This is a genomic window from Actinomadura sp. BRA 177, from assembly GCF_013372625.1.
Taxonomy (GTDB): Bacteria; Actinomycetota; Actinomycetes; order Streptosporangiales; family Streptosporangiaceae; genus Spirillospora.
In genome coordinates, this window is sequence record NZ_JABXFD010000290.1 from 1 (window position 1) to 48,707 (window position 48,707).

Annotated in this window: 63 protein-coding genes, 1 tRNA gene and 1 other RNA gene; 37 read left to right on the forward strand and 28 right to left on the reverse strand. The window is 71.1% G+C overall.

Going from position 1 to position 48,707, the window contains the following annotated elements; all coding sequences use genetic code 11:
* Positions 1-421: 421 nt before the first annotated feature.
* From HUX53_RS13295 to HUX53_RS13305, 3 genes are all read left to right on the forward strand, one after another.
* A complete protein-coding gene (locus HUX53_RS13295; RefSeq protein ID WP_176403489.1) occupies positions 422-1,903 on the forward strand; it encodes a helix-turn-helix transcriptional regulator in 1,482 nt (493 codons plus the stop codon).
* A 236-nt stretch (positions 1,904-2,139) separates the two neighbouring features.
* Positions 2,140-2,850, forward strand: coding sequence for a FadR/GntR family transcriptional regulator (locus HUX53_RS13300; RefSeq protein ID WP_176403490.1), 711 nt, complete (start codon positions 2,140-2,142; stop codon positions 2,848-2,850).
* A 377-nt stretch (positions 2,851-3,227) separates the two neighbouring features.
* Positions 3,228-4,472 carry an MFS transporter gene (locus HUX53_RS13305; protein WP_176403491.1) on the forward strand — a complete coding sequence of 415 codons (1,245 nt, stop codon included), beginning with the start codon at positions 3,228-3,230 and terminating at the stop codon, positions 4,470-4,472.
* Here the strand turns inward: HUX53_RS13305 and HUX53_RS13310 are convergent, their stop codons facing one another.
* On the reverse strand, positions 4,473-4,781 hold the full coding sequence (locus HUX53_RS13310) for a type II toxin-antitoxin system VapB family antitoxin (protein WP_176403492.1): 309 nt from the start codon (positions 4,779-4,781) through the stop codon (positions 4,473-4,475). It abuts the gene before it with no gap.
* Positions 4,782-4,919: 138 nt separating this feature from the next.
* On the opposite strand from HUX53_RS13310, the gene HUX53_RS13315 reads away from it, so the two are divergent.
* Both HUX53_RS13315 and HUX53_RS13320 read left to right on the forward strand, forming a co-directional pair.
* Positions 4,920-6,479 (forward strand): HD domain-containing phosphohydrolase, encoded by a 1,560-nt coding sequence (locus HUX53_RS13315; protein WP_176403493.1) that lies wholly within the window; start codon positions 4,920-4,922, stop codon positions 6,477-6,479.
* Positions 6,480-6,550: 71 nt separating this feature from the next.
* Positions 6,551-6,826, forward strand: a complete 276-nt coding sequence (locus tag HUX53_RS13320; protein ID WP_176403494.1) for a DUF4242 domain-containing protein — start codon at positions 6,551-6,553, stop codon at positions 6,824-6,826.
* Between the two features lie 156 nt (positions 6,827-6,982).
* Here the strand turns inward: HUX53_RS13320 and HUX53_RS13325 are convergent, their stop codons facing one another.
* From HUX53_RS13325 to HUX53_RS13335, 3 genes are all read right to left on the reverse strand, one after another.
* Positions 6,983-7,318, reverse strand: a complete 336-nt coding sequence (locus HUX53_RS13325; protein ID WP_217919396.1) for a hypothetical protein — start codon at positions 7,316-7,318, stop codon at positions 6,983-6,985.
* A gap of 108 nt (positions 7,319-7,426) precedes the next feature.
* Positions 7,427-7,514, reverse strand: a tRNA-Ser gene (locus HUX53_RS13330).
* 10 nt (positions 7,515-7,524) lie between these two features.
* Positions 7,525-7,857 carry a DUF952 domain-containing protein gene (locus tag HUX53_RS13335; protein ID WP_176403495.1) on the reverse strand — a complete coding sequence of 111 codons (333 nt, stop codon included), beginning with the start codon at positions 7,855-7,857 and terminating at the stop codon, positions 7,525-7,527.
* Between the two features lie 60 nt (positions 7,858-7,917).
* Between HUX53_RS13335 and ffs the strand changes: the two genes are divergently transcribed.
* Together ffs and HUX53_RS13345 are read left to right on the forward strand one after the other, a co-directional pair.
* Positions 7,918-8,013: signal recognition particle sRNA small type (gene ffs, locus HUX53_RS13340), an RNA gene on the forward strand.
* A gap of 54 nt (positions 8,014-8,067) precedes the next feature.
* Complete coding sequence (locus HUX53_RS13345) at positions 8,068-10,344, forward strand: DNA polymerase III subunit gamma and tau (RefSeq protein ID WP_176403496.1); 2,277 nt, start codon at positions 8,068-8,070, stop codon at positions 10,342-10,344.
* Between the two features lie 21 nt (positions 10,345-10,365).
* Here the strand turns inward: HUX53_RS13345 and HUX53_RS13350 are convergent, their stop codons facing one another.
* Complete coding sequence (locus HUX53_RS13350; protein ID WP_176403497.1) at positions 10,366-10,944, reverse strand: sugar O-acetyltransferase; 579 nt, start codon at positions 10,942-10,944, stop codon at positions 10,366-10,368.
* Between the two features lie 207 nt (positions 10,945-11,151).
* Between HUX53_RS13350 and HUX53_RS13355 the strand changes: the two genes are divergently transcribed.
* The 3 genes from HUX53_RS13355 to HUX53_RS13365 are packed head-to-tail and all read left to right on the forward strand — an operon-like array spanning position 11,152 to position 12,724.
* Positions 11,152-11,553, forward strand: a complete 402-nt coding sequence (locus HUX53_RS13355; RefSeq protein ID WP_309237196.1) for a YbaB/EbfC family nucleoid-associated protein — start codon at positions 11,152-11,154, stop codon at positions 11,551-11,553.
* A 30-nt stretch (positions 11,554-11,583) separates the two neighbouring features.
* Entirely contained in the window at positions 11,584-12,183 is a 600-nt protein-coding gene (recR, locus tag HUX53_RS13360) for a recombination mediator RecR (protein WP_067628314.1), read from the forward strand.
* Positions 12,176-12,724: a DUF5063 domain-containing protein gene (locus tag HUX53_RS13365; protein ID WP_176403499.1), complete on the forward strand. Its 549-nt coding sequence runs from the start codon at positions 12,176-12,178 to the stop codon at positions 12,722-12,724. Before recR ends, HUX53_RS13365 begins: the two co-directional genes overlap by 8 nt.
* Positions 12,725-12,846: 122 nt before the next feature.
* Here the strand turns inward: HUX53_RS13365 and HUX53_RS13370 are convergent, their stop codons facing one another.
* Positions 12,847-14,121: a site-specific integrase gene (locus HUX53_RS13370; RefSeq protein ID WP_176403500.1), complete on the reverse strand. Its 1,275-nt coding sequence runs from the start codon at positions 14,119-14,121 to the stop codon at positions 12,847-12,849.
* The gene (locus HUX53_RS13375) at positions 14,121-14,744 is read right to left on the reverse strand and encodes a hypothetical protein (protein ID WP_176403501.1); all 624 of its coding nucleotides are present in this window, start codon (positions 14,742-14,744) and stop codon (positions 14,121-14,123) included. Before HUX53_RS13375 ends, HUX53_RS13370 begins: the two co-directional genes overlap by 1 nt.
* Before the next feature lie 122 nt (positions 14,745-14,866).
* On the opposite strand from HUX53_RS13375, the gene HUX53_RS13380 reads away from it, so the two are divergent.
* The 14 genes from HUX53_RS13380 to HUX53_RS42250 all read left to right on the forward strand — a co-directional run bounded on the left by HUX53_RS13380 (position 14,867) and on the right by HUX53_RS42250 (position 23,051).
* Positions 14,867-15,055 carry a helix-turn-helix domain-containing protein gene (locus HUX53_RS13380; protein ID WP_309237197.1) on the forward strand — a complete coding sequence of 63 codons (189 nt, stop codon included), beginning with the start codon at positions 14,867-14,869 and terminating at the stop codon, positions 15,053-15,055.
* A gap of 2 nt (positions 15,056-15,057) precedes the next feature.
* Positions 15,058-15,261, forward strand: a complete 204-nt coding sequence (locus HUX53_RS13385) for a hypothetical protein (protein WP_176403503.1) — start codon at positions 15,058-15,060, stop codon at positions 15,259-15,261.
* Complete coding sequence (locus HUX53_RS13390) at positions 15,258-15,593, forward strand: hypothetical protein (protein WP_176403504.1); 336 nt, start codon at positions 15,258-15,260, stop codon at positions 15,591-15,593. The genes HUX53_RS13385 and HUX53_RS13390 overlap by 4 nt, the downstream gene beginning before the upstream one ends.
* 185 nt (positions 15,594-15,778) lie before the next feature.
* On the forward strand, positions 15,779-16,801 hold the full coding sequence (locus HUX53_RS13395; RefSeq protein WP_176403505.1) for an AAA family ATPase: 1,023 nt from the start codon (positions 15,779-15,781) through the stop codon (positions 16,799-16,801).
* A gap of 48 nt (positions 16,802-16,849) precedes the next feature.
* Entirely contained in the window at positions 16,850-17,047 is a 198-nt protein-coding gene (locus HUX53_RS13400; protein ID WP_176403506.1) for a hypothetical protein, read from the forward strand.
* Positions 17,044-17,292: a hypothetical protein gene (locus HUX53_RS13405; protein WP_176403507.1), complete on the forward strand. Its 249-nt coding sequence runs from the start codon at positions 17,044-17,046 to the stop codon at positions 17,290-17,292. The genes HUX53_RS13400 and HUX53_RS13405 overlap by 4 nt, the downstream gene beginning before the upstream one ends.
* Entirely contained in the window at positions 17,289-17,528 is a 240-nt protein-coding gene (locus HUX53_RS13410; RefSeq protein WP_176403508.1) for a hypothetical protein, read from the forward strand. Before HUX53_RS13405 ends, HUX53_RS13410 begins: the two co-directional genes overlap by 4 nt.
* The gene (locus HUX53_RS13415; protein WP_176403509.1) at positions 17,525-17,812 is read left to right on the forward strand and encodes a hypothetical protein; all 288 of its coding nucleotides are present in this window, start codon (positions 17,525-17,527) and stop codon (positions 17,810-17,812) included. Before HUX53_RS13410 ends, HUX53_RS13415 begins: the two co-directional genes overlap by 4 nt.
* The gene (locus tag HUX53_RS13420; protein WP_176403510.1) at positions 17,809-18,102 is read left to right on the forward strand and encodes a hypothetical protein; all 294 of its coding nucleotides are present in this window, start codon (positions 17,809-17,811) and stop codon (positions 18,100-18,102) included. Before HUX53_RS13415 ends, HUX53_RS13420 begins: the two co-directional genes overlap by 4 nt.
* A complete protein-coding gene (locus HUX53_RS13425) occupies positions 18,099-18,491 on the forward strand; it encodes a hypothetical protein (protein ID WP_176403511.1) in 393 nt (130 codons plus the stop codon). The genes HUX53_RS13420 and HUX53_RS13425 overlap by 4 nt, the downstream gene beginning before the upstream one ends.
* On the forward strand, positions 18,485-18,859 hold the full coding sequence (locus HUX53_RS13430; protein ID WP_176403512.1) for a hypothetical protein: 375 nt from the start codon (positions 18,485-18,487) through the stop codon (positions 18,857-18,859). Before HUX53_RS13425 ends, HUX53_RS13430 begins: the two co-directional genes overlap by 7 nt.
* Positions 18,856-19,233, forward strand: a complete 378-nt coding sequence (locus tag HUX53_RS13435; RefSeq protein WP_176403513.1) for a hypothetical protein — start codon at positions 18,856-18,858, stop codon at positions 19,231-19,233. Before HUX53_RS13430 ends, HUX53_RS13435 begins: the two co-directional genes overlap by 4 nt.
* Positions 19,230-19,526: a hypothetical protein gene (locus tag HUX53_RS13440; protein WP_176403514.1), complete on the forward strand. Its 297-nt coding sequence runs from the start codon at positions 19,230-19,232 to the stop codon at positions 19,524-19,526. The genes HUX53_RS13435 and HUX53_RS13440 overlap by 4 nt, the downstream gene beginning before the upstream one ends.
* A gap of 336 nt (positions 19,527-19,862) precedes the next feature.
* The gene (locus tag HUX53_RS42250; RefSeq protein ID WP_217919397.1) at positions 19,863-23,051 is read left to right on the forward strand and encodes a C40 family peptidase; all 3,189 of its coding nucleotides are present in this window, start codon (positions 19,863-19,865) and stop codon (positions 23,049-23,051) included.
* On the opposite strand, the gene HUX53_RS13450 is transcribed toward HUX53_RS42250, so the two are convergent.
* The 3 genes from HUX53_RS13450 to HUX53_RS13460 form a co-directional block, all read right to left on the reverse strand.
* Positions 23,048-23,398, reverse strand: coding sequence for a hypothetical protein (locus HUX53_RS13450; RefSeq protein ID WP_176403515.1), 351 nt, complete (start codon positions 23,396-23,398; stop codon positions 23,048-23,050). The genes HUX53_RS42250 and HUX53_RS13450 overlap by 4 nt on opposite strands.
* Positions 23,399-23,591: 193 nt before the next feature.
* Positions 23,592-23,804, reverse strand: a complete 213-nt coding sequence (locus HUX53_RS13455; RefSeq protein WP_176403516.1) for a hypothetical protein — start codon at positions 23,802-23,804, stop codon at positions 23,592-23,594.
* Positions 23,801-24,064, reverse strand: a complete 264-nt coding sequence (locus HUX53_RS13460) for a hypothetical protein (protein WP_176403517.1) — start codon at positions 24,062-24,064, stop codon at positions 23,801-23,803. Before HUX53_RS13460 ends, HUX53_RS13455 begins: the two co-directional genes overlap by 4 nt.
* 86 nt (positions 24,065-24,150) lie before the next feature.
* On the opposite strand from HUX53_RS13460, the gene HUX53_RS13465 reads away from it, so the two are divergent.
* Entirely contained in the window at positions 24,151-24,417 is a 267-nt protein-coding gene (locus HUX53_RS13465) for a GntR family transcriptional regulator (RefSeq protein ID WP_176403518.1), read from the forward strand.
* A gap of 237 nt (positions 24,418-24,654) precedes the next feature.
* Complete coding sequence (locus HUX53_RS13470) at positions 24,655-25,203, forward strand: hypothetical protein (RefSeq protein ID WP_176403519.1); 549 nt, start codon at positions 24,655-24,657, stop codon at positions 25,201-25,203.
* Between the two features lie 189 nt (positions 25,204-25,392).
* Here the strand turns inward: HUX53_RS13470 and HUX53_RS13475 are convergent, their stop codons facing one another.
* Both HUX53_RS13475 and HUX53_RS13480 read right to left on the reverse strand, forming a co-directional pair.
* Positions 25,393-25,563, reverse strand: a complete 171-nt coding sequence (locus HUX53_RS13475) for a hypothetical protein (RefSeq protein WP_176403520.1) — start codon at positions 25,561-25,563, stop codon at positions 25,393-25,395.
* On the reverse strand, positions 25,560-26,234 hold the full coding sequence (locus HUX53_RS13480) for a hypothetical protein (protein WP_176403521.1): 675 nt from the start codon (positions 26,232-26,234) through the stop codon (positions 25,560-25,562). The genes HUX53_RS13475 and HUX53_RS13480 overlap by 4 nt, the downstream gene beginning before the upstream one ends.
* A 190-nt stretch (positions 26,235-26,424) precedes the next feature.
* On the opposite strand from HUX53_RS13480, the gene HUX53_RS13485 reads away from it, so the two are divergent.
* Positions 26,425-26,538: a ribbon-helix-helix protein, CopG family gene (locus tag HUX53_RS13485; protein WP_176403522.1), complete on the forward strand. Its 114-nt coding sequence runs from the start codon at positions 26,425-26,427 to the stop codon at positions 26,536-26,538.
* Positions 26,539-26,602: 64 nt separating this feature from the next.
* Here HUX53_RS13485 and HUX53_RS13490 read toward each other — a convergent pair whose 3' ends face one another.
* Entirely contained in the window at positions 26,603-27,364 is a 762-nt protein-coding gene (locus tag HUX53_RS13490; protein ID WP_176403523.1) for a DUF2637 domain-containing protein, read from the reverse strand.
* Between the two features lie 100 nt (positions 27,365-27,464).
* On the opposite strand from HUX53_RS13490, the gene HUX53_RS13495 reads away from it, so the two are divergent.
* Complete coding sequence (locus tag HUX53_RS13495) at positions 27,465-27,635, forward strand: DUF5063 domain-containing protein (protein WP_255205221.1); 171 nt, start codon at positions 27,465-27,467, stop codon at positions 27,633-27,635.
* A gap of 49 nt (positions 27,636-27,684) precedes the next feature.
* Here HUX53_RS13495 and HUX53_RS13500 read toward each other — a convergent pair whose 3' ends face one another.
* From HUX53_RS13500 to HUX53_RS13515, 4 genes are all read right to left on the reverse strand, one after another.
* Complete coding sequence (locus tag HUX53_RS13500; RefSeq protein WP_176403524.1) at positions 27,685-28,017, reverse strand: hypothetical protein; 333 nt, start codon at positions 28,015-28,017, stop codon at positions 27,685-27,687.
* A gap of 82 nt (positions 28,018-28,099) precedes the next feature.
* Positions 28,100-29,260 (reverse strand): PQQ-binding-like beta-propeller repeat protein, encoded by a 1,161-nt coding sequence (locus tag HUX53_RS13505; protein WP_176403525.1) that lies wholly within the window; start codon positions 29,258-29,260, stop codon positions 28,100-28,102.
* Between the two features lie 642 nt (positions 29,261-29,902).
* Positions 29,903-30,355: an iron chaperone gene (locus HUX53_RS13510; protein ID WP_176403544.1), complete on the reverse strand. Its 453-nt coding sequence runs from the start codon at positions 30,353-30,355 to the stop codon at positions 29,903-29,905.
* Between the two features lie 209 nt (positions 30,356-30,564).
* On the reverse strand, positions 30,565-30,927 hold the full coding sequence (locus HUX53_RS13515) for a hypothetical protein (RefSeq protein ID WP_176403526.1): 363 nt from the start codon (positions 30,925-30,927) through the stop codon (positions 30,565-30,567).
* A 266-nt stretch (positions 30,928-31,193) separates the two neighbouring features.
* On the opposite strand from HUX53_RS13515, the gene HUX53_RS13520 reads away from it, so the two are divergent.
* Positions 31,194-32,468: an aspartate kinase gene (locus HUX53_RS13520; protein ID WP_176403527.1), complete on the forward strand. Its 1,275-nt coding sequence runs from the start codon at positions 31,194-31,196 to the stop codon at positions 32,466-32,468.
* 177 nt (positions 32,469-32,645) lie between these two features.
* A complete protein-coding gene (locus HUX53_RS13525) occupies positions 32,646-33,314 on the forward strand; it encodes a TetR family transcriptional regulator (RefSeq protein ID WP_309237199.1) in 669 nt (222 codons plus the stop codon).
* A 12-nt stretch (positions 33,315-33,326) separates the two neighbouring features.
* Here the strand turns inward: HUX53_RS13525 and HUX53_RS13530 are convergent, their stop codons facing one another.
* The 3 genes from HUX53_RS13530 to HUX53_RS13540 all read right to left on the reverse strand — a co-directional run bounded on the left by HUX53_RS13530 (position 33,327) and on the right by HUX53_RS13540 (position 36,878).
* Positions 33,327-33,755, reverse strand: coding sequence for a hypothetical protein (locus HUX53_RS13530; protein ID WP_217919398.1), 429 nt, complete (start codon positions 33,753-33,755; stop codon positions 33,327-33,329).
* 577 nt (positions 33,756-34,332) lie between these two features.
* Positions 34,333-36,096, reverse strand: coding sequence for a prolyl oligopeptidase family serine peptidase (locus tag HUX53_RS13535; RefSeq protein WP_176403529.1), 1,764 nt, complete (start codon positions 36,094-36,096; stop codon positions 34,333-34,335).
* Between the two features lie 29 nt (positions 36,097-36,125).
* Entirely contained in the window at positions 36,126-36,878 is a 753-nt protein-coding gene (locus tag HUX53_RS13540) for a MerR family transcriptional regulator (RefSeq protein ID WP_309237200.1), read from the reverse strand.
* A 116-nt stretch (positions 36,879-36,994) separates the two neighbouring features.
* Between HUX53_RS13540 and HUX53_RS13545 the strand changes: the two genes are divergently transcribed.
* Complete coding sequence (locus tag HUX53_RS13545; RefSeq protein WP_176403531.1) at positions 36,995-37,228, forward strand: hypothetical protein; 234 nt, start codon at positions 36,995-36,997, stop codon at positions 37,226-37,228.
* 3 nt (positions 37,229-37,231) lie between these two features.
* Here the strand turns inward: HUX53_RS13545 and HUX53_RS13550 are convergent, their stop codons facing one another.
* The 3 genes from HUX53_RS13550 to HUX53_RS13560 all read right to left on the reverse strand — a co-directional run bounded on the left by HUX53_RS13550 (position 37,232) and on the right by HUX53_RS13560 (position 38,724).
* Positions 37,232-37,378 (reverse strand): hypothetical protein, encoded by a 147-nt coding sequence (locus tag HUX53_RS13550; protein WP_176403532.1) that lies wholly within the window; start codon positions 37,376-37,378, stop codon positions 37,232-37,234.
* 12 nt (positions 37,379-37,390) lie between these two features.
* Positions 37,391-37,663, reverse strand: coding sequence for a hypothetical protein (locus tag HUX53_RS13555; RefSeq protein ID WP_176403533.1), 273 nt, complete (start codon positions 37,661-37,663; stop codon positions 37,391-37,393).
* Between the two features lie 92 nt (positions 37,664-37,755).
* A complete protein-coding gene (locus tag HUX53_RS13560) occupies positions 37,756-38,724 on the reverse strand; it encodes a LysR family transcriptional regulator (RefSeq protein ID WP_176403534.1) in 969 nt (322 codons plus the stop codon).
* Between the two features lie 87 nt (positions 38,725-38,811).
* Here HUX53_RS13560 and HUX53_RS13565 point away from each other — a divergent pair, with 87 nt between their 5' ends.
* From HUX53_RS13565 to HUX53_RS13580, 4 genes are all read left to right on the forward strand, one after another.
* Positions 38,812-39,900, forward strand: coding sequence for a diaminopropionate ammonia-lyase (locus HUX53_RS13565; protein ID WP_176403535.1), 1,089 nt, complete (start codon positions 38,812-38,814; stop codon positions 39,898-39,900).
* A gap of 243 nt (positions 39,901-40,143) precedes the next feature.
* Positions 40,144-40,887, forward strand: a complete 744-nt coding sequence (locus HUX53_RS13570; protein WP_176403536.1) for a MerR family transcriptional regulator — start codon at positions 40,144-40,146, stop codon at positions 40,885-40,887.
* An 89-nt stretch (positions 40,888-40,976) separates the two neighbouring features.
* Positions 40,977-41,855, forward strand: coding sequence for an SDR family oxidoreductase (locus HUX53_RS13575; protein WP_176403537.1), 879 nt, complete (start codon positions 40,977-40,979; stop codon positions 41,853-41,855).
* Positions 41,852-42,304 (forward strand): hypothetical protein, encoded by a 453-nt coding sequence (locus HUX53_RS13580; protein WP_176403538.1) that lies wholly within the window; start codon positions 41,852-41,854, stop codon positions 42,302-42,304. The genes HUX53_RS13575 and HUX53_RS13580 overlap by 4 nt, the downstream gene beginning before the upstream one ends.
* 51 nt (positions 42,305-42,355) lie before the next feature.
* On the opposite strand, the gene HUX53_RS13585 is transcribed toward HUX53_RS13580, so the two are convergent.
* A complete protein-coding gene (locus HUX53_RS13585; RefSeq protein WP_176403539.1) occupies positions 42,356-44,014 on the reverse strand; it encodes a catalase in 1,659 nt (552 codons plus the stop codon).
* Positions 44,015-44,050: 36 nt separating this feature from the next.
* Entirely contained in the window at positions 44,051-44,566 is a 516-nt protein-coding gene (locus tag HUX53_RS13590; RefSeq protein WP_176403546.1) for a class I tRNA ligase family protein, read from the reverse strand.
* Here HUX53_RS13590 and HUX53_RS13595 point away from each other — a divergent pair.
* Entirely contained in the window at positions 44,562-44,813 is a 252-nt protein-coding gene (locus tag HUX53_RS13595) for a hypothetical protein (protein ID WP_176403540.1), read from the forward strand. The genes HUX53_RS13590 and HUX53_RS13595 overlap by 5 nt on opposite strands.
* A gap of 31 nt (positions 44,814-44,844) precedes the next feature.
* Here HUX53_RS13595 and HUX53_RS13600 read toward each other — a convergent pair whose 3' ends face one another.
* Positions 44,845-46,764, reverse strand: coding sequence for a BTAD domain-containing putative transcriptional regulator (locus HUX53_RS13600; protein WP_176403541.1), 1,920 nt, complete (start codon positions 46,762-46,764; stop codon positions 44,845-44,847).
* A gap of 59 nt (positions 46,765-46,823) precedes the next feature.
* On the opposite strand from HUX53_RS13600, the gene HUX53_RS13605 reads away from it, so the two are divergent.
* Positions 46,824-47,687: an alpha/beta fold hydrolase gene (locus tag HUX53_RS13605; protein ID WP_176403542.1), complete on the forward strand. Its 864-nt coding sequence runs from the start codon at positions 46,824-46,826 to the stop codon at positions 47,685-47,687.
* 23 nt (positions 47,688-47,710) lie between these two features.
* Here HUX53_RS13605 and HUX53_RS41105 read toward each other — a convergent pair whose 3' ends face one another.
* Together HUX53_RS41105 and HUX53_RS13610 are read right to left on the reverse strand one after the other, a co-directional pair.
* Positions 47,711-47,833 carry a hypothetical protein gene (locus tag HUX53_RS41105; protein ID WP_255205223.1) on the reverse strand — a complete coding sequence of 41 codons (123 nt, stop codon included), beginning with the start codon at positions 47,831-47,833 and terminating at the stop codon, positions 47,711-47,713.
* An 89-nt stretch (positions 47,834-47,922) separates the two neighbouring features.
* A partial coding sequence (locus HUX53_RS13610) for an N-acetylmuramoyl-L-alanine amidase (RefSeq protein ID WP_309237201.1) occupies positions 47,923-48,707 on the reverse strand: 785 nt, incomplete at its 5' end.

The window sequence follows — 48,707 nt, forward strand, 5'->3', positions numbered from 1 at the left end:
ACCCCGACCCGAACCCCTGACCGAACGACCACCGCCCGGACGCGTGTCGCCCGGGGACCACCGCCGGGACGTGCGCCGGCCGGACGTTGCGCCGACCGGGCGACGTGCGCGGATCGGACGGGGGCGGGTGGAAAGTGGTTGACCGGAAAGCGCGGTGGACTGGTCAATATCGGCGGTGTCCAAGATCTTCGGCACGCGGTCGGCTACCGTCGGCGGAGTGACAGACGTCGCGACCGCCAGGCGAAGCACCGCCGCGAACCGGCGCGCCACCGCGTTCCGGGGAGCTGAGCGCGGGGCCGGGACAGGCCCGGCCGGACGGCGTCCGCAAACCCCGCATCATTGCTCTCGATGTGCGATTACCCGCAATGTGCAATCATGTCGGCACCCCAGCCGCCTGTTTACTTCCGCTAAGTGAGTCCACATGCCGGGTCCAGGCAACGTCGGAGAACGTGTCCGCAACCTGCGGCTGACCAGACGCTTGTCGCAGGCACAGCTCGCCGGTCACGACCTCTCCGACAGCTATATCTCTCTGATCGAGTCGGGCAAGCGCACGCCGACGCCGACCGTCCTGCGGATGCTGGCCGAGCGCCTCGGCTGCACGCCGGAATACCTCGCCGAGGGCGTCGAGCCGGAGCAGCGCGCGCACCTGGAGGTGCGGGAGCGGCACGCCCACCTCGCGCTGCTGCGCGGGGACGCCGCCACCGCCGAGGCCGGGTTCGACGAGGTGATCGCGCGCAGCGACGACCCCGACCTGACGTCCCGCGCCCGCTGGGGCCGCGCCCGCGCCCTGGAGGAGCTGGGCCGGACGGACGCCGCCATCGCGCTCTTCGAGGAGCTGCGCGAGCAGGCCGAGCGCGACCCCGGCCGGGCGAGCTGGCTGCCGCCGGTGATCGCGCTGGCCAGGTGCTACCACACCGTCGGCGACCTCGGGCAGGCGATCGCGCTCGGTGAGCGCGCCGTCGCCCGGCTGGAGCAGCTCGGGCTCGGCGCCGGCCACGAGTTCACCGAGGCCGGGCGGATCCTGCTCCTGGCCTACGTGGATCGCTCCGACCCCACGCGCGCGCACGAGCTCGGACGCCGCCTCCTCAACCCGGAGCAGTCCGAGGACGAGCCGGTGAGCGTCCACTACCAGCGGGCGAGCATGCGCGCACTGGACGAGGGGACCATCGGCGATTCCCTGTACTTCGCCGACCAGGCCTTGGCGGCACGCACCGACGCCACCCCCGTGCAGAGCCGCGCCCGTCTCGCCCTTGCCGGCGCCAAGGCGCTGCTCAGGGGCGTCCTGCCGTTCTCGGCCATCGTGGCGCCGGGTGCGATGCCGTCCAGTGAGTTCGGCGTCGAACGTCCGCGGCCGGAGGGCACGCGTGAGGCCGCGCAAGAGGCGCTGGAGCTTCTCCAAGGGACGACGGACCTCAAGGGTGAAGAGTCCACCGAGAGCACCATCACCAAGGCGCGTGCGCTGGTCCTCACCGGTGAACTGGACGATGCGATCGCCACGCTGGAACGTTTCCTCGACACCGGGCTGGCGTTGGGTCCGCCGACGAGCAACCACACTGTGACGCCGCAGCCCGGCAGCGACCTCGCCGTGCGCACGCAGAAGACCATCCTGGCCCGGCTCGTCCTCGCGCGCGCACGCGTGGCCGAGGGCGACCGCACGGCCGCCCAGGTCGTCCTGCACGCGGCGTCCGATCAGCTCGCGGCGCTGGCACCGGGCCGTCCGGCGGCACACCTGTTCAGGGAACTGGGCGAACTGTACGAACTCGTCCAGGACCCCGAGAGCGCCGCCGCCGCGTACCGCCAAGCCCTCCAGGCCGCCGGTCTGTCCGCGTCCCAGATCACGTCCTCACCTCCCGGTGCGAGGACGCCTTCCCTCCACGGCCCCCACGACGACCCGAGCCGCTGACCACCCGCATCCCACGACAGTCGGGTGACGCCTGGGGCTGGACGGCCTCCGACAGCGACACGTGCGTCGCCCCCTCGTCGCCGATCGAGGTGGGCACGTCGTACATCGCTGGCCGACGCGGTCTCCAGGACCACGCGGGAAGCGATGTGATCGATATCCCCTGAGACGGGAACAAAGCCGACCCGATCTTGCTTTACCCTTAAACGTAGGATGACTGGTTGATCGGAGGTTGTTGGATGACGTTGCGCACGGCTCGGCGGTCGTCGCTCGTCGACCAGGTGATCGGCCAGCTCAGGGACGAGATCGTCGGGGGAAGCTGGGCGGTCGGCGCGAAGATCCCGCCGGAGCCGGTGCTGGCGGAGACGCTCGGGGTCGGGCGCAACACCGTCCGCGAGGCGGTCCGCGCGCTCACCCATGCGGGGCTCCTGGAGAGCCGGCAGGGCGACGGGACGTACGTCCGCGCGACGAGCGAGCTGTCCGGGGCCGTCCGGCGGCGCCTGGAAACGGCGGAACTGGTCGAGATCCTGGAGGTCCGGCGCGGGTTCGAGGTGGAGGCGGCGCGGCTCGCCGCGACCCGCCGCACCGAAGCCGACATCGCCGCCATCGCGGTCGCTTTGGCCCGCCGCGACGCCGCCTGGGCGGCCGGTGAGCACGCCACGTTCGTCGAAGCGGACCTCGCCTTCCATACGGCCGTGGTCGAAGCCACCCACAACCGCGTTCTCACGGACCTGTACCGCGACTTCAGCGCCGCGCTGCGGGCCAGCATCGGCGCCGCCGGCGTCCTGCTGGAGCACGCGGACGTCCCGCACGGCCCCATCGCCGCGGCCGTCGAGGCGGGCGACGCCGACGCCGCGACCCAGGCCACCCACGCGTGCCTCGACCAGATCCTCGCCTCCACCGCCGCGCCCGCCCGCGAGCCGACACCCGAGACCCAGCACGATTCCTGACCGACCCGCCCCCCGACGAGACGCCGAACTGGCGAGGCGACCCGAAGCGATGAGCCAGCTGAACCGGCGAGGCGGCGGGGGCGGCCGAGATGGCCGCAGCACCGCCGGCCGAACTGACAAGACGGCCGAACTGACGAGACGGCCGAAGCGACGGGGCAGCCGAACGGGCAGGGGTGGCCGAACCGACGGGACGGCTGAACCGGCGGGGCGGCTGAACCGGCGAGGTGGCCGAACCGGCGGGACGGCTGAACCGGCGGGGTGGCCGAACCGGCGGGACGGCTGAACCGGCGGGGCGGCCGAAGCGGCGAGCAGTTTGAACTGATGAGTAGCCCGGACCGATGGGACGGGCGGGACGATGTGATGGCGAGCAAGGTGAGATGAACAGTTCTGCGACGACTCCGGTTTCCCGTGGTGCGGCCGTGTGGTCGCTGGTCGGGCTGGTGCTGCTGACCGTCAACCTGCGGGCGGCGATCACCGGGATCGCCCCGGTGCTCGGCGAGCTGCGGGACGTCTTCGGGCTGTCCGGCGCCGAGGTCGGGGTCCTCACCACGCTGCCGGTGCTGTGCCTGGGCGCGTTCGCCGGCGTCGCGCCGGTCGTGGCGCGGCGGCTCGGCACCGAGACCGCGATCGCCGGGTCTCTCGTCATGATCACGGTGGGGATCGTGCTGCGCGTGGTGCAGTCCCCCGTGTCGCTGTTCGTTGGAACGGTCCTGGCGGGCGCGGGGATCGCGATGGGCAACGTCCTCATGCCGGCCGTGATCAAGCGCGCGTTCCCGTCCCGTGTGGGGTCGCTCACCGGCCTCGCGATGATGCTGATGGCGGCCAGCGGCGCCGTCGCGGCGGGGCTCGCGGTGCCGCTGGACGAGGCGGGCGGGTGGCGGCTCGCCCTCGCCGTCTGGGCCGTCCCGTCGCTGGTCGCCGTGCTGGTGTGGGGGCCGCTCGCCCTCCGCGGCCGGCGCGCGCCGGCCGAGCCCGTGGCGGCCCCGCGCGGTGAGGGTTCGCTGCTGCGCTCCCCGACCGCCTGGTACGTCGCCGTCTTCATGGGGCTGACGTCGCTGATGTTCTACGTCCTGATGTCGTGGCTGCCGGAGATCATGCAGGACGCCGGATACGCGCCCGCCGCCGCCGGGATGATGGTCTCCGCGATGATGATCGTCGGCATTCCGCTGGGCTTCGTCGTCCCGGTGTTCGCCGCGCGGCTGCGCGACCAGCGTCCAGTGATCGTCGCCGTCGCCGTCACCATGGTGGTGGGCCTCGTCGGGCTGCTGCTCGTCCCGTCGGCCGGGTGGGCGTGGGTCCTGATCCTCGGTGTCGGCACGGGCAGCGCGTTCCCGCTGGCGTACACGCTGCTCAGCCTGCGGTCGCCGAGCCCGTCAGTGGCGGCGGGGCTGTCCGGGATGGCGCAGACGGGCGGTTACCTTCTTGCCGCCGCCGGCCCGCTGGCGGTCGGCGTGCTGCACGATGCCACCGGTGGCTGGAACGTTCCCATCGTGCTGCTGCTCGCGCTGGTCGTGCCCGAGATCGTCTTCGGGCTGCTGGCGGCGCGTCCCGGCTTCGTCCGGCCGGCGCGTCCGGCGACCCGCACGGCAGTGGCCGCCCTGGAGCCCGCCCGGACGCGCTGATCAGGTCAGGTCGACGGCGTCCAGGTCCAGGACGCGCGCGTGCAGGACGAGCCGCTGGTGCAGCGCGGCCCGGAGCGCCCGGTGCAGGCCGTCCTCCAGGTAGAGCTCGCCGTGCCACTGGACGACGTGCGGGAACAGGTCGCCGTAGAACGTGGAGTCCTTCGACAGCAGGGACTGCAGGTCCATCTCGCGTTTGGTGCTGACGAGCTGGTCGAGGCGTACCTGGCGAGGCGGGATCTTGGCCCAGTCCCGGGACGAGAGCCCGTGGTCCGGATAGGGCCTTCCGTCACCGACCGCCTTGAAGATCACGCTCCGAGTCTACGGCGTCGCCTTCCAGCGGGAGAAGGCAACGCAACAACACGTGTCACTTGAGTTGCCTCAGTCGGTAAACCAGTTACCGCGCAGTTCAGGCCGTCCGTCATTAAGTTCCGGGCGTACCGTTGGGCCATGACGGGTGCGCGTCCTTCCGGAGTACGGCTCGCTGAGCTGGTGGGCGCGCTCTCCCTGGCCGTCGACCTGGGCCTAGGGCAGCCCATGGAGCACGTCGCACGCTCTTGTCTGCTCGCCTGCCGCCTGGGGTCGCGCATAGGGCTGGACGAAGCGGACCGTGCCGCGCTCTACTACACGGCCCTCCTCGGCTGGGTCGGATGCATCGCCGACAGCCACGAAGCCTCGAAATGGTTCGGGGACGACATCGACTACCGTGCCGGCGTCTTCGACGTGGACACCAAGCCGCTGCCCTTCCTCGGCTACCTCGTCCGCCGCGCCGGGACGGATGCACCACCCGTGCAACGGGTCGGCGCCAAGGCCGTCGTCGCGGTGACCGGAGCCCATGCCCTGCGCGAAACCCTGCGCTCCCACTGCCAGGTCACCGCCGCCATCGCCGGCCGCCTCGGTCTCGGACCGGACGTCCGCGACCCGCTCGGGCAGATCTTCGCGCGCTGGGACGGCAAGGGCCTGCCCGCGGGCCTGGCCGGCGACCGGATCGCGATCGCCGTCCGGCTGTGGCACGTCGCGGACGTCACCGAGGTCCACCACCGGCACGGCGGCCCGGACGCCGCCCGCAAGGTCGCCGCCGACCGGCGCGGCGGCCACTTCGACCCCGCGATCGCCGACGAGTTCCTCTCCTGCGCGCCGGATCTCTTCGCCGGGCTGCCCGAGGGATCGAGCTGGGACGACCTGATCGCCGCGGAACCGGCCCTGCGCCCGTCGCTGTCCGAGGACGAGCTGGACCGGGCCCTCGAAGTCCTCGCCGACTACGCCGACCTCAAGGCGCCCCACCTGCGCGGACATTCACGGGGCGTGAGCGCGCTCGCCGCCGCCGCGGCCGCCCGGCTCGGCGTCGACACCAGCCTCGTCCGGCGCGCGGCCCTGGTTCATGACCTGGGACGGATTGGCATCCCGACCACGATCTGGGAGAAAGCCGGCCCATTGACCGCGGCCGAGCGGGAACGGGTGCGGCTCTGCCCGCACTACACCGACCGGATGCTGGCCCGGCCGCCCGCGCTCGCCTCGATCGGCACCGTCGCCGCGCTGGCGTACGAGCGGCTGGACGGCTCGGGCCATCACCGGGGCCTGCCGGCCGCCGCGATCCCCATGCCCGCCCGGGTCCTCGCGGCGGCCGACTGCTACCAGGCGATGACCGAAGCCCGTCCGCACCGTGCCGCGCTGACGGCGTCCGCCGCCGCGAAGGAGTTGCGTGCCGAGGCGTCCGCCGGGCGGCTGGACGCGTCCGCCGTCGATGCCGTCCTCGCCTGCGCCGGCCATCGTCCGTCCCGCCGTCCGGCCGGACCGGCGGGGCTGACGCCGCGCGAGACCGATGTGCTGGCGCTGCTCGCCCGTGGTTCGTCCAACCGGCAGATCGCCCGTCGGCTCGGCATCACCCCCAAGACGGCCGGAAACCACATCGAGCACATCTACGCCAAAACGGGTGTCTCGACCCGGGCCGCCGCGACCCTGTTCGCGATGGAGCACGGGCTGCTGGACCATGGGGCGAACACCTCATGACCCGGGCCCCGGGCCGGCCGCACGCTGGGTGATGTCCGCGAGGGACGCGGACACCGACCCAGGAGGGCACCATGCCGAAGTACGTGATCGAGCGGACCGTCCCGTCCGCCGGGCAGCTGAGCGCGGACGACCTGCGGGAACTCGCGGCCAAGTCCAACGCCGTCCTGGACGGCATGGTCGGCGGCATCCAGTGGGTGCACAGCTACGTGGCCGAGGACCGGCTGTTCTGCGTCTACAACGCCGAGAACGCGGACCTGATCCGCGACCACGCCACCCGCGGCGGCTTCCCCTGCGACAACATCCGCCAGGTCAGCGCCATCATCGACCCCGTGACCGCCGAGCAGTGACACCCTGATGGCCCGGCGTGCCGGACCTATAACACGTGAGGGACGCCGGCAAGCGTCCCTCACGTGCAGCGTCAGGAGCCCGATCACCGCGCCGGCCAGTGCTCTGTCGAGGACGCACGAGGTGAGAACCGGGGCGTGGATGGACGCCACGCCTCCTCACGCTGGAAGGTGCCGAGGTTCGCGTGGAGTGCCCGGCCTGGTGACGGGAACGACGGTCAGCAGATCTTCCAGCCCGCGGAAGTCCTGCGGGTTGGTGGTGTAGAGCGGCAGTCCCTCGGCGATCGCGACAGAGACGATCAACAGGCCGGCGATCCGGCGCCGCGGTTTGCGGCCCGCTGCGACCACCGCCGCGCACACACGCCCATAGATCCGAGCGGCCTCGACGTCGAACGGAATCGGATCGAACTCATTCTCCGCGCGCTGCAGTACATCCAACCGCCGCGCCCGTTCGGTGTGCAGGTCCCGTTGGGTGACCTCGGGTTGGGCGCTCATGCCCACCAGGATGGATCAGAGTGCCATGCCGTGTCACACGGTGGCACAAGTGACCGGTAGCCGGGGGATGCGAAAGGCCGGTGCCCGTGGTGGGCACCGGCCTCGGTGTGGCGGAGGATGCGAGATTCGAACTCGCGAGGGCGTGAACCCAACACGCTTTCCAAGCGTGCGCCCTAGGCCACTAGGCGAATCCTCCACGGGGAAGCCTACCGGGTCCCGGGCAGTGATCTGACATCAATTACGGCGGAGACCGGGATCGGTCCGTAGACGTGAGGGAAGAGCTCGTCACCGGCGGGTTCGTAGCGGACCGGGGCGTCCAGCCGGGACACGTCGATGCTCAGCAGGACCAGGTCTTCTCGCTGGACGCCGGTGTAGAAGCGGGCCAGGACGCCGTCCACTTGGGCCATGTCGGACGAGCAGTGGATGAAGCCCTCCTCGTCCAGCGTCCGGCCCAGCGTGGACATGGTGTACGACACACCGGCGGCGCGGGCGGATTCCCAGTGGGTTCGTTCGGCGATGTGCAGGATCGGGGCGGCCATGAGGCGGAGACTACGCGGGAAGCGTGGCAATCCAGGGCCGGGGATGACATAGACTCAGGGGCAGACCCCTCGCATGGCGTCACCCTGTGAACCTCCCCAGGGCCGGAAGGCAGCAAGGATAAACAGGCTCTGGCGGGTGTGCGGGGGGTCCCTTCGTTTAAGGGACTGTGTGCTTCTGACGCTCTGCTTCTCCAGGAGGGCGGACCCCCGATGAGTCTGGCGCTGTACCGCAAGTACCGGCCGGCGACGTTCGCCGAGCTGAAGGGGCAGGAGCACGTCGCCGAGCCGCTGCAGCAGGCGCTGCGCAACGGCCGGATCAACCACGCGTACCTGTTCAGCGGCCCGCGCGGCTGCGGCAAGACGTCCAGCGCGCGGATCCTCGCCCGGTCGCTGAACTGTGAGAAGGGGCCGACCCCCGACCCGTGCGGCGAATGCGACTCGTGCGTCGCGCTCGGCCCGTCCGGGACGGGGCACATCGATGTGATCGAGATCGACGCCGCGTCCCACGGCGGCGTCGACGACGCCCGCGACCTGCGGGAACGCGCCTTCTTCGCGCCGGTCTCGGCGCGCTTCAAGGTGTACATCATTGACGAGGCGCACATGGTGACCCGCGAGGGCTTCAACGCGCTGCTGAAGCTCGTCGAGGAGCCGCCGCCGCACTTGAAGTTCGTGTTCGCGACCACCGAGCCGGAGAAGGTCATCGGGACGATCCGCTCCCGGACCCACCACTACCCGTTCCGGCTCATCCCGCCGGGAGTGCTGCAGGACCTCGTCGAGGAGATCCTGCGGGCCGAGGACGTCCCCTATGAGACGTCCGCGCTGCCGCTCGCGGTGCGGGCCGGCGCCGGCTCCGCCCGCGACACGCTCTCGATCCTGGACCAGCTGCTCGCCGGGTCGGACGAGAAGGGCATCACCTACGCGCGGGCCGTCTCGCTGCTCGGCTACACCGACTCCGCGCTGCTGGACGAGGTCATCGCGGCCTTCGCGGCCCGCGACGGCGCCGCCGTCTTCGCCTCGATCGACCGGGTGGTCGAAAGCGGCCAGGACCCGCGCCGGTTCACCGCCGACCTGCTGGAACGCGTCCGGGACCTGGTGATCCTGTCGAACGTCCCCGAGGCGGGCGGCACGGGGCTCCTGAACGTCCCGCCGGACGAACTGGAGGCGATGCGGCGCCAGGCGCCCTCGATGGGGCCCGGAGAGCTGACCCGCGCCGCCGACCTGCTGCACACCGGCCTGACCGAGATGCGCGGCGCCACGTCCCCGCGACTGCTCCTGGAACTGATCTGCGCCCGCATCCTCCTCCCAGCGGCCTACGAGGACGAGGCCTCGATGTTCGCCCGCCTCGACGCCCTGGAACGCCGAGCCTCCCAGGGCGGCGGAGCCGGCATGACGCAAGCCTTCGCGACCGTCCCCCCACCCGCAACGCCTGGGCAGGGATCGCCTGGACAGGGAGCCGGGGGACAAGGGCGCGGTGCCGCTGCTCAAATGCGCGGAGACCACACCCCGCCCTCCCAGGGGGGCGACCCCACTTCCAGTGTCAACCCGCGCCCCTCCACTACACCGCCAGAACACGGTTCTGTGGATAACCCGGCCACCCCGTCCACCGGCTCATCTGGGAGCGTGCACGGCTCACCCCGCGCCGGTTCGCCAGGAAGCGCGCAGGTCTCACCGTCCGCCGGATCGCCAGGGAGCGCGCACGGCTCACCCCGTGGCGGTTCGTCCGGAAGTGCGCCGGGCGGTCCCGCTGCAGCCGCGCCTGCCCCGCCGCAGCCATCGGCCGCCGGGGGGACGGACTTCGGGACTATTCAGCGGCTTTGGCCGGACGTTGTTGAGGCGGTCAAGCAGAAGAGCCGCGCGACCTGGATGGTCATCATGTCCGGGGTTCAGCCCGTGTCGCTGGACGGGAAGGTCCTGACCCTGGGCTTTGACGCGGAGGGACGCCGCCTGGGCTTTGTCAACGGCGGCCGTGACACGGTCCTTCGCGAGGTCTTCAAGGAGCGGATGGGCGTCGACTGGCGCATCGAGACCGTCGTAGGCGGCGGCGGAGGTGGCGGCGGATCCGGTGGCGGACGCGGGCCCGGAGGCGGGGGCCGGCCGGGCGCCGGGAACGGACCCAACGGCGGGTTCGGGTCCGCGCAGTCCGCCGGCTTCGGATCCGGCGGCGGGCCCGCGTCCAGCGGGTTCGGCAGTGCACCGGAGGCGCAGGCGCCGCAGCCCGCCGCCCAGGCGTCCAGGCCGAACACGAACCCCGTCCCCCGCCCGGCGAACGGCGAGGCGCCACGGCAGGCGGACCCGGGGCCGATGCCTCCGCCGCCGGACGACCCTCCGCCGCCCCCCGAGCCGGCACCCGTGGACGAGAGCGACGAGGTCGACCCCGAAGGCGACGCGGACGCCGACGGCAACGAGGCCGAGATGAACGGCATGGCGCTCATCCAGCGCGAACTCGGCGGCCAGGTCATCCGCGAGATCGACACCTCCCAGGCCTAGGGGACCCCCGGTGCGGCCGGGTCAGAGGTGACGGATCGGCTTGGCCGGGTTGCCTGCGGCCACTACGTTCGGGGGGATGTCCTTCGTGACGACGGCGCCGGCGCCGATGACGGTGTTCGTGCCGATGGTGACGCCGGGGCAGACGATGACGCCGCCGCCGAGCCACACGTTGTCCTCGATCGTGATCGGTTCGGCGGCCTCCAGCTTCGCGCGGCGTTGCGAAGGGTCGAGAGGGTGTGTCGGTGTGAGCAACTGCACCTGTGGGCTGATCTGCACGTCGTCGCCGATCGTGATGGGTGCGACGTCCAGCGCGGTGAGGCCGTAGTTGGCGAACGTGCCCGAACCGACGGTGATGTAGGAGCCGTAGTCGACGTACAGCGGCGGACGTATATGGGCGTCCGGGGCGATCGATCCGAGCAGTTCCTCCAGGAGGGGGCGGGCGGCGTCCGGGTCGGTGGCGTACACCTCGCCGTACCGGTGGGCCAGGGCGATGGCGCGCTTGGAGGCGGCCTCCAGGTCCGGGTCGTCGGCGATGTACAGGTCACCGGCGAGCATCCGTTCGCGGTTGGTGCGGGGGTCCCCGGCGAAGAAGTCGGTCATCGCACCCGGACCTACCCAGGAAACCGGTGCGGACGCGGACGGCCGGGGTTGTTTGACTCGGGGCGGGCGCGGGACCACACTCGCCAAGATCGTGACGGGCGTACTTACCGCATCATGGCGCGAACCCGTAGTCTCGGGGGACGGACGTCCGGTGGCTGGCGGAGCGCCAGTGAGCAGGCCCTCGGGGGCCGGAAGAGGGAGTGCACCGTGGAACCCGGTGGTCAGTTGAACATGCAGGAGCTGCTGCAGCAGGCGCAGGCCATGCAGGAGCAGCTCTTCAACGCGCAGCGCGAGCTCGCGGAGGCCGAGGTGAAGGGCACCGCCGGCGGCGGGCTCGTCACCGCGACGGTCAACGGGCAGGGCGAGGTCGTCGGCCTGTCGATCGACCCGAAGGCCATCGACGCCGACGACCCGGCCGACACGGCGGAGACCATCGCCGACCTCGTCCTGGCCGCGATCCGGGACGCCGCCCGCGAGGCGCAGGAGCTGCAGCAGGAGAAGATGGGTCCGCTCGCCCAGGGGCTCGGCGGCGGCATCCCGGGCGCCGGCGGCGAAGGCGGCGGGCTGCCCGGCGGCTTCCCCGGCCTCGGCGGCGGCCCGGGCGCCTGACCCCGGACGAACAAGGAAAGGAGGGGTCCGTTGTACGAAGGGGTGGTCCAGAACCTCATCGACGAGCTGGGCAGGCTGCCCGGCGTCGGCCCCAAGAGCGCGCAGCGGATCGCCTTTCACCTGCTCGCCGCCGACCCTGCCGACGTCGAACGGCTCGGGAAGGCGCTCAAGGAGGTCAAGGACAAGGTCCGCTTCTGCAAGACGTGCGGGAACGTCGCCGAAGAAGAGGAATGCCGGATCTGCCGGGACGCCCGCCGCGACCCGCACATCATCTGCGTCGTGGAGGAGTCCAAGGACGTCGTCGCGATCGAGAAGACCCGCGAATTCCGCGGCACCTACCACGTCCTCGGCGGCGCGATCAGCCCGATCGAGGGCGTCGGCCCGGACGACCTGCGCATCCGCGAGCTGATGCAGCGGCTCGCGGACGGGACGGTCACCGAGCTGATCCTCGCCACCGACCCCAACCTGGAGGGCGAGGCCACCGCGACGTACCTCGCCCGGCTCGTCAAGCCCATGGGCCTCACCGTCACCCGTCTGGCCAGCGGCCTGCCGGTGGGTGGCGACCTCGAGTACGCCGACGAGGTGACGCTTGGCCGCGCATTCGAAGGACGGAGGCTGCTCGATGTCTGACACCAACAGCCCGCAGGACTGGAACGCCCTCGCCGAGCGCGTGGCGTGCCACGTCGACAACTACCTGAACGGACTGGAGGCGGTCGCCCGCGGCGACGGCGGTACGCACACGATCCCGCTGCTCCTCCTCGAAGTGTCGCAGGTCATCCTGGCCGGTGCGCAGCTCGGCGCCAGCGCCGACGTCATCCTGCCCGACAACTGGGAGCCGGAGGTCGGCGACGACCCCGACCTCGACGCCATCCGGCAGGGCCTGTCCGAACGCCTCATCGCGCTGGACGAGTACGTCGAGGTATTCGACCCGTACAAGGACACCGAGCCCACGTCCTACCGCCTGTCGGACGACCTGGTCGACGTCGCCAGCGACCTCGTCCACGGCCTCCGGCACTACAACCAGGACCGCCCCCTGGAAGCGCTCTGGTGGTGGCAGTACTCCTACTTCAACCACTGGGGCAACCACGCCGGCGCCGCCCTGCGAGCCCTGCACGCCTTCGTCGCGAACGCCCGCCTGGACGTCACCACCGAGGTCGCCGCAGCTCAGTAGCGGTATGCGCGACTGCCGAGCGGGCCGGAGCGAGGCACCGGAGACGGCCGCCGCGGCCTGCTCGGCGCGCCTCCGTGCGCCCGTCGAGGACGCTCCGTTCCGTGCATGTTCCGTGATCTTCATCAGACACCTCCTACGGCGACGGCACGCGGCCGGAACATGCGCCGGTCCATCGCCTGACGAGCCCGCTCGTGCGAGCTGGGCAGCATGTGCGCGTAGTACTTCAGCGTCGTGGCCGCGTCCGCGTGTCCGAGGTAATCGGCCAGCTCCTTGATCGACACACCGTCCGCCAGCATCACGCTCGCGTAGTAGTGCCTGAGCCCGTGCATCCCCTCGTCGCGGCCCACCTCGTACTTCGGGCAGCCCCACCGGTCTCTCGTCGGCGCGGGGATGATGCCGGCCCTCACAAGCGCGGGTTTCCAGACGAGCTTCTCGAACAGGTTTGCTCGGATGTGCCGGTCGTCCGTCCACCGGAACAGCAGATTGTGAGTCCGCAGCTTGCCGTCTGGCCGCTCCCACGGCAGCGAGCAGGCCAGCGGCTCGTAGTCGTCCTTGTGGACGCGGATCGCCTGTGCGGCCCAGCTCGGCAGCGGGGCCGTACGCTCGCGGTCGTTCTTCGGCAGCGCGAAGACGTAGTTCCGGCCTATCCGCTTGATCTGCCGCCGCACCCGGATGACCTCCTCCTCGAAGTCGATGTCTTCGAGGGCCAGGCCGAACAGCTCGCCGCGCCTCATGCCGCATGCCGCGCCGACGAGGGGCAGCGCGCGGAACAGCGCGGGGTGGCCGCTGATGATCTCGTGTACCTGATCGTCGCTCCACGCCTGGACTTCGCGGCTCGGCGACTTGGGCGGCTGGATGATCGCCGACTTGGCGGCGTTGACCTTCACCTCGCCGTCGGCGGCGGCGAGGTCGAGGATGCTGCGCAGGATGAACAGCGCGATCCGGACCGTTCCGGGCGCCTGGACGTCGGCGAGCTTGCCGACCCACGCCTGAACCTGCGACGGCCTGATGCCCTTCACCTGACGGCGGCCGAACGCAGGTTCGATGTGCAGGCGGTAGGTCGACTCGTACCGTGCGAGCGTCGCCGGGTCGACCACGCGGGACGCGAGCCAGCGCTTGCCGAGGTCGCCGAAGACGACCTTGCCGGCGCGCGGGTCGAAGTAGTCGCCCCGCTCGCGGTCGGTCTCCATGGCGCGCCAGTGGCGATCGGCCGCCGCCTGTGTGGTGAACGCCTGGGACTTCTCGGCGTTGTCAGGGTCGCGCCAGTTGGCGAGCCAGCGCTTGCCCTTGCCGTGCCGGGCGGTCTTCTCCTTGACCGTCTTGCCCCGGTCGTCCTTGACGGCCTTGCCGTCCGGGCCCTTGACCGGCCGGAACCACAGATCCTTGGTGTATCCCATCAGCGCTCGCCCGCCTTGCCGCGCAGGGCCTCGCCGAGGAACCCGGCGTCACGGGCTCGGCGCACGTAGAGACGGGCCGTACGCTCGGCTACGCCGAACTCGGCGCGCACCGCTTCCGTGGGGCTGTCATCGATGCTCTGCCGATAGATCTCGGCGACCCGGCGTAGTACGTCATCGGTCACCTTTCGCTTGCCCTGCCGCCGCGCGCCACGTACGGCTGAGACGGCATCGCGTCGCGACTCCTCGACGAATGGACGGCTGACGAGCACCTCGCCGCCGTGGTCGTCGGTCTGGATCCTGACGGCGACTTGCGCCAGCACGCTTTCCAGCACGTCTTCTACGGCGATCGAGCGAAGATCGGTAGCTCGCACCTCGCGTCGGCCCTTGATGGCTGAAGTGATCACGCCACGGCACTGCGGTACGCCGTCGATCACCGCGAAGTGAATCTCGACGAGCGGCTCGTCGATCCCCTTGCGCGGCTGGAACGTCACTACGAACTCGGCCGGTGCTTCCCATCCGTCTCCGATCTCCACCCACGTACCGGTCTCCCGGCGCTTATGGAAGATCTCGGATCGGCTGACGCCGAAGTGACGAACGATCTTGAGGTCCGGTTCGAACTCCATGCCTGCCTCCTGGCGGCAACCTAGATGTAGGTAACTTGCCTAGTAAGTTGAGCATGCAAGTTGCAACGCTGTCAACGGTGCCGCACGCATTCGGGTGTGGCCAACACAGCGAGGAGGCAGGCGTGGCGGAGGAGTACCGCACCACGCGAGAGGTCGCCGAGTACTTCCGGACGTCCGAGGAGACCGTCCGCTACTGGAAGCACATCGGCAAGATCAAGGGCATCCGGCCCGGTCGGCGGAACCTCTTCCCCATCTCGGAGATCGAGCGGCTGGAGCGCGAGGCGGCCAGCTCTGGGCCGGAGTCGGCCTGATCATGTCCACGGACGAGAGCGCCCCCGGGGACGAGGCCGGGGGCGCGGACGCTCGGGCGGGAGACCGGATCGTCGGTGCCCACGGTACCGCGCGGCTGGTTGGACTGTCCCGGCATGACCGGCGCCGCATCCTCGCCCGCCTCGCCGAGCTGGGCGAGATCGAGCGGACGATGCGGCAGCCCGGCACGCTGGCGGTGGCGCCATGAGCGGCGCGGACGAACTACTCACGGTCGCGGTCGCCGCCGCCGAACTCCTCGATGACCTGGACGGGCAGCGGCAGCGTGAAGGCGACGCGTTCGGCGAGGGCTACCGGCTCGGCTTCGGCACCGGGCAAGAGGTCGGATACCGGCAAGCCGAATGGGACATGCACCGCGCTTGGACGCCAGTCGCCGGGAGTGTCCGCCAGCTCGGCTGGTCGCTCCCCCATGACGAGCTGGAGGCGCGCCGCTACCCCGGCTACACCCGCGAGCGGCTCGCCGAGCTGCGGGCGCGGGCCCGCCGCCGGTTCGGTCTGCCCGCCTCGCGGGAGGCCGCGTGACCGTGCTCGACGAGACCCGGTATTGCCAGGTGTGCGGGAGCATGTTCAACCATCCCGTGCACGGACCGGACGCGACGGGTTCGGATGCGCACCCGTTCCAATCGCCCGATTCTCACACCGCCGCCCCGGAAACCGGATGGGCCGTGACCAGGGATTCTCACGGTTCTCACACTTCTCACGGGGATGTGGAGGAGACCGACCAGGAGGCCGCAGACGCCGCGCTTCTGGGCGACGTCCGCGACGGGGCATGGCTCGACGCGCAGGAGTTCCCGCCGCTGCGCTGGGCGGTGCCGGGCCTCATCCCGGAAGGGATGTCCCTGCTCGTCGGCCCGCCGAAGTCCGGCAAGTCGTGGCTGATCGGCAACGTCCTGCTCGCCGTAGCGGCGGGCGGTCACGCGCTGGGCAGGCTCGCCGTGGGGTCGCCTCGCCGGGTGCTGTACCTCGCCCTGGAGGACGGCGACCGGCGCATGCAATCGCGGTGCCGGATCATCCTGGAGGGCTCGCCCATCCCCGGCCTGTTCCACTACAAGGTGACCGTGCCGCCGGGCAAGGTGCTGCCCGTCCTGGAGGCGTGGATGCGCCGCTATCCGGACACGTCCATGGCCGTGCTCGACACGCTCGGCCGGGTCATGCCGCCGGCGATGCAGGGCGAATCGAGCTATCAGCGGGACTACCGCGTCGGCGCCGGATTGAAGCGGATCACCGACGAGCGGCCGGGGCTGTCGCTGGTCGTGGTCCACCATGACCGCAAGGCCGCGGCCGAGGACTTCGTCGACGCCGTATCGGGGACCAACGGCCTCGCCGGGTCGGCGGACGCTGTGATCGTCCTCGCGCGCAGGCGGAAGGCGACCGATGCCGTCCTGAAGGTCACCGGCAAGGACGTGCCGGAGGAGGAGTACGCCCTACTGCTGGAGGACGGGACGCGATGGGTTCTCGACGGCGAAGACCTGCGGCAGTCCGCGGCCAACGTTGAGCGGCGCGAGCAGACACAGAACCTTGGTGACACCTCGACGGCGATCCTCGACTACATCGGCCGCAGCGTCGAGCCGGTCAGGGCGGGCGAGATTACCGACAAGTTCGGCCGGAACGCCGCCGAGTACCTGCGCCGACTGGAGCAGTCCGGCCGCCTGGTCAAGCCCAAGCGCGGGTTGTACGTCGTCCCGTCGCCGCTGGACGACCCCGAACTCGACTTCGACCTTCCGGAGTGAGTGTGAGAACCGTGAGAACCGTGAGAACCGCAGGTCAGGAAACGCCCTATGAATCTCACACCCCCTGAGAGCCCGGCCGCCGCCGACATGCGCGAGGCGATCGAGCGGAGGCTCAGCGAGCGTCTGGCCGCGGCCCGCCGCCGGCGCGCGCAGCGGCAGACCGCGCAGTCCGCGAAGGACGAACGCCGCCGCCATGGCCTCGCCGCACGGCATGCCCGCAAGCTCCAACGAGGAGGGACCTCATGACGACCCCCGAGACGCTCGCCCGCCGCCGGGACCAGGTCCGCGCACGGGACCAGGTGAAGGCCGCGCTGCACGGCGGCCGGGCGTGGCCGCCCCGCCCGCGCCGCATCCTGCTCGCCGCCGCCGTCGCGGTCCCGTACGCCGCCGGCCGCACCGCCGCCGCGGTCGTGTCGGTGCTGCGCTGGACGGGATCCACCGCCGCCGTGGCGGCGCGGGCGGTCACCGTGGGATGGAGGGACGGCCGGTGAACGACCCGACCGGGATCCGCACCGCCCTCGCCCGACTCACCCCGGACGAGCGGGCCGTCCTCGCCGAACGGTGGACGAGCAACGCACGCAAGTGGGCAGGTACCGCGCCCGCCATGGGGCACCTGTGGGACCGGTTGGCGACCGTCGTCCACGAGGTGGACGCAGCCGAGCGGATCCGGCTCCAGGGACTCCAGCACGCCGGCTCCTACAGCCGGGCATCCGGACGGCAGGCATGAACGCATATGAGCGAGAGATCCTCGGGCCCGGTCGTCTCCAGCTGGCGGACGCCGCCGAGCAAGTCGCGGAAGGGTCGGCGGCGCTCCGGCAGGCGCTAACAACGGTGACGGCGACCGTGGCCGCATCGGACGGGACGCACCTGCCGGCCACGCCGGTGGACATGCGCACCGCCGGCCGCCGCCTCGCCGCCTCCGCGGCGGTCGCAGCCGAAGCGCTCGCCGCGCTGGAGACCGACCTGGCCGCCCTCGCGCAAGCGGCCCGCGCCGCTGGGGGTGCACCGTGAGGGAACTCGCGCGGGGCGAACGGGATGCGCTGCAGGCCGTGGCGGCGCTGATCACGATCGTCAACGAGCCCGCCGAAGTGCCGGACGGCGGCCGGCTGAACGAGGTCATGGACGCCGTCGTCACCGACCTCGGCCGGGCCCGCGACGTCGATATCGCGCGGGCGGTCGGCATCGTCGCGTCGCTGCTGCTCGACCGGCTGGAGTCCGCCACCGGCCGGGGCCGTGAGGAACTCTGGACGGAGATCGTCCGCGGGATCACCGCGGGCACCATCGAAGGGGAAACGCCATGACGACCTACGAGGAGCGCGCCGCCGCGCGCACCGCGCTCATGAACGGGCTGCAGATCTCGTGCCAGCGCCACGACCGGGCCATGGCGCGGCTGCACGCGGTCGCCGACCGCGCCGGAGTCCCCGCCCGCCCGGCGGGCCAGCGTCAGGTGAGCGACCCGTTCGCCGACATGGAGGCGGCCGGGCTCGTCTACGCCGCCCGGGACCGCCGAGCCGAGAGCAGCCTGACGACCGGGCCCGTGGTGGCTCCGGGCGGGGTGTCCTTCGCCGCCGCCGCCGAGCAGTCCGAGCAGCAGCGGCTCGCGCACCGGGCCCGCCTCGCCCGCGCCGAGCGGGAGCGTGCCAGCGCCGAGCGGCTCGCCGAGTCCGCGCGCAGGGCCGCGCCGTGCTGACGCGCACGTTCGGTGCCGTGGCCGCGCACGAGGCCGGCCACGCGGTCGCCGCCCAGCACTTCGGTCTCCGCGTCGTCACCGTCTCCATCACCCGCGCGCAGGGCGCCACCACCTACCAGGACTCCGGCGCGGTCCCCGGCGTCCTGGCCGTCGTCACCGCGGCGGGCATCGTCGCCCAGCGCATCGCCGGTCTCGCCGAGGTCGACCTCGGGTGTGTCGACCTGGCCCGGTTCGAGGCCGAACACGGGTTCGGTGACGGCCGGCTGTACCAAGCCGAGCAGCGCGCGGCCGAGGTGATCGACCGGCACCGCGACGCGTGGGAGCGGTTCGCCGTCCGACTCGAACGCGAGCGGGTGATCAGGCTGTGAGGTACCTGGCAGCCCCGCCCGCGCCCGGCGACCGCCCGGACGACTTCGCGTGGACGATGCCCGGCGAACTCCTGACGCTCCCGCCCGTGTGCGACAGCCCCGGCTGCGCGTGCGAGCGGGCGTTCCTCGGCACCGCGAGCCTGCGCGGCTCCAGCACCGGCATCGTCATCGACGTCCCGATGGAGGAGGACGGCATCGCCCGCATCGCCCGCGAGACCGTGGCCAGGCACACCGGACTCCCGCCCGGCGCGATCGAGTGGGCCGAAGCGATCGAGGCCGTACGCGCGATCACGGGGGCGCTGGTCGACCGCGACCTCGGCGACGTTGTCCGCGTCGCCGACCTGGACCTGGAGGAGGAGGTGGCGGGCGCATGAAGGGGACCACGGGCGAGCGCGGTTACGGGTACGCACACCAGCGTGCACGGCGTCAGGCGCTGGCCGCGATGGTGGACGAGCAGCCGTGCGTGCGGTGCGGAGAGCCCATGTACCACTGGCAGCTGCTCGACCTCGATCACGCTGACGACGATCGCTCCGTGTACCTCGGGCTGGCGCACCGCGGGTGCAACCGGTCGGCGGGCGCGGTGCGGGGCAACCGGATGCGTGGCCGTGCCGCCCGGTCCTGGGTCCCACCCGTCAGGCCCAAGCCGCAGACGTCCCGAGACTGGTGAAGATGATCATGCGTTCATGCATCACGATGAATGATCATGCGATCGTCACATTCAGTGACACATCACGGTGGGTCACATCCCCAAGATCACCATGCGAGCATGATCGACACCGGTCCGACCCCCGGACGGCCGATCATGCCCCTGACCTGGGCATGTGCCGGGGTAGGGGGGCATGTTCGCGACGCATGATCAAGGTCGATGAGGACCCCGCCCGCAGTCTGTCTTTTTCTCTCCCCGCTACACAGCGTAGCAGCATAGATGATCATCACTCCCCGCTACCGTATGAAGGGTGCATACCCATGCACATGATCACGCTCGTCCCAGGAGGTGGGGCCGATGCCGACCCGCGGCCTTGAGTTCAACTTCACCGGCGACACCTCCGACCTGGACCGGGCGTTCCGGGACGTCACCCGGCGGGCCGAGCAGCAGGAACGCCAGATCGCCCGGCTGGAGCGGCAGCAGCGCGACTACCAGGCGCAGCTTCGCAGGTCGGCGGCGACGCAGCGGACGCAGGTCGACCAGATCAACCGGACTACGTCGGCGGCGTCCGATTCGGGCTCGGAGCTGGGCGGATGGTTGTCGACGTTGATCGGCCTGTCGCTCTCGATGGGCCCGGCGGCAGCAGCTGCTGCGACCGGGTTCGCCGGGTTCGCCGCTGTGGCGGCCCCGTCGGTCCTGTCGGTCGTCCAGGCTCAGCAGGACTTGGCAGGGTCATGGGAGACCCTCAGCGACCGGCAGCGCGTCTCGGCCCTCATGGTCAACCAGCTGTCGGACGACTACCACGCCTTGGCGGACTCCTACGAGCCGCAGGCCCTCGCGGCGTTCAACAACGTGGTGTCGAGCGCGCAGCAGCTGATGCCCCGGCTCGGCGAGGTCGTGGACGCGTCCGGCGCGTCGGTGATTGGGTTCGGCAACCGCATCGGATCGTTCGTCAACGGCCCGGATATGACCGGGCTGATCGACAAGCTCGGGCAGGCGGCGCCCGAGGCGCTGGACGACTTCGGGCAGGCGGCGGCGTCGGCAGGCTCGGCGGTGGCGACGCTGGCCGGCGACGCGTTGCCGCTGGGCACGACGCTGCTGGCGGCGACCCGTTCGACGCTCGGCGCGGCGAACGCCGCCGCGCACTTCTCCCCGACGCTGACGCAGGTGGGCATTGCGGCACTGCTGCTGCGCCGTCCGGTGACGGGTCTGGTGTCCGGGGTCGGGACGTTGGCGACCGGGACGCGGGGCGCGGTCACGGCGATGAAGGGGATGACGGTCGCGCAGCGGGCGGCGACGCTGGCCGCGCGTGCGGGCCCGGCCGCGTATGTGGCACTGGCCGCCGGACTCTTCGTGATCGCTGCGCGGGCCCGGTCGGCGCGGTCCGAAACCGAGAAGATGATCGAGAAGCTGCGGATCAACTCCGACGCGGTCGGCAACAACCTTGCCGGCCAGAAGGTGTACGCGGGCCAGCTGGAGCGGCTCGCCTCGGTGTACCGGTCCCAGGTGATCACCGAAACCACCCACTACACCGACGCTGAGCTTCGATCCGGTGACGCGACCGCGCAGCACAATCGGCGACTCGGCGATCTGCGCCAGTCACTCCACGACACTCAGGAGAGGCTGAAAGAGCAGCGCGTGGTCATCGACAACATCACCCAAGGATCGGTGCAGCTGTCCGCGCAGTACGGAGTCACGCGCTCGCAGGCCCGGCAGCTCGCTACGGCCGCCGGTGTGGACCTGTCGACCGCGCTGGACAAGTCGGGCAAGCTCACCGCCGACGCGACGGCGAAGATCCGCAACTACTACACCGCGGCGCAGGCGGCGAAGAACCCCACCATGACGGTGAAGCTCGCGCTCGACGCCATGGGGAACTCGGCACTGTCGACCGAGGATCGCATGAACGCGCTGAACACGGCGCTGAACGCGTTCTTCAATCCGAGCATCGCCGTCTACAACGCCACCACGCAGGTGGCTTCCGGCATGCGGGATCTGTCGTCCGCGATGCGCGACGGGAAGGGTCGGATCGACGGCACCTCGGCAGCCTCGCTGCGTCTCCAGTCCGCGTTCTCCAACCAGCTGCAGAACGTGGCGAACCTGTGGGCGGCGACGAACCGGCTGAACGGCGGGGAGGAGAGAGCGAAGCGGACGATCTCGGCGCAACTGCCTGTGCTGTACGCGCTGGCCGGCAACAACAAGGCGGCCCGCCAGCAGGTGGACGCGCTGGCCGATTCGACGCTCGGCGCGACGGTGAGGATCAACGCCAGCCGGACTGCGTTCCTGCGCGCCGCGGACGCGATGGGAGTCGGCCGCAAGCGCGCCGCCGAGCTGTGGGCCGAACTACAAAAGATCAAGTCCCGTCACATCAAGATCAATGTGGACGGGCACGGGTTCTGGGTTACCGCCCACGACCCGGGCCGCCGCATCCCGGGCCTGGCGTCCGGTGGCGCCGTCCCGTCGCATGCGGCGCTCGGCGCGGGCGGCCCCACCTCCGACGATGTGCCGCTCATGGCGAGCGTCGGCGAGCACATGCTGACCGCCCGCGAAGTCCAGGCCGCCGGCGGCCACCAGTCGGTGTACCGGCTCCGCGCGGCGATCCTGCGCGGCGACGTGCAGGGCCTGGCCAAGGGCGGCCCCGTGGTGTCCCTGTCCGGTGACCGCCGCGACACCTCCGTCGTGGTCGGCGAGGTCACCAAGCCCATCAAGTCGGGCATGAACGAGCTGTTCCGCGCGATCGGCGACTCGATGGCCGCGCAGTGGAAGCGCTACGCCGCCTCCGGTGGCCCCGTCGTCCAGGTGGCGCGGGCGCAGATCGGCGACCCGTACGTGTGGGGCGCGACCGGCCCGAACGCCTTCGACTGCTCGGGTCTGGTCATGTACGCGTGGCTGCACGGCGCGGGGAAGCGGTTCGGCCGCACGACCTACGATCACCGCCGGAACCTGCGGACGATCTCCTCGCCGATCCCCGGCGCGGTCGGGCAGCCGCATCCCGACCACGAATACCTGTACGCGGGGAACGGGAAGATCATTGAGGCGGCGCACACCGGGACACCGGTCCGCGAGGTGTACGCCCGCGGCGGCGAGTGGTGGGGGTATCCGAAGGCGCGGGGCGGCCCCATCGAGCGGGCGCTCGGCGAGGACTTCGTCCGCACGGGCCGCCACGCCAAGGCGGTCGCTCTGGGGCTGCTCGCCGGCGACCCCGGTATCGCCCGCGCGTTCGCGTCCGGTGGGCTGCAGGCCGGCTACGCGCTGGGGCCCACGCTGCTAGGTGAGCGCACGTCGGGCGGCGAGGCGTACGTGCCGCTGGCCCCGTCCCGCCGGGCGGCGGCCGAGGATCTCATGGCGGACGTGGCGCACCGGTTCGGCGGGGTGTACGCGCGGCGTGTCCCCGTCGGCGCGGGCCGCGGTGCCGTCACCGAGGTGCACAAGCACGTCACGAACCAGATCATGCCGGGCGCTCAGGTCACCGTCGCCGAACCGGTGGACATCGACATGTTGGCGCAGCGGCTGGAGTTCCACCTGATCGCCGCGCAGCCGGGGAGTTAGCCGCGCTCGTCCTGCTCGCGGGCACCGCTCAGCATCCACGCCCCGCCGAGCAGGACAGCACCGCCGACCAGTCCGACCCATGCCACCGTCCGGGCCTTGGAGCGGAGCGCGTCACAGCCGGTCGGCGCGAGCGTGATCCCGTTCGACGCCGCCATGGACCCGAACTTCGCGCGGCCCTCGTCCTGCGTGGCGTAGAAGCCGGCGCCGCATTCGGTGTTGTCGCTGCGCAGGACCGGCAGGAACCCGGCGACGAGGCCGATCAGCAGCAGGGCGGCGCCGGCGAGGACGACCCGTCCCAGGCGCGTGGTGGGCAGCAGCGGCGGGCGGGGCGTCTCAGGGGTGGTCATGGTCTCGACCTCCATCTGGGGGAAGGGGTGCGGGTGGGACGTTCGCCGGGCGCGACCCGTTCACGCCCGGCCGCATCCGGACGCGGCGAGGGAGTGGAGGCCCGTGACCCGTCCGCCTCACTGGACGGGCCACGGGGTAGAAAGGCGGCGCGCCGGGACACGGGGGCGGTCATCGACCGGCGCGCCGCCCGGCTCAGGTGATCTGCCGCGCCACCCACGACGCCGCATCCGGCACACCCGCCGGCGGCTTGACGGTGCGGACGTGGTCACTGCCGGGCGGCTTGCACCGCCAGCTGCCGTCCGGCTGCGGGATCAGCGTCCCGGCGATCCGCTCGTCACCGTCGAGCAGGAACCACACCCCGACCCGGTCGGTCAGCGTGTAGTCGCCGACGCGGACGTCCGTCACAGCCGCCTCGTCCGGCCGTGCTCGTCGCGGGCGAGCAGCTGGCGTTCCATCAGCTCGTCGCGCGCCTGGTCGATGGTCCGGCGGATCCGCACACCGACGCACGCCATGAACAACTCGCACCAGTCGGAGTGCTCGATCACGAGGTCGTGATCGGCGCGGTGCACGGCACGCCACCGGCCGCCGTCCAGCTCGTAGACGGTGAACTCCGGTATCTGGCGGTACAGCTCGTGGGCCAGGCGCGGCTCTGGGGAAGTAGCCATGCGGCCACCGTAAGCTAGACGTCTACGCTCGTCTACCTATGTAGGCCAATATCGAGCGTCGTCCCTGGTCATCTAACGTTCGTGGCGTGAGCATCGATCATGAGGGCGACCGCCCGGTGTACCTGCAGATCGCGGACATCATCGCCGGCCGTATCGCGTCCGGTGATCTCCAGCCGCGCCGCCGCATCCCGTCGGAGTCCGATCTCGTCCAGGAGCACGGGGTGGCCAGGGATACGGCGCGGCGCGCGGTCGCCCACCTGCGGGAGCAAGGTCTCGTCTACACGGTGCCGCAACGCGGAACGTTCGTCTCCCCGCCTGCCGACCCCGCCGACGAGGGCGAGCAGCCCTCCTAGGAGCCCTGCGGACTGGATGAGGACGGGAGCGGCGGGCGCGCATCCTGGCACCGAGGGCAGAGGAGCGGAAAGCGCAGGCGCCAGGGGCTCCTCGCGGCGCCAAGGTCTCTTCGTCCAACTTGGACGAAGAGACGCCGCCCTCCGCTCGCGCCACTCGCAAAGTCGCCGCCACCGGTACCGGCTACTCCGGCAGCACCCTCGACAAGGTCGACAAGATCAGGGACGTCGCCGAGCGCGGTGTTCGAGACGCTCGGCGCGCACTACGACGAGCCGCGGATCCTCGACCTGATCGTGTCGAAGAACCTCGCCAGGCGGCACCTCAACCCGGGCCAGCGCGCCATGGTCGCACTCAAGTACGAGGAAGCCATCGCGGCGGCCACAAGGAATGGCGCGCCCATCGGCAACCACAATGCGTCACGGTCGTCACTATCGGTCGAATCAAAGGTGGCAGATCTGCCACCGGAGAATCCGAAGTCGCGCGACCGCGCTGCCGCAATCGTCGGAGCGTCCGGCCGCGCCGTCCAGCAGGCGAAGGCGGTCGAGCGGGACGCGCCCGACCTCGCCGAACAGGTGCGGGCCGGGCGCATGGCGCTCGACGCCGCCGACCGGCAGCGCAAGGAACGGCTCCGCACCCAGCCGCCCGCGCACGGGCCGCACATCGGGACCATGCTGCTGAGGTCAGCAATATGGGCCGCGCCCGCCCGCGCACGGGCCGCGCCCGTCACTACTAATGACGGGTCCGCCCGGACGCGCTGCGCCCGCCCGCGCACGGGCCGCACTCGATGACCGGACTAGTGGTCCGCTCATCCTCAAGCCGCCCCGCGCACGCCGGGGGCGCACCGACTTTTCATTCCTGAAAGGTCGGAGTGGACGAGCCGCCCCGCGCACGCCGGGGGCGCACCCTCGCCGACCTGCGGACACGCGAACGCCCCCGCCGGGTGGACGGGGGCGCTTCAGTTTCTGAAGGTCGCGGATCTACTCGTCCGGCCGGACGAGCCGGAGGTGACGGCCGCGCGGCGGGGGCGGCGTCTGCCCGGCCTGGATCTTCATCACCAGGACGCCGGCGAGTTCGGCGACCGCGTCGGCGAGGTTCCGCCGCGCCTGCGCCTCCAGCTCGGCGAGGTCGTCCTCGCGCGGGGCGCTCACGCCGCACCCGCCGTCACGGTCGCGTCTCCGGCGAGGATGCGGGCCGCCTCGGTGAGGCCGCGCGCAAGGGCGGACGGCCACCAGCGGGACGCGCGGGCCGCCTGCTCGGCGGTGAGCGCCAGGACGGCGGGCCGCCCGCCGTTGACCGCGCCCCGGTACACCGACACCTCGATGCGCTTCCCGGCGTCGTCCTGGACGACGTCCACCGCCCGGATCACGTCCGGCGTGCCCCGGTCCCGCCCGTCCCGGCGGTGCTCGGCGTAGTAGGTGGTCTCGATGATCTCCGGGTATGCGTCCTCGCCGGACTCGCCCGCGTCGCCCTGGTCGCCGTCGAGGAGTGCGAGCGTCGTCCGAACGGCGGCGGCCAGCTCGGTGGCGCCCGCGAGGTCGAGCAGATCGACCCATGCCGCCGCGTCGGCCAGCGACAGGAACACCGCCGGGCAGTCGCCCGGCCGGTGCCCGTTCACCATGACCTCCAGGTCACCGTTGGTGCCGGTCACGGCGGACACCAGGGCCACGGTCACCGGGTGCGGGTACGTCGGGTCGGTGGGCTGCCCGGCGTTCGCGGACGGCGACATGTGGTTCATGCCGGGCTCGCCGATGTGGCCGCCGCACCACTTCGGGCAGGACGGGTGGACGGCGAAGGTGGGGCGGATAGGCTCCGTTGCCATGGGATCGGCCTCCAGCTAGGTCGGTGTCCTAGGTCCTGGTCGGTGCACCACCACCGGCCGGGACCGTCTTTTCTGCTACGACATTAATTCATCCCGCTGGGTATCCGCCAGAGGTTCCGCTAGGTTTTCTGCTGTGACAGAAAAACGCGGACGCGGACGGCCGGCCACCGGCAGGACTCCCCAACGCGGCGTGCGCGTCCCTGATGAGGTCTGGGAGAAGGCAGCCAAGAAGGCAGCCAAGGAGGACCGGTCCGTCAGCGACGTGATCCGCGAGTGCCTGGACGAGTACACCAAGGATCAGTAGCTCCCCCCCAGGACGTACGAGAGCCCCGCCGTCGGCCATGCCGGGACGGGGCTCTCGTCATGTCTCAGGCGGTTGCGAGCGTGCTCTCAGAAGCGCTCTCGTCCTCCAGTGCGGCGCGCACCCGGACGGCGCGCGGGTGCCCGATGCGAAGCTCACGCCGGAGCGCCCGCACGGAGGGCACGGCCCCGGTCGCGAGCAGCTCGGCGAACCGGTCGCGGGCGGTCGCGACCACCGGGGCCAGCTCGGCGGACGGCCGGCCCGTGACGGACTCCTCGCCGCCGCGGGCAACCGCCGTTCCGGGAGCGGTGGTATCGGCGGTCGCGACCGTTCCGGGAGCGCTCTCGATCGCCGGGATGTGCTCCCACCACTCCAGCCCGGCCGGACCGTCCCAGGGCTCGGCGTCGTCCAACTCGGGCAGATCGAGCGGCGCCGCGGCGTCCACCGTCCGGCCGGTCCGGATCATGGCCATGAGCAACTCGACGGTCAGGACGAGGCACACCGCCGGCCACGCGGCGATCAGAGCGCCGATGACGCCGTGGGCGATGCCGTGCAGGACGTTGACGGCGACGGTGGCGGCGATGCCCAGGGCGAGCGCGAGGCGCGCGAGGGCGGGTGCCTGGACGTGGCGCCGCGCGCTGTCGAGCAGCACCATGCTGGCGACGTAGACGAGGCCGTCCACCGTCAGCGGGACGAGGCGCCCGGTCATGCCGGACTCGCCGTGCGCGGTCGCCACGTCGTAGGCGTGGCGGTAGGAGATCACGGCGGCGATCGCCCCGATGACCACCACCACGGCGGCGGTGCTGGCACGGATGAACCGATCAGACATGGCGCACCTCGCCCGTGGCCGCGCGCTCGATCCTGTTCCGCGTCTGTTCCGTCTCACGTCCGAATACGTCCAACGGTTCCCAACGGCAGCTAACGGTGTGTTGGGAGGTCAGAGGCATGATCGCGGACATCTCCGCAGGTCGCCCCTGGCAGGGTGCGAGTACTCCTACTTCAACCACTGGGGCAACCACGCCGGCGCCGCCCTGCGAGCCCTGCACGCCTTCGTCGCGAACGCCCGCCTGGACGTCACCACCGAGGTCGCCACGGCCTAGCCGGACGGACGCGCCCTAGCCGGACGTGCCCTGTGACCAGGTGCGTGGCCTAGCCGGGCGCGCCGGGGCTCACCGGCGCGTCCAACGCCGAAGCCACCACCTCGGCGGCCTTCTCGACGTCCGGGCCGATCTGCCCGCCGTCCCCGGACGCCCACGCGAACACCTGGAGTTCGTCGTCCCAGGCGACCTGCGCCTCCCGGCCCCGGTACGCGACGCGCAGCACGTCGCCGTCCGGACGCGTCGCGGACACCTGCGGGGCCCGCCGCCGCAGCGCCGCGTACAGCGAATGCAGCGGCCCCCGGCGGACCCTCGGCAGCTCGTCGAACGCGCCCATCAGCTCTCCCATCAGCTCGGTCACCGCCGCGCGGACGCGACGGACCACCGGTGGACGAGATGAACCGCGGCACCCCGCCAACCCCTGCCGTTAGGTAGACGCTTTGCCCCACTTCGTGGTGGTCCGTCGGTCAGCGATGGAAGACCGTCACCGGGGCGGAGTCGGACTCCTCGCCGTCCTGGACGATCAGGTAATAAGAGGAGGCGGCGAGGAGCAGGCCATTCTCGGGAGCCGCCATCGTCAGGGTGGCCTGCTGAATGGTCTCCCCTGTATTGATGCTTAGGACGGTGAGCTGCGACGCGTCGCCGAGCGTGCGCGAATTCAGGACGGCGACGGTTTCAGACGTGGTGAACAGGCCGTTCACGCCGCCTCCGAGTTCCACGCGCCAGAGTTCCCTGCCCTCCAGGGTCAGGCCGACGATGTCGCGTTCGAAGGAGTACTCGCGGTTCCCCTTGACCGCGGAGACGATCACGTCCTTCTGAACCTGAAGCGCCGAAACGGGCTTTCCCCCGAAACCCGTGCGGGTGACTTCGAGGTCGCCGTTGCCGGTCGACGTGGGGAATGCGGCGCGCTGCCGGCCCTCCGGGGTGAACGTGACGATCTGGTCCGTACCGCGCTCGCCGCCCTCTTTGGTGTGGACGACGACCGGATCGGCCGACACCACGGCGGCCGTTTCGACTTTCGCGGACGTGGGCAGCCGGGTCGCCCATCGGGAGGCGCCTGTGCCCGGATCGACGACCGCCGCCCCGTACTTGTCCGACCCGCACCAGAGCGTCAATGCGATGGCCTTGTCCGACGCGGTCAGATTGTTCAGGCCCTGGACGAATGCGCAACCCTTCGGCGGGTTCCACGCCCAGCGGGCCTTGCCCGTGCGCAGGTCCAAACCGCGCAGCCCCTTGCCGGCCGGGAGCACCGCAACGTCGCCGGTCGCGGCGATGGCGCCACGGGCATCGGGCTGCCGGGTGCGCGTCGTCTGGACGACGCGGGACGTCCACAAGCCCTTGCCGGTGCCGAGGTCGACGGCTGCGACGTCCTCGCAGGCTGCACCCTCCCTGCCGTAGGCGAGCAGGCCGACGGCACGGTCCGCGGATTCCGACATCGCGCAGACGACCTGCGCACCGGGTGCCTGGAACGCCCATTTCTTCGCGCCATCGGCCAGGCCATAGCCGATGGCCCCGTCGGAACGGACGCGCACGATGGCGTTTCCCGTCGTCCAGGCGCCCTTTCCGCGCAGGCTGCTGGGCCGATCAGGCGGCGCCGACCAGACCGCGTCATAGGTCTCACCGTGCACGTTCTGCCAGAGGACATTGCCCGCGAACCCGCCGCTGATCAGGGCGATGACAAGGGTGACGGCCGAAGACGTCCGGAATCCGACCAGCGCCCCGGCGCCGGCGAAGAGAATCCAGCCGCCGACCGCGAAGAAGAACGCGGCGAAATGCAACGTGGAACCGTTAGGGCACGAGTCGCCGCCGCACGCACCGTCCGACTCCACGGCGACGGCGATCCAACCCAGCACGGAGATGACGACGGACGCTCCCATGAGAAGCCCGAGCACCGTCCAGGCAACGGCTCGCAGAATCGTCCAGCCCGCAGACGACGGTCTGTATGCGCCGAGTCGCATTCTGTTCCTAATTCAAGAACATGGGGGAAGCCCGCGCGCCCTTCCAGGCGACCCCGATCCGCTATAGCGCAACTCAGACGCCAATAGGCATCCTCAGGTTCCGCAGTCCCCTCAGCCACATTCCCAGAATCCACCGTCTGCACAATTCTTCAGGCGGCGGCACCGTTCCTGGCGCGGCTGCTCGCCGGCCGCACCCGGCCACGGGCGCTCGTGACGAGCCGAGCCCGGCTGCTGCCCGGCGGCGCCCGTGCCGGCCGAGGCGGCGGTGCTCGCCGGGCACCCGGCTGCCCGCGACCGCAGCAGCGCGAAGGTTCAGTTCACCGCCTGCTGCACGAGGGCGGCGATGCGCTGCTCCACCTCGGGCGTCACCTCGGTCAGGGCGTAAGCGGCCGCCCACATCGGGCCGTCGTCCAGCTGCGCTGAGTCGTTGAAGCCGAGCGTGGCGTAGCGCGCCTTGAACTTCGCCGCGCTCTGGAAGAAGCAGACGACCTTGCCGTCCAGCGCGTAGGCGGGCATCCCGTACCAGAGCTTCGGCGCGAGGTCCGGGGCGTTGGCGGTGACGACGGCGTGGACGCGCTCGGCCATGGCCCGGTCCGGGCCCGCCATCTCGGCGATCTTCGCGACGACGTCCCGCGCCGCCTCCGCCGCCTTCTCCGCCTGCGAGCTGCGGCGCGCCGCCTTCTTCTGCTCCTGGGCGTGCTCCTTCATCGCGGCCCGCTCCGCGGCCGTGAATCCCTCGTAAGCGCTGCTCTTGCCGGCGGCCATGGTCACTCCCCTGATCGTGGATCGTGATCGGCCCGGCCGTCCGCCGGGCTGATCGCTGTGGTCACAGCCTCGCCGGGACGGGGTACGGGCCGCCTCCGTGCCGACCACGGAAACCACCACGCCGACCACGGAACCACCACGGATCACGAGTCGGTGCCCCCCGCGCGGTGGCGGGGGCGGGGGCGCCGGCTCGGCAGGGGACGGCCCCGTCAGTTCACGCGGCCCCGGAAGGTGCCGGCGTTCTGGAAGGCGCCGTCCAGGATGCGGCCGACCTCGTCCAGCTTCTTGCGGACCTTGGCGACCCCGATGGCGCCGCCGGACATGCCGGTCGTGGCGAGGCCGGCGTCGACGACCGTGCTGGCGTCCTGCTGCGGGCGCAGGATGATGCGGTACTTGTAGTGGGTGGCGAACGCGCCGAGGAGCAGCGCCTTGGTGCGGCTGCCCTTCTCGACGATGCACTCGCCGGGGTTCTCCCAGGTGAAACGGAAGCCTTCGGCCTGCAGCACCTGCTCCAGCATCGGACGGACCTGGTCCGGCGTACCGGTCACGTGAATCTTGACGGAATCGGCCATGATGTTCCTTCTGTCGGGGGTGACGGGGGTTCATCAGCGGGGGCAGGGCTCGTCCGGCCCTGTGCGCGGGGAGCTGAGCAGTGCATCATATTCCCGGAAGGCCGCTGGCGTGCGCAAATGCCGCCCGCGGCGCCGGCCCGCCGCGCGACCCCCTAGCGCAGGCCCGTGCGCGGCGCGGTGCGAGTTACCTGGTCGTAATCCATTGGCGCGGCCTCTGTAGACTCGTCCTCCGGAACGTCTGACCCCGATCCGAGGAGCGCCCACTCGTGGCTCTTGTCGTGCAGAAGTACGGTGGCTCCTCCGTCGCCGACGCCGAAGGCGTCAAGCGGGTCGCCCAGCGCATCGTCGCAACGAAGAAGGCGGGCAACGACGTGGTCGTCGTCGTCTCCGCCATGGGCGACACGACGGATGATCTCATCGATATGGCCAAGCAGGTCAGCCCCCTGCCGCCGGGCCGTGAGCTGGACATGCTGCTCACCGCCGGCGAGCGGATCTCCATGGCCCTGCTGGCCATGGCCATCGCGAACCTGGGCCACGAGGCCCGCTCGTTCACCGGCTCCCAGGCCGGTGTGATCACCGACGGCTCGCATGGGAAAGCGAAGATCATCGATGTGACGCCGGGCCGGATCCGGACCGCGCTGGACGAGGGCTCGATCTGCATCGTGGCCGGCTTCCAGGGCGTCTCGCAGGGCACCAAGGACATCACCACGCTCGGCCGCGGCGGCTCCGACACCACCGCGGTGGCGCTGGCCGCCGCGCTGGACGGCGACGTCTGCGAGATCTACTCCGACGTCGACGGGGTCTTCACCGCCGACCCGCGCATCGTGCCCGCCGCGCACAAGATCCCGAAGATCTCCTACGAGGAGATGCTGGAGATGGCGGCGAACGGCGCGAAGATCCTGCACCTGCGCTGCGTGGAGTACGCGCGCCGCTACAACATCCCGATCCATGTGCGGTCCTCGTTCAGTCAGAAGGAGGGCACGTGGGTCGTCGACAGCAGCGAGATCGAAGGACACGACATGGAGCAGGCGATCATCTCCGGCGTCGCGCACGACCGGAGCGAGGCCAAGATCACCGTGGTGGGGGTGCCCGACAAGGTCGGTGAGGCCGCCGCGATCTTCACGGTGCTGTCCGACGCCGAGATCAACATCGACATGATCGTGCAGAACGTGTCGGCGGCGTCCACCGGACGGACCGACATCTCGTTCACGCTGCCGTCCACCGACGGGCAGACCGCGCTCACCGCGCTGAACAAGCTGAAGGGCCGCATCGGCTTCGAGTCGCTGCGCTACGACGACCGGATCGGCAAGGTGTCGCTGATCGGCGCCGGCATGCGCTCGCACCCGGGCGTCACGGCCAAGCTGTTCGGCGCGATCGCCGAGGCCGGGGTGAACATCGAGATGATCTCCACCTCGGAGATCCGGATCTCGGTCGTCGTCGCCCAGGACGACGTCGACACCTCGGTCGCCGCCGCCCACCACGCCTTCGACCTCGACTCCGACCAGGTCGAGGCCGTCGTCTACGGCGGCACCGGCCGCTGATTCCGCGCGAAAGGCCGCGCCGCCCCTGGGCCGGCGCGGCCTTTCGCGTCCGCCTCGACGGCACGCCGCGCGCGAGGGGGTTTCGGCTCCGCTCCGTGCACGGCGTCGTCTCATGACGTCCCCTGCCGGGTCCGCCGGATGAGCGGGACGTCGCATGCGGGCTTTATCGTGGCATGCGTGACCGAGACGAAGGCCGTGAAGTCCGAGCAGACGCGGGCCGCGATCGTCCAGACGGCGCTGCGCCTGTTCCGGGAGCGCGGATACGAGGCGACGACGATGCGGGCGATCGCCAAGGAGGCGGGCGTCTCGGTCGGCAACGCCTACTACTACTTCGGCTCCAAGGAAGAGCTGATCCAGGCCTACTACGACGAGCTGCAGGACGAGCACGTCGCCGCCTGCCGGGCCGTCCTCGACACCGAGCGGGAGTTCGCGGCGCGGCTGCTCGGCGTGCTGAAGGCCCGGGTCGACACGATGGTCCCGTACCACGAGTTCGCCGGGAAGTTCTTCAAGTTCGCCGCCGAGCCGACCAGCCCGCTCAACCCGTTCAGCGCCGAGTCCGGCCCGGCCCGCGACTCGGCGGTCGCGATCTACCGCGACGTCGTCGAGGGCTCCGACCTGAAGATCGACAAGGAGTTCCGGGCGGAGCTGCCCGAACTGCTGTGGATCTACTCGATGGGCATCGTCCTGTACTGGGTGCACGACAGCTCGCCGGGCTGCCGCAAGACGTACCTGCTGGTCGAGCGGACGGTCCCGCTGGTCAACCGCATGGTGTCGATGTCGCGCCTGCCGGGCTTCAAGTCGGTGACGCGGGAGCTGGTCGGCATCATCCGCGAAGTCCGCGCCTGACCCGCCGGACGCTCAGCGGAAGGTGAGGTCCCAATGGTCCTTTTCGCGGGCGAAGACGGTGCCGTCCGGTGAACGGTAGAGGCGGGCGCCGTCACTGCGGACGCCGGTGGACGGATAGCGCTTGATCGCGGCGTCCACGCACCGCCCGGGCGCGATGTCGAGTTTGTAGCCGTTCGAGTGGCTGTAGGTGCCGGACGCGTGGCCGCGCTCGGTGCCGCCCGTGACGGTGATCTTGCAGCCGCTCGACTTCGCGAAGCCGATCAGCCCCTTGACCGTCCCCCACCGGACGCCCTCGAACGAGGTGCAGGTCCGGACCGTCCGGTCGGAGCAGCCGCCGGTCGACCGCCACCGGATGCCGCTGCCGCGCAGCGCCGACTCGGCGAACCGCTGCTCAAGCCGCAGCGACTCGGGCAACGCCGCAACGCCCTCTGCGGACACCAAGGTCGCGTCCTCGTCCGCCGTCGGAGGACGGCTTGGTGACGCCGCCGCGTCGGCCGGGACCTGCTGATGCGCAGGCGTGGCGGTCCCGCCTGGCGGTGCGGTCGGCGGTTTCGCGACAAAGGGGGCGTTGCTCGTTGGCGTAAGGGAGGCCGGTGGCCGCTGCTCTGCCGGGGTGGGCGGCGCCACATCGCGCGGAAACGCGCTCTTGCTTGGCGTGATGGCGGCTGATCGGTGGGGCGTCGGGGCGGCCGCCAGACGGGCGTTTCCGCTGGTCGGAGGCCGTTGGCGTGCCGGAGCGGCGGAGGCGGGGAGTGGGGTGAGGAGCGTGGTGGCGAGGGTCAGGGCCGTTACCAGGGCCGTCAGGCGGACGGCCGGGCCCGGTTTTCGCTCCGCGCAGGCGTGCCGGACGCGTGCATGGGCGTGCCGAAGGCGTGTCATGTCGTCCCCCCGATCGGTGATCTTCGATTACCGGGGGGTGTGGCGGCCGCGGTTGATCATCGGCCGACGCGGGGATGCCCGGGCGGCGATCCGGTAAACCCGGGGGACGGGCGGCGGCCCCGCCCGTCCCCCGGAAAGATCACGCCATACCGAGATGCTTGCGGGCGAAGTTCATTTCCGCGGCCATCTGCGTGATTCGCTCCTCGACGACCAGGGAGCCGTGGCCCGCGTCGTACCGGTACACCTCGTGCGGAAGGCCCAGCTCAGCGAGCCGGCCGAGGTAGTTGTCGATCTGCCGGATGGGGCAGCGCGGGTCGTTCTCCCCGGCCAGGACCAGCACCGGCGCCTTGACCTGGGACACGTAGGTGATCGGGGATGATTCGCGGTACCGGTCCGGGACCTCGTCCGGTGAGCCGCCGAACAGGGAGCGGTCGAACGCCTGCAGCCCCTCCATTTCGTCCTCGTATGCGGCGACATAGTCGGCGACGGGGACGGCGGCGACCGCGACGCTCCAGTCGTCCGGCTGCGTGCCGATGCCGAGCAGGGTGAGGAAGCCGCCCCACGAGCCGCCCGTCAGCACGAGCCGGGACGGGTCGGCGAGGCCCGACTCGACGGCCCAGTCGCGGACGGCCTTGATGTCCTCCAGTTCGGTCAGCCCGACGCGGCCCTCGATGGCGTCCCGCCATTCCGAGCCGTATCCGGTGGAGCCCCGGTAGTTGACGCGGACGACCGCGAACCCGTGGTCGACCCAGGCGGCGGCCGTCGCCACGAACGAGTCGTCGTCCTGCGCGGTCGGTCCGCCGTGGATGTCGAAGACGGCCGGGTAGGGACGGTCGCCGTCCGGCTTGCTGACCAATGCGTGGATTCGTCCACCGGGGCCGTCCACCCACACGTCCTCGACCGGGACGGACGGCGGCGCGGAAGGGCCGGGCGGGGTGAGGACGACCTCGCCGGACGTGGACCGGATCACCGGCGGCTCGGCGGCGGACGACCACGAGAACTCGACCGTCCCGTCCGGTCGGACGTCGGCGCCGCCGATCACTCCGCGCGGTGTGTCGATCCTGGTGAGGGCCCCGGAACCCAGGTCGTACCGGTAAAGCTCGTCGCGCGCCTCGTGGGAGTGGGAGACCAGCAGCGCCGTCCCGTCCGGGTACCAGCCGGCGCCGATCTCGCCGGGCAGGTCGAGGACGATCTCGTGCTCGGTCCCGGCGACCGGATCCCAGATGAGCATCTCCTCCCGGCCGCGCCGCTCATGGTTGACGAGCAGCCGCGAATCACCATCGACCGGGGCGAATCCAGCGCCGTAGACGCCCTTGCCAGGGCCGTCCCACAGATCAGCGACCGTGGAGCCGTCAGGACGCAGAACGCGTAGCGCCATGTGCCGGCTGTCGCCGTGCTCACTGTGGCCTATCGCGATGAGGGTTTCGTCGCGCGAGAGGGCGGCGATGTGCGCGTCCTCTGCATGGTGGTAGAGCACCTCAGGCTCAGACCCAGGGCGGCACAGGTGAATGGTGTTGCCCTGGTCGGTCGTCCGTCCGACGACGGCGAGACCACTGCGCCCTAGGGACAGCCCAGACGGATACGACGGCTCCAGCCCAGGAACGGCCGACTCGCTCTCCGTCCCATCGAAGGGGATGCGGTTCCAGACACCGAACTCGTCTCCGTCCGTGTCCGCGAACCACCACATCCATTCGCCGGACGGATCGACGGTTCCCATCCACGTGCCGTTGGGACGATCGGTCATCTGCCGCTGTGCACCGGTTTCCCGGTCCCACGTGTAGATCTCCCACGTCCCGGTCACGTTCGACCGGTAGATGCTGCGGTTCGGGGCGTCACGCGCCCATCGGGGCAGGCTCATCCGGGCGGCCCGGAAACGCGCCTTCCAGCGCTCGTCGTCGACCATGCCCCCAGTATCCCGGCCGCAGGGCGTGCTCAGGGGGAGGTCAGGCGGCCGAGGAGCTGGTCGATGGCGGCCCGGACCTGGCGGTCCATGGCGCGCGCGAAGCCCGCCTCGACCGTGACCTGCGCGCCGGGGCGCAGCCGGGCGAGGGTCTCGGTGAGTTCGCCCAGGTCCTGGTCGTCGATGCGCGCGACGACGTGCGTGGTGATCAGCCGGACGAACATGGCGGCGAGGTCGTCCATGCTGCGCTGGAGCTCCTGCCCGGCCGACAGCACCGCGTCCAGCGGCACCCCGGCGCGGACGAGCGTCACCGTCGCGTCCAGCTGGCGGCGGCTCCAGTGGGTGACGCGGTCGCCGTCGATCTCGATGTGGCCGAGCTCGACGGCCCGCTTCACGGACTCGGGATCGACCTCGCCGGGGAACAGCGCCGCCAGCTCGTCCAGCGTCATGGTCACCGGGATCTCGTCCGACCACGGCGCCGTCACCGCCTTCTCGACCCCGAGGACGGCGCCGATGTCGCGGCCCTGCTCCCACGCCGACAGCAGTTCCCGGATGCCCTCCAGGGTGTGCCCGCGTTCGAGCAGGTTCCCGATCATGCGGAGGCGGGCGAGGTGGTCCTCGGAGTACAGGCCGATGCGCCCGACGCGGCGGGGCGGCGGCAGCAGCTTGCGCTCCTGGTAGTAGCGCAGCGTCCGCACGGGGACGCCGGCCGCCGAGGCGAGTTCGCCGATGCGGTACTCGCGGCCACCGCCGCCGGGACGGTCCTCCGTCGGCTCTTCGCTCACGGGCGCCAGCATAGTTCGCGGCCGGACGCGGTCAGGTCCTTTGCCGTCCGGCAACGGAACGGGATCGGGGCCGGGGACGTCTGACGTGCGTTGCCGTCCGAAGAGAAGGGCCCCTCATGTCCAAGACCCGTCCCGTCGCGCTCGCGCTGACCGTCCTGGTCACCGCGTTCGGGTTGACCGCGTGCGGTCAGGACAGGTGGTGCGAGCACGACGCGACCGACACCAAGGTCAGCGACAGCTACTGCAAAAAAGGCACGCCCGGGTACGAGTGGGAGACGGACGGCCACAAGACCAAGCACAAGAAGACGAAGCACAGCAAGACCAATCACAAGACCAAGTCGCACCACTGACGGCTATGGAGCCCGCCGGGCGGTCCTGATCCGGCGTTGCCGGCGCCGGCGCTTCTCGTCGGCGGCCTGGGCCGCCGCCTCGGTGGCGAGCAGGTCGCGGAGCGAACGGGGAAGGATGTCCTCGCGCCGGTCGATGAACGGTGAACGCATTGGATTCCCCTTTCAGGCGGCTGGTTCCAGGTCGGGATACGCCTCGGACACGGTGCTGAGCGCCCAGCGCATGCGGGCGCTGTAGATCTCGGGATGGTCCCCCGCCTCCTGCGCGACGAGGGCGAGGCAGACGGAGCGGTCTCCGCCGCAGGCGCCGATCCGGTTGTCGATCGCCGCGCGCACCTGCTCGGTGGACGGACGGTCGGACTCCTGCAGCCCGCTGCAGAACAGGATCTCGGCCAGATCGGAGGTCGTCATCGAGGTCCGGGTCGCCGTGTTCGACATCGCGTGCCTTCTTCCTGCGGAGGGGCCTCGTTCCCCTGCTGCCAGATACGACTCTGCACGCCGGGCGAAGTAACCGCCATACGGGAAAACCCCTAAACCCCGTGGAGTAATCCCCCATACGGCGGGTTCCGGTCGGCGAACCCGTCCGTGAACCCGTCCGTGAACCCGTCCGTGAACCCGTCCGTGAACCCGTCCGTGAGCGCCGTCCGGAACGCGCGCACCGCCGGGTGCTCACCCCCGCCCCGGCGGGACGCGGTGAACAGGCGGCGGACCCGGTCCGCCGCCGGCAGCCGGACGACCGGGACCGTCGGCGGATCCCCCGCCCACACGAGGCCGGGCAGCAGCGCGGCGGCGTGGCCCCGCTCCACCAGCCGCAGGTGGAGCAGCAGATCGGTGGACTCGAACCGCACGTCCGGCTCGAACCCGGCCGCCCGGCACAGCCTCGTCGCCCACTGCCGTGACGCCGTCCCCACCGGCTCCATGACCCACGGGACGCCGGCCAAACCACTCAGGCCCGCGTCCGGTACGCCGCCGGGGAGCGCCAGCCGGATCTCGTCCTCGCCGAGCTCCGCGTACTCGACGCCCGCCGGGCGCGGCCCCGGCTCCCCCGGATACTCCTCGGTGATGACCAGGTCGAAGTCCCGCGCGAGCAGGGCGGGCAGCGCGCTCTCCGGCTCCCGCTGGGTGATCTCGACGCGCAGCCGCGGGTGGGCGTCGCGGAGCAGGCTGAGCGCGTCCGGGACGAGCGCGAGCGCGGCGGTCTGGAACGCGGCGACCCGCAGCACCCCCGTGATGCCCCTGAGGGACGCGCGGAGCTCGGCCTCCGCGCGTTCGAGCCGCTCCAGGACCGCCTCGGTGTGCGCGACGAGGATCTCGGCCTGCGCCGTCAGCCGGACGCGGCGCCCGACCGGCTCCAGCAGCGGCACCCCGACCTCCTTCTCCAGGACGGACAGCTGCTGCGAGATCGACGACGGACTGTAGGAGAGGGCTTCGGCCACGGCGGCGAGCGTCCCGCGGTGCTTCAGCTCGCGCAGCAGGCGCAACCGGTGCAGATCCAGCATGCTCGTCCAATCATTGGCTGAGCTGACGGTTATCGCTCGGAAACATTCGCTGGACCGACTATAGCCCGCTACGGAAACGTATCTCCCATGGTCAACGCCCCCGCCCGCTGGTTCAGCCGCCCGGCCGCCCGCGCCTGGACGTGCCCGCCCGCGCCGCCCGACGTCCCCGCTTTCCACCGGACGCTCCCCGGATACGCCCCGACGCCGCTCGTCGAACTGCCGCCGCTCGCCGCCGAACTGGGCGTCGAGCGGGTCTTCGTAAAGGACGAGTCGTCCCGTCTCGGACTCCCCGCCTTCAAGATCCTCGGCGCCTCGTGGGGGATCTACCGGGCACTCTGTGACAAGTACCGGCTATCGGACGTCCCGCTGTCGCGGCTGCGCGCCGAACTGGGCCCGGTGCGGCTGATCACGGCGACGGACGGCAACCACGGCCGCGCGGTCGCCGCGATGGCCCGGCTCCTGGACCTGGCGGCCGACGTCTACGTCCCGTACGGCGTCCACCCCGCCGCCATGGCCGCGATCAAGGCGGAGGGCGCCGCCCTGACCGAGGTCGCCGGCCCCTACGACGAAGCGGTGCGCGTTGCGGCGGACGTGGCGGCCGCCGACCCCTCGGCCCTCCTCGTCCAGGACACGGCCTGGCCCGGCTACGAACGCGTCCCGCAGTGGATCGTCGAGGGCTACTCCACGCTCTTCACCGAAATCGACGAACAAGTAGCCGCGGCCGGCGCCGCCCCTGTCGGCATGGTGGCCGTCCCAGTAGGCGTGGGTTCGTTGGCCCAGGCAGCCGTGACCCACTACAGGTCAGGCTCGTCCAAACCGACCATTCTCGCCGTGGAACCCGATGCCGCCCCCTGCATACTGGCGAGCCTCCACCAAGACAAGCCACTGACCGTCGGGACGGGGCCGACCACCATGGCGGGCCTCAACTGTGCCACCCCGTCCACCCTCGCCTGGCCCGTCCTACGCTCCGGCCTGGACGCGGCCGTAGCAGTGACCGACACCGACGCAGCCCAGGCAGCGCAGGACCTATCCGCGCTAGGTGTCTCGTCAGGCCCGTGCGGCGCGGCCTCCCTGGCGGGAACCCGCACCGCCCTAACTCAACGGCCCGCCGCCCACATCAACACGATCGTGCTACTGAACACAGAAGGCCAAGCCGCCAACCCATCCCTCCCCTGACCCACGCCTGCCCGACCACACAGGCCCGCAGAGGCCAGGCGGCCAACCTGTGCGTCCCTGATGTGCACCGGGTTTCCGTCGCCTCGTGGGGGATTGCGCGGTCGGCTGCGGTGGGTGGGGCGGGCTGGAGCAATTGGTGGGGTGTCTGTCGTTGAGTGGGGTGGTCGGGCACGCCCGTATAAGGGTTCGTACGGCCGTGCCGGGGCGTGTGATTCTTACAGTGGTGATTGGCAGGGTGGCGGGATGGGTGATGAGGGGCGCGAGTACCGGGTCGAGGAGTTGGCGGCCGAGGCGGGGGTGCCTGTCCGGACGCTGCGGTATTACCAGGAGCGGCGGCTGCTGCCCGCGCCGCGGCGGCAGGGGAGGGTCGCCATCTACAACGCGTCCCATCTGGAGCGGCTGCGGCTGATCGCGGATCTGCTCGACCGCGGCTATCGGCTGGACGGCATCGAGGAGCTGATCGCCGCCGCCGACGAGGGACGCGACGTCACCGAGCTGCTCGGCTACGAGTGGGCGGCCGCCACGCCGTGGGCGGAGCGGGAGTCCGCCGAGGTGAGCCTGGCGGAGCTGGACGCGGTCTTCGGCGGGCGGCTCACCCCGGAGGTCATCGCGGAGGCGGCGGAGCTGGGGTACGTCACGGTCGACGGGGACCGGGTCGTGATCAACAGCCCGCGGTTGTTCGACGCGGCGGTGCAGCTCGTCCGGGCCGGGATCCCGCTGCGCTCGATCCTCGCCATGAGCTGGGAGCTGGAGGCCGCGTTCGACCGGATGGCGTTCGGCTTCGTCCAGTTGGTCCGGGGCGGGCTGCCGGAGCACCGGGCCGGCGACCCGTCCCCGGACGAGTTGGACCGGCTGGCCGAGCTGGTCCGGCGGCTGCGGCCCCTCGCCAGGACGGTCGCCGACGAGCATTTCGCCCGCGCGATGGATCGCCGCCTCAGTAGGGACATTTCGGAGATCAAGCAGCACATCCGGCCTACGCGCCGGTAACATACCCCTACCGCATCCCCGCGGGATTGCTTTACTCTCGACCAATGGTCCCAGCCTGAGCTGGGAACGAGTTGCGAGGGGGTCGCACGGTGGCAGGAACGAACGACGGTCGCGTGGCGGTGGTGACGGGCGCCGCCCGCGGCCTCGGCGCGCTGCTCGCCCGCCGGCTGGCGGACCGCGGCATCAAGGTCGCGCTGCTCGGCCTGGAACCCGCCGAACTCGCCGAGACCGCCGCCGCCTGCGGCCCGGACGCTCGGCACTGGGAGGTCGACGTCACCGACGACGCGGCCCTCGCCCGGGTCGCGGCCGACGTCAAGACCGTCTACGGGCGCGTCGACATCGTGATCGCGAACGCGGGCATCGCCACGGGGGGCCCGGTCGAGTACTCCGATCCGCGCACGTTCAGCCGCGTCATCGAGGTCAACCTCCTGGGCAGCGTCGCGACCGCGCGCGCTTTCCTGCCTGCGCTCCGCGAGAGCAGGGGCTACTTCTTCCAGGTCGCCTCGCTCGCCGCGCTGTGCTCCGCGCCGATGATGGCCGCGTACTGCGCGAGCAAGTCGGGCGTCGAGGCGTTCGCGCACAGCCTGCGCGCCGAGGTCGCCCACCACGGCGTCCGCGTCGGCGTCGGCTACCTGAGCTGGACGGACACCGACTTGGTCCGGGGCGCCGACCAGGACGCCGCGCTCGCCGACATGCGGGCGAAGCTGCCGTTTCCGACCAGCCGCACCTATCCCCTCGAACCGACCGTCGATCGGCTCGTGGCCGGGATCCTCCGCCGCCGCGCCCACGTGTACGGGCAGCGCTGGCTGCCGTTCATGCAACTCGTGCGGAGTTTCGTCCCCACGATCGTGACCCGCCACGCGCGCAGGCACCTCGCCGACGCCGAGACCCGCTGGCTCGCCGCCGGCGGACCCACCCGCCTCGTCGGCGCGGGCGGTGCCGCCAACGAGGCCCGGAACGCCCCATGAAGCCCGATCTGCACCGCTTCCTCGCCGACCGCATCGACGAGATCACCGCGGAGATGGCCGGGGAGATCGCCGCCCGCGTCCCCGCATACACGCACCTGAGCCCCGGCGAGATCGCGAACCTCGTCAAGGAGGCCATCGCCGCCTACTCGGGCGCGTGTGAGGCGCGCGCCGTGCTGCCGGTGTTCCGCGCGCTCGGCGCCAGCGAGGCGTGCGCGGGGCACGACGTCCGCCACTTCGAGTCCGCGCTGCGCACCGCCGCCCGCGTCCTCGTCCGCCGGACGGCCGGCGCCGCCGCCCGCCTTTACCCGCCAACAGCGGAGTACATCACGGTGATGGAGACCGCGTTCAGCGCCGAGAGCGAGATCGTCGGGGCGGCGGTCGACGGCCACCGCCGGGCGGCGCGCCCAGCCGTGGCGCGCCGCCTCTACCCCCTGCTCAGCGGCAACTAGCGCTGGTCGTCCACCGCCCGCGCCGCAAGCGAACGAGGCTCGGCCGGGTGGCTAGCGGTTCTGGACGGCCCTTTCGTTGGGGACGCAGTGGGTCATCTGCAGGCCGCTGACGTCGCGCGAACCGTTCTTGCCGAGGTTGGCGAGCCGCTGCCGGTCCTCGTCGGTGAGGTCCTGGCCGGGCAGCGGATCCAGGTGCTCGACGTCGTCCGGCCCGATGCCGAGACCCTCCCCGACGCGCAGCCCGAGGTCGTCCTCGACGAGCAGGAAATGCCACACCATCCGTTCCTGGACGGGACGCGCGCATTGGGAGATGTTCTCGACGAAATTGCGGACGAGGTCGTCGCGCTCCCAGTCCTCCATGAGGCAGTAGCGCTGGCCGGCCTGCTTGTAGTCGTTCGCCCGCGCGATCCGCTTGCGCGTCAGCCGCCCGTGGATCTCCGGACCCTGCTCGTCGTGCGTTGGGTACTGGCCTTCGCGCAGCCCGCCCGTAATGGACGGCTCATAGTTCACGTGCGGGTTCTCGCCGCCGGCGTCCACGTGATAGGTCATCTGGCCGTCGCGCTGGTTCGTCCGCACATTCGCGCCCTTGGCGCGGTTGACGGGCAGCTGCAGATAGTTCGGCCCGACCCGGTGGCGCTGGGTGTCGCTGTAGGAGAAGGTCCGCCCGACGAGCATCTTGTCGTCGGAGAAGTCGAGGCCGTCGACCAGGACGCCGGTCCCGAACGAGATCTGCTCGTTCTCGGCGAAGTTGTCGTCGACGTTCCGGTCCAGGACGATCCGGCCGACCGGCTTCGCGGGGAATTCGTTCTCGGGCCAGACCTTGGTGTCGTCGAGCGGGTCGAAGTCGAGTTCCGGATGGTCGTGGTCGTCCATCATCTGGACGCGCAGCTCCCATTCCGGGAAGTCGCCGCGTTCGATGGCCTCGTGCAGGTCCTTGGTGGCGTGCCCGAGGTCGCCGGCCTGCACGTTGGCCGCGTCCTCCCCGGTCATGCTCCGCACGCCCAGCTTCGGCATCCAGTGGTACTTGACGAGCTTCGTCTCGCCCGACTCGTTCACCCACTTGTAGGTGTTCACGCCGAAGCCCTGCTGGTGCCGGTAGTCGGCCGGGATTCCGCGGGGGCTGAACACGTTGACGAGCATGTGCATCGTCTCGGGGGTCTGCGACATGAAGTCGAAGATGCGCGCCGGGTCCTGCCGGAACGTCACCGGGTCCGGCTTGAGGGAGTGGATGACGTCCGGGAACTTGATGGCGTCCCGGATGAAGAAGACCGCCAGGTTGTTGCCGACGAGGTCCCAGTTGCCGTCCTCGGTGTAGAACTTGATGGCGAACCCGCGCGGGTCACGGGCGGTTTCCGAGGAGTCACGCCCGCCGATGACCGTGGAGAACCGCAGTGCGATGGGGGTGCGCTTTCCCTCACCCTGGAACAGCTTGGCCCGGCTGTAGTTCGCGATGGGCTCGTCGCCCCATTTCCCGTACGACTCGAAGAACCCGTACGAGGTCGTGCCGCGCGCGTGCACGACCCGTTCCGGTATCCGCTCCCGGTCGAAGTGGCTGATCTTCTCCAGGAACTGGTAGTTCTCCAGCGTGGCCGGGCCCCGCGCCCCGATCGTCCGCTGGTTCTGGTTGTCGTAGACCGGGTGGCCCTGCCGGTTGGTCAGCACCGGACGATCGTCCCCCGGCTCCGGTCCCTTGCTCGCAACGTCCGTCACGACGCCTGCTCCTCTCCACTGCTTCCGGGTGCGGCCCTACCCGAAAAGGAGCAAGTAAACGGCCCGAAACAGGTAAACGCCTGTCGCCTCCCTGGGGCACCCGACCCGCCGGAACACCGGGTCGGCCGTCGGAAGCCGCTGCCCGCCGCACTGCCGCCGAACGCGGCCCGCCACATCCGGCAGGAACGGTCCCAGCAGCTCACCGACCATCCGGCACGCCGCCACCAGCCCAGCGAGGACGGTGTCCAGCCGTGGATCGCCCGCCTTCGCAGCGCGACGAGCCGCGCCTCGGTGAAGCCGGCGTCCCCCGTCCTCGACGGTCACGTCGCCCGACTTGCTGATCTTCCGGCCGCCGGCGGTGAGGTAGCCGTGCACCAGCACCTCGTCCGGCACCGGGAGCCCGGCGGACAGCAGCATCGCCGGCCAGTACACGGCGTGGAACCGCAGCACGCCTTTGCCGACGAGATGGACGCGCCGCGCGCCGCCCGTCCACCAGCGCCGGAATTCCGCGCCGTCGCTCCCGTAGTCGAGTGCGAGGATGTGGCGGGTGATCCCCGTTTACACCACTGACACGGTTCCCATTGATGGGTGGCCGCCGGTGACGCATGCCTGGCCCGTTTGGACTGTGGCGACGGATATTGGGCAAGGGCTTGAGGCGCTTGCCGTGTCGGCGGCCGACCGTGGTGCTCACGCCGTCGTCGGTCTGCGGTTCGCGACCTTTTCCAGCCACGTGATGGTGGATCGCTATGCGTTGATGGGAACTGCTGTTGTCCTGGGCGGTGATCCCGGGTCTGCGTGAGTGGGCTGCCCGCGCGGCTGGTCCTGACGCTCTAGGTGGCGAGGTCGTGCAGGTAGCGGGAGATTGGGCCGAGGGTCAGGAGGCCGCTGGCCGCGCCGGCCAGTTCGCCTGCTGCTGGGGCGAGGGCGTCGTGGGCGCGTTGCATTGTGTCGCGGTCGTCTACGGCCAGGGCTGCGCCGGCGGTCAGGCACCACAGCGCCTCGAACAGCAGGTCGTGCGGTGGTTCGGGGACGTCGCGCAGTGCTCCGGCGGCTTCGCGTGGACGGTCGCGCGCCAGCAACACCAGGGGACGGGCCCACGGCTCGTACGGCCCCCATTCGGCCTGGGGCTGGGCTGGTTGCCGGTGCTGGACGCGGAGGGAGAGGAGCGCGAGCGGTAGCAGCCCGTCCTCCAGGCCGGGCATGCCAGAGCCCTGCATGCGCGCGGCCGCATCCCGGTAGGCGGCTTCTGCCTCGGGCATTCCGGCGCCGGACGCGGCGAGTCGCAGTGCCCGGTACCAGGTGGTGAAGACGCCCACCAGCGGACGTTCGTGACGTTCCGCCAGGCGGTCGACGGCGGCCGCGTGCTCGTCGGCCGCGGCGAAGTCGGCGAGCGCGCTGCTTGCCTGCAGCCGGATCAGCCGTCCGAGCACCTCGTAGCTCGCCAGGTCGTGCCGGACGGACAGGTCGACCAGTTCGGCGCCGATCTCGTCCCGCCGGGGAGCCAGTCCGGCGCGGTCGAAGGTCTGCATGAAGACGCCGTTGAGCGCGAAGGCGAGCAGCGCCGGATCGTCCAGGTTCCGGGCGATCTGCTCCGCCTCCCGAGCCGCCTCGCGTGCCCGTTTTGTGCCGGTGCCGCGCGATTCCAGGGCGATCGTGGACAGGAGCCGTGCCCGCACGGCCTCATGCCCGGCCGGCAGCGCGGCGAGCGTGCGCTCGGCCGCCGCCACGACCTGGGTCGCCTGCCGGGGGTCGTCCGACCGGGTCCAGATCGCCGGGACGTCGTACGCGCCGATCACCCGTGCGGTGAGTTCCGGGTCGCCCAGTTCCTCGGCCGCGGTGATCGCCGGCATGCGCTGCTCGCGGGCCGCCTCCAGGCCGCCGCCGCCGGTCACCGCGAGGTTGCGCAGGATGCCGATGGTCGATTCGAGGCGGGACCGCGCTCCGGTCGCCACGGTCCGGTCGTAGGCTTCGGCCGCCTGCGTCCACAGTCGCGACGTCGCATCCAGGTGGTCGGCCTGGCGGAGGATGTCTTCCTCTAGGCGGCGTAGCTCCGGCCCTGGGTCGACCCCCAGTTGCTCTACGAGGAGGCCGCGTGCTCGGCGAAGGACAGCCAACGCGTCCCCTTGACGGCCGGTGCGGTAGAGGGCGAGTGCGAGCAGCCGCCAGGCGTCCTCGCGCCACGGATGTTCCGCCACATGTGCATCCAGATCGGGCACCGCGTCGGCGGCGAGGCCCAACTCCAGCCGCGCTTCGGCCCGCCGTTCGATCGCGCGCAGCCGCAACTCCGCCAGCCGGGAACGTTCCGCGTGCGCCCACGGCTCGTCGGCGAACTCGGCGTAGGCGGGGCCGCGCCACCGGTTGAGCGCCTCGTCCAGGTCGTCGAGCAGGTCCAACGGGGGACGCGCCGCGGTCACGGCCTGCTCGAAACGCCAGGCGTCCACGCCGTCCGGGCCGGGACGCAGCGCATATCCGGGGCCCTCGATGACCAGCAGGTGGGACGGTGTCCTGGGCGGACGATCAGGCTCCAGGACGCGCCGCAGCGCCGCCACGAACGTGCGCACCGCCCCGACGCCGTCCGACGGCGGATCCATCCACAGGTCGTCCACCAGCAGTGATACCGGGACGACCCGTCCACGCGCGATGATCAGCCGGGCCAGCACGGCGCGGTGCCGTGGCCCCTTCAGGGCGATCGTGTTTCCGGAGCCGTCCCAGGCCGTCACCGGCCCCAGCACCCCGAACAGGACGTCCACGACCGCCACCGTATAGCGCGCTCATCGGATGCTCATTCGCGCCGGGCAGCCTTGGGGTCATGCCAACCATCACTGGATTCGAATACAAGCGCGTCCCTGTCGCCGAGGGCGTATCCCTCAATGTGGCCGTCGGAGGGTCGGGTTCGCCGATCGTCCTCTTGCACGGCTTCCCGCAGACGCACCTGATGTGGCGGCACGTCGCTGAGGACCTCGCCGCCGACCACACCGTCATCTGCCCAGACCTCCGTGGATATGGAGCCAGCGACAAGCCGGACGGGGACTACTCCAAGCGCACCATGGCCGCCGACATAGTGGCCTTGGCGCGCGCGCTCGGCCACGACCGGTTCGCCCTAGCAGGCCATGACCGCGGCGCCCTTGTCGCCTTCCGCGCGGGCCTCGACCACCCCGATGTCATCACGCACCTGGCGTGCCTCGATGTCCTGCCGACCCTGGACATGTGGGAGGTCATGCACGGAACCACCGCGGCCGTTGGCTTCCACCTGTATCTGATGGCCCAGCCGCCCGGCCTGCCCGAGCAGCTGATCGCGGGCGCATCGGACGCGTTCTTCGGCCACTTCCTCGACCTGTGGGGGAACGACCCGTCCGCGATCCCGCCCGACGTGCGCGTGGCCTACCTCGCCGCCTGCCGCGACGCGATCCCGTCGATTGTCGCCGACTACCGTGCGTCCGCCGGCATCGACGTCGAGCACGACACGGCCGACCGGGACGCCGGGAACCGGCTGCGGATGCCCGTCACCGTCCTCCAGCAGGACTGGGGCGCCGCCCTCGGCTACGACGCCGTCGCGCTCTGGCGCGCCTGGGCGTCCGACCTCGACCACGGCACCGTGACCTGCGGCCACTTCATGGCCGAGGAGGCCCCCGCCGAGATCGCCAAGTCCCTACGCGCCCTCGTGGCCCGCTGACGCACGCGCCGGGGCGGCCGTGCTCACCAGGGCGGGCCGCCCTGGGTCGCCGCCCACACCCACACGTAGAGGATGAACGCGGTCGCCACCAGCCCCACAAGCAGTTCCCAGTTGAGCGGTGTACTGCGCCCTCGTTTGTGAGCCATGCTGATCGTCCGATCGTCCGGCGTACTCGTCTTTCGACATGTAGCCGGACGATCTGCCCGTAACCCCAGCGAACGGCAAACAGCGGACGTCACTGGAAGTACTTCTCGAACCCGTTCGCCATCGCTTCGGCCATGCGCTGCCGGAACGACGCATCGGACAGTTTCGCCGCGTCCCCCGGGTTCGACATGTTGCCGCACTCGATGAACGCGGCGGGCACCGTGGACATGTTCAGCCCGCCCAGGTCGTCGCGCTGGTCCAGGCCGTCCTTCCCGATGTAGGTGGCGAAGGGCATGCCGGTTCCGGCGTGATAGGCGTCGCGAATGTCCAGGCCGAGCCGGCGTGAATCGTCCACGATCTCTTCGTTCTTGCCCACGGGCTCCGGCACGATGACGTGGAACCCGTGCCCGGACTCGGCGGCGCCGTCGGCGTGGATCGACAGCGTCGCGTCCGCGTGCATCCGGTTCGCGATCGCCGCCCGCTCCGTGATGCACGGCCCGACACCGGTGTCGTTCTTGCGCGTCAGCGTCACCTCGGCGCCTTCGCTCATCAGCACCCTCGCGAGCCGGTTGGCCACGTCCCAGGTGAACGCATGCTCGCTGTAACCGTCGGGCGTACTCGTACCGGTCGTGTTGCACGCCTTGAAACCGTTCCCGACGAACACTTCCTTGTTGATCTCCTCGGGATGGGACGCGTTGCCGCCGTTGTGACCGGGGTCGAGCACGATCACCTTCCCCTTGACCGAAGACGCGCTCTCACCGGCGGACGCACTGGTCTCCGGCGTCCTCCCGTCATCGGACGATCCGCCACACGCGGCCAGCACGCCGAGGCAGAACACCACCCCGGCCACACTCACGAACCCCCGCACAAGCCCGC

Coding starts and splice junctions, on each gene's coding strand:
- HUX53_RS13295 (WP_176403489.1), top strand. CDS start 422: ATGCCGGGTCCAGGCAACGTCGGAGAACGTGTCCGCAACCTGCGGCTG.
- HUX53_RS13300 (WP_176403490.1), top strand. CDS start 2,140: ATGACGTTGCGCACGGCTCGGCGGTCGTCGCTCGTCGACCAGGTGATC.
- HUX53_RS13305 (WP_176403491.1), top strand. CDS start 3,228: ATGAACAGTTCTGCGACGACTCCGGTTTCCCGTGGTGCGGCCGTGTGG.
- HUX53_RS13315 (WP_176403493.1), top strand. CDS start 4,920: ATGACGGGTGCGCGTCCTTCCGGAGTACGGCTCGCTGAGCTGGTGGGC.
- HUX53_RS13320 (WP_176403494.1), top strand. CDS start 6,551: ATGCCGAAGTACGTGATCGAGCGGACCGTCCCGTCCGCCGGGCAGCTG.
- HUX53_RS13325 (WP_217919396.1), bottom strand. CDS start 7,318: ATGAGCGCCCAACCCGAGGTCACCCAACGGGACCTGCACACCGAACGG.
- HUX53_RS13335 (WP_176403495.1), bottom strand. CDS start 7,857: ATGGCCGCCCCGATCCTGCACATCGCCGAACGAACCCACTGGGAATCC.
- HUX53_RS13345 (WP_176403496.1), top strand. CDS start 8,068: ATGAGTCTGGCGCTGTACCGCAAGTACCGGCCGGCGACGTTCGCCGAG.
- HUX53_RS13350 (WP_176403497.1), bottom strand. CDS start 10,944: ATGACCGACTTCTTCGCCGGGGACCCCCGCACCAACCGCGAACGGATG.
- HUX53_RS13365 (WP_176403499.1), top strand. CDS start 12,176: ATGTCTGACACCAACAGCCCGCAGGACTGGAACGCCCTCGCCGAGCGC.
- HUX53_RS13370 (WP_176403500.1), bottom strand. CDS start 14,121: ATGGGATACACCAAGGATCTGTGGTTCCGGCCGGTCAAGGGCCCGGAC.
- HUX53_RS13375 (WP_176403501.1), bottom strand. CDS start 14,744: ATGGAGTTCGAACCGGACCTCAAGATCGTTCGTCACTTCGGCGTCAGC.
- HUX53_RS13385 (WP_176403503.1), top strand. CDS start 15,058: ATGTCCACGGACGAGAGCGCCCCCGGGGACGAGGCCGGGGGCGCGGAC.
- HUX53_RS13390 (WP_176403504.1), top strand. CDS start 15,258: ATGAGCGGCGCGGACGAACTACTCACGGTCGCGGTCGCCGCCGCCGAA.
- HUX53_RS13400 (WP_176403506.1), top strand. CDS start 16,850: ATGAATCTCACACCCCCTGAGAGCCCGGCCGCCGCCGACATGCGCGAG.
- HUX53_RS13405 (WP_176403507.1), top strand. CDS start 17,044: ATGACGACCCCCGAGACGCTCGCCCGCCGCCGGGACCAGGTCCGCGCA.
- HUX53_RS13415 (WP_176403509.1), top strand. CDS start 17,525: ATGAACGCATATGAGCGAGAGATCCTCGGGCCCGGTCGTCTCCAGCTG.
- HUX53_RS13425 (WP_176403511.1), top strand. CDS start 18,099: ATGACGACCTACGAGGAGCGCGCCGCCGCGCGCACCGCGCTCATGAAC.
- HUX53_RS13440 (WP_176403514.1), top strand. CDS start 19,230: ATGAAGGGGACCACGGGCGAGCGCGGTTACGGGTACGCACACCAGCGT.
- HUX53_RS42250 (WP_217919397.1), top strand. CDS start 19,863: ATGCCGACCCGCGGCCTTGAGTTCAACTTCACCGGCGACACCTCCGAC.
- HUX53_RS13450 (WP_176403515.1), bottom strand. CDS start 23,398: ATGACCACCCCTGAGACGCCCCGCCCGCCGCTGCTGCCCACCACGCGC.
- HUX53_RS13460 (WP_176403517.1), bottom strand. CDS start 24,064: ATGGCTACTTCCCCAGAGCCGCGCCTGGCCCACGAGCTGTACCGCCAG.
- HUX53_RS13480 (WP_176403521.1), bottom strand. CDS start 26,234: ATGGCAACGGAGCCTATCCGCCCCACCTTCGCCGTCCACCCGTCCTGC.
- HUX53_RS13490 (WP_176403523.1), bottom strand. CDS start 27,364: ATGTCTGATCGGTTCATCCGTGCCAGCACCGCCGCCGTGGTGGTGGTC.
- HUX53_RS13510 (WP_176403544.1), bottom strand. CDS start 30,355: ATGGCCGCCGGCAAGAGCAGCGCTTACGAGGGATTCACGGCCGCGGAG.
- HUX53_RS13515 (WP_176403526.1), bottom strand. CDS start 30,927: ATGGCCGATTCCGTCAAGATTCACGTGACCGGTACGCCGGACCAGGTC.
- HUX53_RS13535 (WP_176403529.1), bottom strand. CDS start 36,096: ATGGTCGACGACGAGCGCTGGAAGGCGCGTTTCCGGGCCGCCCGGATG.
- HUX53_RS13545 (WP_176403531.1), top strand. CDS start 36,995: ATGTCCAAGACCCGTCCCGTCGCGCTCGCGCTGACCGTCCTGGTCACC.
- HUX53_RS13550 (WP_176403532.1), bottom strand. CDS start 37,378: ATGCGTTCACCGTTCATCGACCGGCGCGAGGACATCCTTCCCCGTTCG.
- HUX53_RS13555 (WP_176403533.1), bottom strand. CDS start 37,663: ATGTCGAACACGGCGACCCGGACCTCGATGACGACCTCCGATCTGGCC.
- HUX53_RS13560 (WP_176403534.1), bottom strand. CDS start 38,724: ATGCTGGATCTGCACCGGTTGCGCCTGCTGCGCGAGCTGAAGCACCGC.
- HUX53_RS13565 (WP_176403535.1), top strand. CDS start 38,812: ATGGTCAACGCCCCCGCCCGCTGGTTCAGCCGCCCGGCCGCCCGCGCC.
- HUX53_RS13570 (WP_176403536.1), top strand. CDS start 40,144: ATGGGTGATGAGGGGCGCGAGTACCGGGTCGAGGAGTTGGCGGCCGAG.
- HUX53_RS13580 (WP_176403538.1), top strand. CDS start 41,852: ATGAAGCCCGATCTGCACCGCTTCCTCGCCGACCGCATCGACGAGATC.
- HUX53_RS13605 (WP_176403542.1), top strand. CDS start 46,824: ATGCCAACCATCACTGGATTCGAATACAAGCGCGTCCCTGTCGCCGAG.
- HUX53_RS41105 (WP_255205223.1), bottom strand. CDS start 47,833: ATGGCTCACAAACGAGGGCGCAGTACACCGCTCAACTGGGAACTGCTT.